This window comes from Sinorhizobium sp. P24N7, assembly GCF_042436655.1.
In the GTDB taxonomy this organism is placed as follows: domain Bacteria; phylum Pseudomonadota; class Alphaproteobacteria; order Rhizobiales; family Rhizobiaceae; genus Sinorhizobium; species Sinorhizobium meliloti_A.
In genome coordinates this window covers 1-56,873 of sequence record NZ_JBHMIW010000007.1, presented here as the reverse complement: position 1 = coordinate 56,873, position 56,873 = coordinate 1, and the positions used below count along the sequence as shown (strand labels likewise).

The 56,873-nt window shown below is 62.6% G+C and carries 49 protein-coding genes, 1 tRNA gene and 1 pseudogene (1 of these 51 running past the window's edge); 22 read left to right on the top strand and 29 right to left on the bottom strand.

Features of this window, described 5'->3' with window-relative positions; all coding sequences use genetic code 11:
• Both ACFHWW_RS13655 and ACFHWW_RS13650 read left to right on the top strand, forming a co-directional pair.
• On the top strand, positions 1-414 hold the 3' portion of the coding sequence (locus ACFHWW_RS13655) for a hypothetical protein (protein ID WP_379938688.1). It extends 18 nt beyond the left edge of the window; the window shows 414 of its 432 coding nt (coding positions 19-432); its start codon lies off the left edge, out of view; its stop codon occupies positions 412-414.
• A gap of 125 nt (positions 415-539) precedes the next feature.
• Positions 540-1,109, top strand: coding sequence for an MgtC/SapB family protein (locus ACFHWW_RS13650; RefSeq protein ID WP_100669473.1), 570 nt, complete (start codon positions 540-542; stop codon positions 1,107-1,109).
• A 24-nt stretch (positions 1,110-1,133) separates the two neighbouring features.
• Here ACFHWW_RS13650 and ACFHWW_RS13645 read toward each other — a convergent pair whose 3' ends face one another.
• A complete protein-coding gene (locus ACFHWW_RS13645; protein WP_018094292.1) occupies positions 1,134-1,382 on the bottom strand; it encodes a hypothetical protein in 249 nt (82 codons plus the stop codon).
• Between the two features lie 429 nt (positions 1,383-1,811).
• Between ACFHWW_RS13645 and ACFHWW_RS13640 the strand changes: the two genes are divergently transcribed.
• From ACFHWW_RS13640 to ACFHWW_RS13625, 4 genes are all read left to right on the top strand, one after another.
• Positions 1,812-3,155: a M20 family metallopeptidase gene (locus ACFHWW_RS13640; RefSeq protein ID WP_379938686.1), complete on the top strand. Its 1,344-nt coding sequence runs from the start codon at positions 1,812-1,814 to the stop codon at positions 3,153-3,155.
• Positions 3,156-3,292: 137 nt separating this feature from the next.
• A complete protein-coding gene (locus ACFHWW_RS13635; RefSeq protein WP_100669477.1) occupies positions 3,293-4,060 on the top strand; it encodes an ATP-binding cassette domain-containing protein in 768 nt (255 codons plus the stop codon).
• On the top strand, positions 4,057-5,100 hold the full coding sequence (locus ACFHWW_RS13630; protein ID WP_338278294.1) for an ABC transporter permease: 1,044 nt from the start codon (positions 4,057-4,059) through the stop codon (positions 5,098-5,100). The genes ACFHWW_RS13635 and ACFHWW_RS13630 overlap by 4 nt, the downstream gene beginning before the upstream one ends.
• Positions 5,101-5,130: 30 nt before the next feature.
• Entirely contained in the window at positions 5,131-6,090 is a 960-nt protein-coding gene (locus tag ACFHWW_RS13625; protein ID WP_100669481.1) for a substrate-binding domain-containing protein, read from the top strand.
• Between the two features lie 146 nt (positions 6,091-6,236).
• On the opposite strand, the gene ACFHWW_RS13620 is transcribed toward ACFHWW_RS13625, so the two are convergent.
• From ACFHWW_RS13620 to ACFHWW_RS13610, 3 genes are all read right to left on the bottom strand, one after another.
• On the bottom strand, positions 6,237-7,490 hold the full coding sequence (locus ACFHWW_RS13620) for an FAD-binding oxidoreductase (RefSeq protein ID WP_100669483.1): 1,254 nt from the start codon (positions 7,488-7,490) through the stop codon (positions 6,237-6,239).
• Positions 7,491-7,729: 239 nt separating this feature from the next.
• A complete protein-coding gene (locus ACFHWW_RS13615; RefSeq protein WP_003527150.1) occupies positions 7,730-7,894 on the bottom strand; it encodes a DUF1328 domain-containing protein in 165 nt (54 codons plus the stop codon).
• A 146-nt stretch (positions 7,895-8,040) separates the two neighbouring features.
• Positions 8,041-8,430 carry a hypothetical protein gene (locus ACFHWW_RS13610; protein ID WP_379938681.1) on the bottom strand — a complete coding sequence of 130 codons (390 nt, stop codon included), beginning with the start codon at positions 8,428-8,430 and terminating at the stop codon, positions 8,041-8,043.
• A gap of 164 nt (positions 8,431-8,594) precedes the next feature.
• Here ACFHWW_RS13610 and ACFHWW_RS13605 point away from each other — a divergent pair, with 164 nt between their 5' ends.
• Complete coding sequence (locus ACFHWW_RS13605; RefSeq protein ID WP_003527142.1) at positions 8,595-8,843, top strand: YMGG-like glycine zipper-containing protein; 249 nt, start codon at positions 8,595-8,597, stop codon at positions 8,841-8,843.
• Between the two features lie 76 nt (positions 8,844-8,919).
• Here the strand turns inward: ACFHWW_RS13605 and ACFHWW_RS13600 are convergent, their stop codons facing one another.
• Positions 8,920-9,108: a NepR family anti-sigma factor gene (locus ACFHWW_RS13600; protein ID WP_275596729.1), complete on the bottom strand. Its 189-nt coding sequence runs from the start codon at positions 9,106-9,108 to the stop codon at positions 8,920-8,922.
• Positions 9,109-9,354: 246 nt separating this feature from the next.
• On the opposite strand from ACFHWW_RS13600, the gene rsiB2 reads away from it, so the two are divergent.
• Positions 9,355-10,152, top strand: coding sequence for a PhyR-type response regulator RsiB2 (gene rsiB2, locus ACFHWW_RS13595; protein WP_018094288.1), 798 nt, complete (start codon positions 9,355-9,357; stop codon positions 10,150-10,152).
• 247 nt (positions 10,153-10,399) lie between these two features.
• Here the strand turns inward: rsiB2 and ACFHWW_RS13590 are convergent, their stop codons facing one another.
• The 8 genes from ACFHWW_RS13590 to rirA all read right to left on the bottom strand — a co-directional run bounded on the left by ACFHWW_RS13590 (position 10,400) and on the right by rirA (position 18,573).
• Positions 10,400-11,530 (bottom strand): AI-2E family transporter, encoded by a 1,131-nt coding sequence (locus ACFHWW_RS13590; protein ID WP_379938678.1) that lies wholly within the window; start codon positions 11,528-11,530, stop codon positions 10,400-10,402.
• 410 nt (positions 11,531-11,940) lie between these two features.
• Positions 11,941-12,285, bottom strand: a complete 345-nt coding sequence (locus ACFHWW_RS13585; protein ID WP_379938676.1) for a RidA family protein — start codon at positions 12,283-12,285, stop codon at positions 11,941-11,943.
• 64 nt (positions 12,286-12,349) lie between these two features.
• Entirely contained in the window at positions 12,350-13,177 is an 828-nt protein-coding gene (locus ACFHWW_RS13580) for a dipeptide ABC transporter ATP-binding protein (RefSeq protein WP_018094285.1), read from the bottom strand.
• On the bottom strand, positions 13,174-14,028 hold the full coding sequence (locus ACFHWW_RS13575; RefSeq protein WP_018094284.1) for an ABC transporter ATP-binding protein: 855 nt from the start codon (positions 14,026-14,028) through the stop codon (positions 13,174-13,176). Before ACFHWW_RS13575 ends, ACFHWW_RS13580 begins: the two co-directional genes overlap by 4 nt.
• Before the next feature lies 1 nt (position 14,029).
• On the bottom strand, positions 14,030-14,938 hold the full coding sequence (locus ACFHWW_RS13570) for an ABC transporter permease subunit (protein ID WP_018094283.1): 909 nt from the start codon (positions 14,936-14,938) through the stop codon (positions 14,030-14,032).
• A gap of 10 nt (positions 14,939-14,948) precedes the next feature.
• Complete coding sequence (locus ACFHWW_RS13565) at positions 14,949-15,953, bottom strand: ABC transporter permease subunit (protein WP_018094282.1); 1,005 nt, start codon at positions 15,951-15,953, stop codon at positions 14,949-14,951.
• Positions 15,954-16,057: 104 nt separating this feature from the next.
• Positions 16,058-17,653, bottom strand: a complete 1,596-nt coding sequence (locus ACFHWW_RS13560; RefSeq protein WP_018094281.1) for an ABC transporter substrate-binding protein — start codon at positions 17,651-17,653, stop codon at positions 16,058-16,060.
• 455 nt (positions 17,654-18,108) lie between these two features.
• Positions 18,109-18,573: an iron-responsive transcriptional regulator RirA gene (rirA, locus tag ACFHWW_RS13555; RefSeq protein WP_018094280.1), complete on the bottom strand. Its 465-nt coding sequence runs from the start codon at positions 18,571-18,573 to the stop codon at positions 18,109-18,111.
• 189 nt (positions 18,574-18,762) lie between these two features.
• On the opposite strand from rirA, the gene ACFHWW_RS13550 reads away from it, so the two are divergent.
• Complete coding sequence (locus ACFHWW_RS13550) at positions 18,763-19,803, top strand: Fe(3+) ABC transporter substrate-binding protein (protein ID WP_100669489.1); 1,041 nt, start codon at positions 18,763-18,765, stop codon at positions 19,801-19,803.
• A gap of 160 nt (positions 19,804-19,963) precedes the next feature.
• On the opposite strand, the gene ACFHWW_RS13545 is transcribed toward ACFHWW_RS13550, so the two are convergent.
• Positions 19,964-21,460 carry a CoA-acylating methylmalonate-semialdehyde dehydrogenase gene (locus ACFHWW_RS13545; protein ID WP_100669491.1) on the bottom strand — a complete coding sequence of 499 codons (1,497 nt, stop codon included), beginning with the start codon at positions 21,458-21,460 and terminating at the stop codon, positions 19,964-19,966.
• Positions 21,461-21,575: 115 nt separating this feature from the next.
• Here ACFHWW_RS13545 and ACFHWW_RS13540 point away from each other — a divergent pair, with 115 nt between their 5' ends.
• Positions 21,576-22,457: a LysR family transcriptional regulator gene (locus tag ACFHWW_RS13540; protein ID WP_100669493.1), complete on the top strand. Its 882-nt coding sequence runs from the start codon at positions 21,576-21,578 to the stop codon at positions 22,455-22,457.
• Positions 22,458-22,529: 72 nt separating this feature from the next.
• Here ACFHWW_RS13540 and ACFHWW_RS13535 read toward each other — a convergent pair whose 3' ends face one another.
• Together ACFHWW_RS13535 and ACFHWW_RS13530 are read right to left on the bottom strand one after the other, a co-directional pair.
• Positions 22,530-23,768: a D-arabinono-1,4-lactone oxidase gene (locus ACFHWW_RS13535; RefSeq protein WP_379938671.1), complete on the bottom strand. Its 1,239-nt coding sequence runs from the start codon at positions 23,766-23,768 to the stop codon at positions 22,530-22,532.
• Between the two features lie 10 nt (positions 23,769-23,778).
• Complete coding sequence (locus ACFHWW_RS13530) at positions 23,779-24,546, bottom strand: SDR family NAD(P)-dependent oxidoreductase (RefSeq protein ID WP_379938669.1); 768 nt, start codon at positions 24,544-24,546, stop codon at positions 23,779-23,781.
• Positions 24,547-24,740: 194 nt separating this feature from the next.
• Here ACFHWW_RS13530 and ACFHWW_RS13525 point away from each other — a divergent pair, with 194 nt between their 5' ends.
• Positions 24,741-25,559: a LuxR C-terminal-related transcriptional regulator gene (locus ACFHWW_RS13525; RefSeq protein ID WP_338278269.1), complete on the top strand. Its 819-nt coding sequence runs from the start codon at positions 24,741-24,743 to the stop codon at positions 25,557-25,559.
• Positions 25,560-25,652: 93 nt separating this feature from the next.
• Here ACFHWW_RS13525 and ACFHWW_RS13520 read toward each other — a convergent pair.
• Both ACFHWW_RS13520 and phaP1 read right to left on the bottom strand, forming a co-directional pair.
• Positions 25,653-25,729, bottom strand: a tRNA-His gene (locus ACFHWW_RS13520).
• Between the two features lie 161 nt (positions 25,730-25,890).
• On the bottom strand, positions 25,891-26,337 hold the full coding sequence (gene phaP1 / locus ACFHWW_RS13515; RefSeq protein WP_003527110.1) for a phasin PhaP1: 447 nt from the start codon (positions 26,335-26,337) through the stop codon (positions 25,891-25,893).
• A gap of 232 nt (positions 26,338-26,569) precedes the next feature.
• Between phaP1 and ACFHWW_RS13510 the strand changes: the two genes are divergently transcribed.
• Positions 26,570-29,965, top strand: a complete 3,396-nt coding sequence (locus ACFHWW_RS13510; RefSeq protein ID WP_379938666.1) for a PAS domain S-box protein — start codon at positions 26,570-26,572, stop codon at positions 29,963-29,965.
• A gap of 122 nt (positions 29,966-30,087) precedes the next feature.
• Positions 30,088-31,770, top strand: coding sequence for an iron ABC transporter permease (locus ACFHWW_RS13505; RefSeq protein WP_275596735.1), 1,683 nt, complete (start codon positions 30,088-30,090; stop codon positions 31,768-31,770).
• Between the two features lie 6 nt (positions 31,771-31,776).
• Here ACFHWW_RS13505 and ACFHWW_RS13500 read toward each other — a convergent pair whose 3' ends face one another.
• Positions 31,777-33,729 carry an acetoacetate--CoA ligase gene (locus tag ACFHWW_RS13500; RefSeq protein ID WP_379938664.1) on the bottom strand — a complete coding sequence of 651 codons (1,953 nt, stop codon included), beginning with the start codon at positions 33,727-33,729 and terminating at the stop codon, positions 31,777-31,779.
• A 172-nt stretch (positions 33,730-33,901) separates the two neighbouring features.
• Between ACFHWW_RS13500 and ACFHWW_RS13495 the strand changes: the two genes are divergently transcribed.
• The gene (locus tag ACFHWW_RS13495) at positions 33,902-35,728 is read left to right on the top strand and encodes an AsmA-like C-terminal region-containing protein (RefSeq protein ID WP_379938662.1); all 1,827 of its coding nucleotides are present in this window, start codon (positions 33,902-33,904) and stop codon (positions 35,726-35,728) included.
• A gap of 197 nt (positions 35,729-35,925) precedes the next feature.
• On the opposite strand, the gene ACFHWW_RS13490 is transcribed toward ACFHWW_RS13495, so the two are convergent.
• The 5 genes from ACFHWW_RS13490 to ACFHWW_RS13470 form a co-directional block, all read right to left on the bottom strand.
• Positions 35,926-36,747 carry an ABC transporter permease subunit gene (locus tag ACFHWW_RS13490; RefSeq protein WP_100669509.1) on the bottom strand — a complete coding sequence of 274 codons (822 nt, stop codon included), beginning with the start codon at positions 36,745-36,747 and terminating at the stop codon, positions 35,926-35,928.
• A 3-nt stretch (positions 36,748-36,750) separates the two neighbouring features.
• Positions 36,751-37,662: an ABC transporter permease subunit gene (locus ACFHWW_RS13485; protein WP_018094269.1), complete on the bottom strand. Its 912-nt coding sequence runs from the start codon at positions 37,660-37,662 to the stop codon at positions 36,751-36,753.
• Between the two features lie 4 nt (positions 37,663-37,666).
• Positions 37,667-38,809, bottom strand: coding sequence for an ABC transporter ATP-binding protein (locus ACFHWW_RS13480; RefSeq protein ID WP_379938659.1), 1,143 nt, complete (start codon positions 38,807-38,809; stop codon positions 37,667-37,669).
• A gap of 115 nt (positions 38,810-38,924) precedes the next feature.
• A complete protein-coding gene (locus tag ACFHWW_RS13475) occupies positions 38,925-40,019 on the bottom strand; it encodes a polyamine ABC transporter substrate-binding protein (protein WP_018094267.1) in 1,095 nt (364 codons plus the stop codon).
• Between the two features lie 277 nt (positions 40,020-40,296).
• Positions 40,297-41,709: a short-chain fatty acyl-CoA regulator family protein gene (locus ACFHWW_RS13470; protein WP_018094266.1), complete on the bottom strand. Its 1,413-nt coding sequence runs from the start codon at positions 41,707-41,709 to the stop codon at positions 40,297-40,299.
• Between the two features lie 228 nt (positions 41,710-41,937).
• Between ACFHWW_RS13470 and aceA the strand changes: the two genes are divergently transcribed.
• Together aceA and ACFHWW_RS13460 are read left to right on the top strand one after the other, a co-directional pair.
• Complete coding sequence (gene aceA, locus ACFHWW_RS13465; RefSeq protein WP_379938656.1) at positions 41,938-43,227, top strand: isocitrate lyase; 1,290 nt, start codon at positions 41,938-41,940, stop codon at positions 43,225-43,227.
• A gap of 109 nt (positions 43,228-43,336) precedes the next feature.
• Positions 43,337-43,576 carry a hypothetical protein gene (locus tag ACFHWW_RS13460; protein ID WP_003527087.1) on the top strand — a complete coding sequence of 80 codons (240 nt, stop codon included), beginning with the start codon at positions 43,337-43,339 and terminating at the stop codon, positions 43,574-43,576.
• A gap of 164 nt (positions 43,577-43,740) precedes the next feature.
• Here ACFHWW_RS13460 and ACFHWW_RS13455 read toward each other — a convergent pair whose 3' ends face one another.
• On the bottom strand, positions 43,741-44,616 hold the full coding sequence (locus ACFHWW_RS13455) for a LysR family transcriptional regulator (RefSeq protein ID WP_379938653.1): 876 nt from the start codon (positions 44,614-44,616) through the stop codon (positions 43,741-43,743).
• Positions 44,617-44,705: 89 nt separating this feature from the next.
• Here ACFHWW_RS13455 and ACFHWW_RS13450 point away from each other — a divergent pair, with 89 nt between their 5' ends.
• Positions 44,706-44,912, top strand: coding sequence for a hypothetical protein (locus tag ACFHWW_RS13450; protein WP_100669521.1), 207 nt, complete (start codon positions 44,706-44,708; stop codon positions 44,910-44,912).
• 51 nt (positions 44,913-44,963) lie between these two features.
• Here ACFHWW_RS13450 and ACFHWW_RS13445 read toward each other — a convergent pair whose 3' ends face one another.
• The 3 genes from ACFHWW_RS13445 to ACFHWW_RS13435 form a co-directional block, all read right to left on the bottom strand.
• A complete protein-coding gene (locus ACFHWW_RS13445) occupies positions 44,964-47,489 on the bottom strand; it encodes a methyl-accepting chemotaxis protein (RefSeq protein ID WP_379938651.1) in 2,526 nt (841 codons plus the stop codon).
• Positions 47,490-47,816: 327 nt separating this feature from the next.
• Positions 47,817-47,957, bottom strand: a complete 141-nt coding sequence (locus ACFHWW_RS13440; protein ID WP_010968761.1) for a hypothetical protein — start codon at positions 47,955-47,957, stop codon at positions 47,817-47,819.
• 281 nt (positions 47,958-48,238) lie between these two features.
• Complete coding sequence (locus ACFHWW_RS13435) at positions 48,239-49,423, bottom strand: NAD(P)/FAD-dependent oxidoreductase (protein WP_379938648.1); 1,185 nt, start codon at positions 49,421-49,423, stop codon at positions 48,239-48,241.
• Between the two features lie 124 nt (positions 49,424-49,547).
• Here ACFHWW_RS13435 and ACFHWW_RS13430 point away from each other — a divergent pair, with 124 nt between their 5' ends.
• The 5 genes from ACFHWW_RS13430 (at position 49,548) to edd (ending at position 56,590) form a co-directional block, all read left to right on the top strand.
• Positions 49,548-50,984: a glutamine synthetase family protein gene (locus ACFHWW_RS13430; protein ID WP_379938646.1), complete on the top strand. Its 1,437-nt coding sequence runs from the start codon at positions 49,548-49,550 to the stop codon at positions 50,982-50,984.
• A 16-nt stretch (positions 50,985-51,000) separates the two neighbouring features.
• Positions 51,001-52,287, top strand: a complete 1,287-nt coding sequence (locus ACFHWW_RS13425) for an NAD(P)/FAD-dependent oxidoreductase (RefSeq protein ID WP_379938644.1) — start codon at positions 51,001-51,003, stop codon at positions 52,285-52,287.
• 197 nt (positions 52,288-52,484) lie between these two features.
• Positions 52,485-53,960, top strand: a complete 1,476-nt coding sequence (zwf, locus tag ACFHWW_RS13420; RefSeq protein WP_018094259.1) for a glucose-6-phosphate dehydrogenase — start codon at positions 52,485-52,487, stop codon at positions 53,958-53,960.
• An 8-nt stretch (positions 53,961-53,968) separates the two neighbouring features.
• Positions 53,969-54,667: a 6-phosphogluconolactonase gene (gene pgl, locus ACFHWW_RS13415; RefSeq protein ID WP_379938641.1), complete on the top strand. Its 699-nt coding sequence runs from the start codon at positions 53,969-53,971 to the stop codon at positions 54,665-54,667.
• A 102-nt stretch (positions 54,668-54,769) separates the two neighbouring features.
• Complete coding sequence (edd, locus tag ACFHWW_RS13410) at positions 54,770-56,590, top strand: phosphogluconate dehydratase (RefSeq protein ID WP_275596749.1); 1,821 nt, start codon at positions 54,770-54,772, stop codon at positions 56,588-56,590.
• A gap of 13 nt (positions 56,591-56,603) precedes the next feature.
• On the opposite strand, the pseudogene ACFHWW_RS13405 reads toward edd, so the two are convergent.
• A pseudogene (locus ACFHWW_RS13405) lies at positions 56,604-56,873 on the bottom strand (hypothetical protein); the annotation flags it as partial.

Below are 56,873 nucleotides of genomic sequence, written 5' to 3'. Positions count from 1 at the left end.
CACGAAGAATTGCGGGAGAAACCGCCGCTCGATCCTGCCACCGGCCAACCGACGCCGCGGGACCCGGAAGCGCCCGTGACCAGATCGCGCCGTAGCAGTTGGCCATTGCTGGTCATCATTCTTGCTGGCCTGATACTCGCGCTGATCGCCTGGCTGCCGGCAGAGCTGACCAGGGACGCCGAGAACGAGCCGGTCACGCCGAGCCAATCCGAGACGACCCCGCCGGCCGCCGCGCCTACGGATCAGCCCGCGCCTGCCGATCAGGCCGCACCTACGGACCAGGCGACGCCGCCCGCCGGAGGAACGACGGCGCCGGCAGCACCTGAGACCCAGACCCCGGCAGCGCCCGAGACGCCAGCTGCACCGGCAGCACCTGCCACGCCGGCCCAGCCGCAGAGCACTCCTGCGCAGTAGATCGACGAACGCCCCTTGTCGAGCGGGATGAAGTCGAGCGGGATGACGCGCTTTGCCGCGCCATCCCGCACTTCTGCAATCAGATCCGCCCCGAGCGGTCGAGTGACGGAGCGCGTTCGTCTTTCATGAACGAAGTCTTTAACGACATCCTTGTCGATACCCAAACACCTTATTCAGTGATATTCGCGCGGCTCTTCGGCGCCATCCTGCTCGGTGCAATGATCGGCGTCGAGCGTGAAAAGCGGCAGCGGCCGGCCGGGCTCAGGACCCACATTCTCGTCAGCCTCGCCTCCGCGATCTTCGCGGTGGTCGCCATCGAAAGCGTGCACATGAAAAGCCTTTCCGGCCCCGAGGTGCGCATCGATCCCATTCGCGTCGTGGAAGCCGTAACCGCGGGAGTGGCCTTTCTCGCCGCCGGCATGATCGTCTTTTCGAAGGGTGAGGTGAAGGGCCTGACGACCGGCGCTGGCATGTGGCTTGCCGGCGCCGTCGGTCTCGGGGTTGGGTTCGGCTTCTGGCTGATAGCGGCCTTCGCCGCCATTGCGAGCCTCGTCGTGCTCTTTGTCCTCGGCCGGCTGGAGGTGGCGTTGCAGTGGAAGGCGCCGGACGAGTTCGACGCGGACGCTACGTCGCAGAAGAATGAAGATCCAGGAGAAGACCGGCCACGAGACCGGGTCGATGTGCGCGAACGATGATCGGAGCCGCCAATGGCCGCCCGATCAGCGCAGTTCGGAAATTGGGGTTGTCTGATACCCACCCAAGGGGAGCGGACGGTTGTCGAAGACCGACCTACCCTCCTTCAGGCCATGAATGACAGCAACGGCCTTACGGGCTTCGTCCGGCGTCGCGAACAACTGGCCTTCCAGGGACCAGACGCTGAATTTCACGGCCATGAACCGCAATCGGCCGTTCTCCGGGATCAGCGCACCGACAGCCTCGCCGGCAAACTCCACCGTGTGCTTGCTCATCGTGTTTGAAACTCCTCCCGCGGCCGGGCAAAGCCCAAGCCGGCCGACTCTCGCGGTCAGCCGGAGGAGAAACACGCGAAGACCAGGTTGGTTCCGGCGCCAGAACAAAAAAAGCTATGACCATCGCCTCTCCTCATAAAGGCGCGGCCTCAAATCACCTTGTTGTAAGACAACTGACATGCACATGAGCTTTCGTCTCCGCCCGAATAAATCACTTGCCGTTGCAGCCGAGTCAGGCCCGGCCGGCTTAACGCAGCGCCCGTTTGCGCGTTCCTGAGATCGGTCGCTCATATTTTTTGTTGACAGATGTCTGACAATTGCGCAATTTTTCATTCGACAGGACCGCGCCTAGGGCGAGCGGCCGGCAAGCCTCCTGGCGCCGGCCGAGAACAAGAAACGGCCTGCGGGAACGAAAACTTGGGACCGGAAATGCACTCACCCAAAATAGGCGTGCAGGCTTCTGCACTTTCTGAACGCATCGACGACGCGATTGCCCGCCTCGCCCCCGGCGCGGAGCACCTTCTTGAGCAGCTTGTGTCGGTCAACAGCATCAATCCGGGCTTTCCCGGCATTGCCCGTGAAACCGTGATCGGCGGAGAGACGGCCTGTACGCGCCTCATCGGCGCCTATCTCTTCAACCTCGGCTTCGAACTCCATGACATCGCAGTCGATCCGCAGCGGGTCAATCTGGCGGCAGTATTGAAGGGCACCGGCGGCGGGCGCTCCCTGCTCTTCAACGGCCATGTCGACACGGTCGCTCCGTTCAAGCCCGAAGCCTGGATTTCCGGAGATCCGTGGAAGCCGGTACGGCGCGGAGAGGAGCTCTTCGCTCTCGGATCCACCGACATGAAGGGCGGCCTTGCCGCTGCCTGTCTCGCCATCGCGGCGCTCAAGGAGGCCGGCGTCCTGCTGAAGGGCGACCTGCAGGTCCATGCCGTCGTCGGCGAAGAGACGATGGACCACGAAAACGGCACGACAGCCGTGATCAAGGCCGGCTTCCGGGCCGATGCGGTCATCGTTGCCGAACCCTCCTCCCAACCCGAGCCGCTGACGATCGCTCCCGTCTCGGCCGGCAACTTCAACCTTGAAATTTCGGTCAAGGGTCATGGCACCCATGCCGGCAACCGCGGGGCCGCTATCCGCGCCGGCGGCGAAGGCTCGAGCGCCGGCGTCAACGCCGTCGAGAAACTGATCAAGGTCGTGCAAGCGCTACAGGATCTCGAACAGGAGTGGGGTATCAGCAAACGCCATCCGGCCTTTCCGCCGGGGCTGTTTTCGCTCGTGCCGGGCGTGTTCCACGGCGATGTCGGCGTTCCGAGCGTCGGCTACATGGCCGACCACGCCTATGTCGGCTACCTCGTCTGGTACGCGCCGCAAGAAGACCCCGAGGCGGTGAAGGCTGAAATCGAGCGCCATGTGCACCACGCGGCCCAACTCGACCCCTGGCTTCGCGACAACCCGCCGAGATTCACCTGGCGCAGCCACTGGCCTGCTGCAGACGTTCCGACGGATCACCCACTTGTAGACGTGCTCGTCGAGGCCCGTTCCGCAGTGCTGGGTGCCCTCCCCCCAGGGCGGGCCAAAACCGCTTCCTTCAATGCCGTAAGCGATGCGTCCTTCCTTCAGGCTCAGGGCATTCCAGCGATCGTGCTCGGCCCCGGGAACATCCGCTACGCTCATGCTGTCGATGAACGCATCAACATGCGCGAATGGCGAGAATGCGCCCGCATCTATGCCCGCGCCATCGTCGAGTGGTGTGGCCTCGCCAACTGACTGCTGCTGCTTTCGAACCGACACCCGCCATGGAGGCGGGCGGAAAGCACCGTCGGGTGGCGCCGACCGTGCAACGCGCACCTGAACGTTGTTGGAGCCCGACGAACCATGATCGCTTTTCTAGTCTGGAGACTGCCATGACAACCCCGATCCTCGCAGCTCGCAATATCGAAAAAAGCTTCGGGCAGATGCGCGCCATGCAAGGCGCAAGTTTCGATGTCCATGAGGGCGAAATCGTCGCCCTCATCGGCGACAACGGTGCCGGCAAATCGACCTTGACCAAGATTCTTTCCGGCGTGCTCCAGCCGGACAGCGGCGAGATCCTTGTCGATGGAAAGCCGGTCCATTTCGACAGCCCGCTCGACGCACGCACACACGGCATCGAAACCGTTTACCAGGACCTATCGCTGGCGGTCGATCTCAATGCGGTGCAGAACCTCTATCTCGGCCGCGAGATCGCCGCCCCCGGACTGATGGGCCGCCTCGGCTTTCTTGACAAGACGCTGATGCGGCGCAGGGCCCAGGAGTCCTTTACCCGTCTGGGCGTGCGCGTTCCCGACCTGCGCGCGGCCGTCGCCAATTTCTCCGGTGGACAGCGTCAGGGCATCGCGGTTGCACGCGCGCTGATGTGGGCGAAACGGGTGGTGTTCATGGACGAACCGACCGCAGCGCTCGGCGTTGCGCAGACGCGCAACGTGCTCGACCTCATCCGCCGCGTTCGAGACACCGGCATCTCCGTCGTGCTCATCAGCCACAGCATGCCGGATGTCCTTGCGGTGTCGGACCGCGTCACCGTGCTTCGCCACGGTCGTCGCGTTGCGACCTATGCCACCGGTGCGGTTACCTCCGACGAGCTCGTCGCAGCGATGACCGGCGCCCTCGAACGCGAAGGAGCCGCGGCATGACCGTCGAAACCGCATCCGACCACACGACGACCAAGGACCAGCCTTCCATGCTGCATGACACTTCGCCGCCAAAGCCCCTGATCCGCCGGCTGTTGGACGGTCCGGAACTGATGATCTTCGGTTCGCTTATCATCATCATAGCGATCTTCACGGTCATGGCGCCCGCCGCGTTTCTGAGCGGTATCAACCTGCGGAACATGGCGATCGAGGCTTCGATGATGATGATCCTCGCCGTGGGCATGACCTATGTCATCATCGCCTCCGGTATCGATCTGTCGGTTGGCGCCGTGCTTGTCTTCTCAAGCGTCGCGTCGCTGATCGCCATGCGTGCAACTGGCTCGGATGCGTCCTGGGTGCCGGTGCTCGGGCTTGTCGTGTCGCTTGCCTCCGGAGCGATCTGGGGGCTCGTCAACGGCCTCCTCATCGCCAGAGCCCGGCTTACGCCGCTGATCGTCACACTTGCCAGCATGGGCATCGCGCTCGGGTTGGCCCGGCTGATGACCGGCGGCGTCGACCTGACCGGGGTGCCTCGATCAATCGTTACCTCGATCGGCATCGGTCGTCTCGGGGGCATTCCGGTCATCGTGCTGATCGCCTGCGTCTTTACGGCCATCGCCGGCATCGCTCTGCATATGACCCGCTTCGGCCTCTATACCTATGCAGTCGGATCCAACGAGCAAGGCGCGCGCCGCGCCGGCATCAAGGTCGATCGGCATATCGTATCGATCTATGTGATTTCCGGCGTTTGTGCCGGCTTGGCCGGCTATCTCACCCTCGCCCGCTTCTCGTCCACGACGATTTCGGGCCATGCCATGGACAATCTGAAGGCGATCACGGCTGTCGTCCTCGGTGGCGCAAGCCTCTTCGGCGGCGTCGGCTCCATGTACGGTACGGCAGCCGGGGTGTTCATCCCTGTCGTCCTGGCTTCGGGCCTGATCATCGTCGGCCTGCCGAGCTTCTGGCAAGAAGTCGCTGTGGGCATCGTCCTTCTCGCGGCCGTGCTGCTCGACCAGTACCGACGCCGCTCCCGCTCCTCCTGACCTCCAACCACAACCACAAGAGGGAACACAATGACGAAGATGACCAAGAGACTTGCTTTCCTGCTTGCCGCCACCACGCTGTCGGCAACAGTCGCCGCGGCTTCGGACGACATCAGCGTGTCGCTGGTTCTCGGCCAGCGGAACAGCGGCTTCCATGAGGCCATCGCCTGCGGCGCCCGCGCCGCCGCCGAGGAGCTAGGCGTGAAGGTCAACATCCAGGCCGCCCCGACTTACTCAGCTTCCGAACAAATCCCCGTATTGAACTCCGTCATGGCGACGAGTCCTTCCGCCATCGTGCTCGATCCGACGAGCTCGACCGCACTGATCGCGCCGCTTATGGAGGCGGCGGCCAACGGTGCCAAGATCGTTGCCGTCGACACCACCCTTGATGACCCCTCTGTACTGGCTGCCGTGGTCGGCACCGACAATGAAAGTGTCGGCCGGGAAACCGCCAAGGCGCTGGCGAAAGCACTGGAAGGAAAGGCCGGCAAGGTGGCGCAGATCAACAGCATTCCCGGCATCTCCACCGTCGATGCCCGGATCAGGGGCTTCGAGGAAGAGATCAAAAATCATCCGAACCTTACCTACATCGGAAATCAGTTTGCCAGTGAAGACATACCGAAGGCGCAGCAGGCCTTCGTGTCGCTCATGAGCGCCCATCCCGACCTCATCGGCGTCGTATCGCAGTCCAACAACCCCGCGATCGGCGTCGCCGGCGGCATTCGTTCAACCGAGACCGCCGACAGCGTCGTCGCCGTCGCAGTGGATGCCGACGATGCCGAGATCGAGGCCCTGAACGAAGGTCTGCTCGACGCTCTCGTCATCCAGCAGCCCTTCGAGATGGGTTATATTGGCTTCAAGCAGGCCGTCGCTGCCGTCAAAGGCGAGCCCGTCGAGACGCCGATAGGCACCGGCACCGTAACCGCGACCAAGGCGAACATCGCCGAGCCGGACGTCGCCAAATACCTCTACAAGGGAAATTGCATCTGATCGAAAGTTCAGGCGACAGGCGGGGGCCGACAATCTCGCCCCCGTCTTTTTATGCCTCTGGTGAGCCCGTGGTCAGTTGGAGGCACAAAGGGCGCTCCAGATCACGATGGTTTTAGCAAACCATCGAACACACTCCTCCTCATCCTCTATGCGAGGAAGCGCTCCGGCCGATACGGCGCGATGTCGATTACGGGCTTCTCACCCGTCATCGCCTGTGCCAGCGCGCGGCCGGTGACCGGCCCTAGCGTCATGCCGTGATGCGCGTGGCCGAAGGCGAACCAGAGGCCTTCGTGTCGCGGAGCCTTGCCGATAACGGGCATCATGTCGGGCGTGCAGGGCCGCGCGCCCATCCACGGCTCCTCGTCGCGCCGCTCGGCGAGCGGGAAGAATTCGCGAGCGACCCGCTCCGCCCGCGTCAGCTGCACCGGCGTTTTCGGCGCGTCGCGCAGTGCGAACTCGGCGCCGGTCGTCAGCCGGATACCGCGCAGCATCGGCGCCAGGAAATATCCCTTCTCGGCGTCGAGCACCCAGTTGTTGAGTTGAGCGCCCTCCCGGGCGCCGTAATGCATGTGGTAGCCGCGCTTCACGGCAAGCGGGAAATGATAGCCGAGCTTTCGCGTCACCGTGTCGGCCCACGGCCCGAGCGCGACGACGACCTCCCGCGCCTCCAACGGGCCGTCCGGTGTGGCGACACGCCAGCCCGCCCCTTCCAGAATGTGCTCCAGTGTCGCGGCATCGCCGGAAACGAGCCGGCCGCCGAGCGACTGGAAGTAGGCGAGATATGCCTTGTTCAGGCTGTGCGGATCGCGGATCGACCACGGATCCGTCCAGCGCAGGCCGCCGGCGAGTTCGACCTGGATGGATGGTTCGATCGTCTTCAGCTCGCTGGTCGAAAGCTTCTGGTGATTGACTCCGAACCCGGCGGAAAGCCGTTCTGCGTCCTTATAGGCCGCGTCCCGCTCCTTTTCGGTGCGGAAAACCTTCATCCAACCATCCTTGCGAATGAGGTCGCCGGCGCCGGACGCGTCGATCAGGTCCTGATGTTCCGCGATCGAATGTTCGATAAGCGGTGCATAAAGATGAGCTATCTTCTGGTGCTGGGTGAAGCCCGAGTGCCACCAGTAGCGCGCGAGGAACGGCACGAGACTGGGCAGCGCACGGAAGTGATAGCTGGCGTCGATCGTGTTGTTCAGGGCGTAACGGAAAAGCGCTCCAAAATTGTGCGGGAAGCCGTAAGGGAAGACGCCCTCGCGCTGTATCAGGCCTGCATTGCCGAAGGACGTTTCCTCCCCGGCGCCGCGCCGATCCAGAAGCACCACCGACTTTCCAAGCCGAGCCAGATGGATCGCGCTGGAAATCCCGACAATGCCGGCACCGAGAACCACTACGTCCGTCTTCATGTGCAGATGCTCCTATCCGTCATGCCGCCGTGCCGCGTCACTTCACGACGACAACTTCCAGGGATTTCATGGGAGATGGTGTCCTGACATGCGCGGCGGATATTCGCATGAATAGCCAAGCGAACCCGGCAGGGCAAGGGAACAGAGCGTCACACCACAACTGGAAAGGGGTGGAGACGAGAGCTCCACCCCTTATCGATCGGCACCTTTTTTGCGGGCGGCAAGCCCCGCCTGGAGGCTCACGTTCGGCGGATGAGACCCGCTACGAGCGAGATCACGAGGAATATGAGGAACAGGAAGAACAGGACTTGCGCAATTCCCGCCGATGCGCCGGCAATTCCGCCGAAGCCGAGGACACCGGCGATGATCGCGACGATCAGGAACACGAGAGCGTAATAGAGCATCTGCTATCTCCTTGTCAGCGTTATCGAAATCGAAACGCGTGTCGGCTCGCCTTTGTTCCCGGGCCGGCCGTGGCTGCGCGGTGCGAGGTTGTCTACCCGGTTCAGAAAGCATTGATTAACCAAGAGAACCGCAAATAGAACCGAACTTATATTTCACGTGCAAGCGAGAGGAACCTTCGAAAGCGCTTGGCGTTGTTCGAATTGAAAGAATCTCCAGGAAGACAATGAAGATACCATCGCGACATATCTGGAAGACCGTAAACGATGCGGGCCGTTATCAGACCGATCTGCGTGATCGGAATCTCCATATCGGCAGGACGATGCGCGACCTTCAGCGGCACTCCGAGGAAAAGTACAACAAGCGGATCCAGGCGCTGCTCGAAACTCTGGAACGTGCCGAACGCCAGTCGCATAAATGACGACCGCTCCGTGTCCCTCCGGCAACAGGCATGCGCGCCGGCGTCATCGCGCGCGGAACAAAAGGCGCCAATCGGCGTTTTGGCGACAATAACAAGCGCCGCGGCGGCGGCATCCATGGGAGATGGGAATGCAAGCCTTGGCGGCGCCTGTTGTGACCAGTGGGGACCGACGCTCAGATGAGCGCCGCAGCGGCTCCAGCCGTGCCTCGGTGCGCATTTCCACCGAAGACTATGCTCGGCATCTCCAGCAGTTCTGTGTCAACCCTGAATAGGAACGCGTCATGAAGAAGTTACTCGTCGTCGCAAGCCTGATCCTTCCCTTGGCTGCCTGCACGCAAACGGAACGAGGTGCGGCAATCGGCGCTGCCTCCGGCGGTATCATCGGCGGTGCCATATCCAATGATGTCAGGGGAGCTGCGGTAGGTGCCGCTGTCGGCGGTGTCGCCGGTGCCCTTATCGGTCGTGCGAACGAGCCCGGCTATTGCGTCTATCGCGACCGCTACGGCCGCCGCTACACGGCGCGCTGCTGATACGGATAGTTCTCGGGCCGCGCTCCTGCCGGGGCGGCTCGGTTTGTCGGTGGCCGCCAGCGTGAAAGCTGCGGCGTCACTCGCGCGGTCGTTCTTCGGCCTCATCCAGACGGTGCAGAAGGTCCAGAAAGTGCTGCGGCACGGGTTCGTTCTCCACCGTCTGGTAGAGCGCCTTCAGCTTCGAAGCGATTTGACCGTGAGGTTGCGTCGTCTCGGCGCGGTCGATCCCCGCTGGCACGGCGCCTTTCTTTGAGGACTTCTTCATCTTCCCGTTCCGTGCGGGCTGCAGTTCCGCGCCATTTCAGGTCCACGGTACCTGATGTGGCGCTTTTCGTGCCTGTCGGAATAAGCTTCAGCCAATCCCATCCAAGGTCGCAGCAGCCGGTCGCCCAATTCATTTGCCGCGATTGTTTCTCAAGGCTTTCCATAAACCGGAATACGTGCTCAAAACATTTGAGGTATCCTGCTTGCGCCGTCGGCAAGATATGCACAATAGTTTAGGAAGGTCTAAATGCCACTTTCCACAAGGATTGCGCCCCACCTCCCCTATCTTCGGCGTTACGCCCGTGCCGTCACCGGCTCGCAGGCAGCCGGCGATGCCTATGTCTCTGCCGTGCTCGAAGCGCTGATCGACGACCTGGGGCTTTTCCCGGCCGCGTCGAACGATCGCATCGGTCTTTACAAGCTGTTCTGTTCCCTGTTCGGAAAACTCAAGATCGACCGAACTCAGCTCGCCTCGCCTTTCGCATGGGAGCAGAAGGCGGCTTCCAATCTCTCCCTCATCGCGCCGCCCCAGAGACAGGCATTCCTTCTCGTCGCCCTTGAGGGTTTCTCGACCGGCGAGGCAGCGGAAATCATGGGGCTGGACCACGGCGCCTTCGGCAAGCTGCTGACCAGCGCCTCGGAGGAGATTTCGCGCCAGATCGCGACCGACGTGATGATCATCGAGGATGAGCCTCTCATCGCGTTGGACATCGAGGACATGGTGACGAGCCTCGGTCACCGGGTCACCGGGATCGCCCGCACGCGCCGCGAGGCGCTTGATCTCTATCACCAGACATCGCCGAAAATGGTGCTCGCGGATATCCAGCTGGCCGACGGCAGTTCGGGCATAGACGCGGTCAACGACATCCTGACGCAGGCGGCCGTACCGGTCATCTTCATCACCGCCTTTCCCGAACGGCTACTGACCGGCAAGAAACCCGAGCCGGCCTTTCTGGTGACCAAACCCTTCAACCCGGAAACCGTGAAGGCGCTGATCAGTCAGGCTCTTTTCTTCGACGAACATGCGCAGGCCGGAGCGAGCTAGAGCATTTCCTGTTTCATGGAAACGGTGAAATGCTCCAACCCTTTGGTCCAACGCGCTTCCGGACGGAAAACCGTTACACGCTTTTCCTGGAAGTGCTCTAAGGCCTGTTGAGATTCGGGTCACCCGCCGCCGCTTGTTTGATTCCCTCATTCCTGTGCTCGTCACAGGGATGAGGTGGGGAGCGATTGCAGTCCTCCGAACATTTTCCTACAGCGCGGCGCGTCTTATGAGACGCGCGCATGAAGGATCAGCCCGGCAACTGGCGTTCCGGCTGCGGCAGCAGGGTCTGCTCGAATATGATCATCGCGATCAGCGAAAGCGGAAAGGCGAGGAGCGCTCCGACAGCACCCCACATCCACGTCCAGAAAATGATCGCGACGAAGACCAGGAACGGGTTGATATCGAAGCGTTGGCCGAGGATGGCGGGCACCAGCAGATTTTCCATGGCGAGGTGAACGGTGAAGAAGGCGACCGCCGGGGCGATGGCCACGATGAGCGCTTCATGCGTCATCAGCCCGCCGACGAGCAAAGAGAGGGTCATGAAGGTGACCCCGAGATAGGGAATGAAACTCGAGACGAAGGCGAACAGCCCCCAAAGCGGGGGCATCGCCAATCCGCCGACCAGCGCAATGACCATGGTTATGAAGCCCAGCGCCAGATAGATCAGGCTGGCGGTCGAGAAATAATGCGTAAGCGCATCCTCCAGGGCGTTCATGATCCGGATCGCGCTCAGGCGACCTTCGCGGCTGGGAAAAGCGAGAATGATCGTGCTGCGCAACTGAACGCGCCCCAGCAGGAAGAGCACAAGCGCGGCCAGGAAGATCAGGGTCTGCACCAAAGCGGGCGTCAGGCTTGCCGCCGCGCCGCCGATCAGCGGTCCCGCATTCTTGACGATGACGTCGGCGAAAGCCTCTTCTCCGCTGCCGCGGGCAAGCGCTACGTTTATCCATTCGAAGCGCTGCAGATAGGGCAGTATCCGCTCCATGAGGCCTTCGACCAGCCGCGGCGCCTCGCGCGCGACCTCGGTGATCGGCCAGAGGATGGCATTGACCAGGTATGACAGGCCAAGCAGAAAGCAAAGCGCCAGCAAAAGGCCGCCGAACATGGGCGGCAGCCCGAACCGGGCCAGTTCATCGGCGGCGCGGCCGAGAACGATGCCGATGACGACGGCGAGCGTAATCGGCAGGAGGATCGCTTCCATCGCATAGACGACTGTCGCGCAGGCGATCACGAACAGTCCAATGACGCTCCACGCGCCGGCGAGATCGATGCTGTCGCGTTTTCGGGCGACGATCGCCGATGCCTCGGCTAGCGCGATTTCCCTCTCCGCTTCGCGCTTTCGTCGACGCTCGGCCGTCGTCCGCCCGACTATGTCCATCGGCACCTACCTCTCAAACGCTCATGCGGCGAACAGCTCGTTCGCGAATGCGGGACGGAGGTGGCGCACTCCACCGCGGATGCCCCCGCGAAGCCTTGCTCAATGTCGCTCAAGCGGGACAGGTGAAGCGTGGCGGAAAGCAGGCCAGGCTCACCGATGATGATCAGCAATGTATAGGCCACGCCCTGCGGCGTGCGCGGGAAGAGGTCCATGCCGAATACCGGCACGTCAGGACGGGTCGTGGCACCCGGTAGAGCATGTCTCATCCTCCTTGCGGAACGCACCGATAAACGCCGCAACTGCGGAAATCGTTCCTGCGCGACAAGCGTGTAAGGACGGCAGCAAAACGCCGCCGGCCCAGGGGCCGACGGCGGGGAAAGTGGAGCGTATATCTGCTTGCTTGAAACGGCTTAGAGAGCTGCCGTCACGATGACTTCGACGAGATATTCCGGGGTTGCGAGTTTCGCTTCGCCGGTCGCGCGCGCCGGCGCGTGGCCCTGAGGCACCCAGGCGTCCCAGACCGAGTTCATCTTGGCGAAGTCCGCCATGTCGGCGAGCCAGACGGTCGTGGAAAGAATGCGCGTCTTATCCGTGCCTGCGAGCGCCAGCAGACGATCGACCTCCGCCAGCGCCTGCTTCGTCTGGGTGACGACGTCGTCGCCGGCATTGCCGACCTGGCCGGCGAGATAGACCGTGTTGTTGTAGACCACAGCCTGGCTCATCCTCGAGCCGCTTTCGAAACGCTTGATTTCCATAATCCTCATCCTGGTGTTGGGCCGAACAACGGTCTGCCGGCATTTGGGTGATACGTATTTCCGCTCAGGCGGCATTCTTCCGGGCGAGCCGGGCCTTGATGCTGGCAACATCCGCCCGCGGCGTCGCCGCGAACAACGTCTTCGTATAATCGTGCTGCGGGTCGGAGAATACCGCGTCCCGGCTGCCATACTCGACCGCTTCGCCGTAATACATCACCATTACGTCATCGGCGATGTAGCGCACCACCGACAGATCGTGACTGATGAAGACATAGGTGAGCTTGAATTCGTCCTGCAGATCGGCGAGCAGGTTCAGAACCTGCGCCTGTACGGAGAGGTCGAGCGCCGAAACCGGCTCATCCAGAACCAGAAGCTTGGGATTGAGCATCAGCGCACGGGCAATCGCGATGCGCTGCCGCTGGCCGCCGGAGAACATGTGCGGATAGCGATTGTAGTGCTTCTCCTCGAGGCCGACCTTCTTCAACATCGCCATTGCCCGCTCTCGGCGTTCGCCTGCCGGAACCTTGGTGTTGATGATGAGCGGTTCCGCGAGAATATCGCCGATCTTCTGGCGAGGATTGAGGGAGCCGTAAGGGTTCTGAAAGACGATCTGAACCTTGCGGCGCATCTCCGCCGTCAGCCCCTCGCGCGCGATGTCGACCGTCTTGCCGTCGATCGACAGCTCGCCCGCCGTCGCCGGGTCGATGAGCGTGATGATGCGTCCGAGCGTAGACTTGCCGCAGCCGCTTTCGCCCACGATCGCGAGCGTCTTGCCCTCGTCGACCGTGAAGCTTACGCCCTTCAGCGCATGAACGGTGCGCGCCGCACGGAACAGGTTTCCGGGAATATGATAGTCGCGCACCAGGTTGCGGGCTTCGAGAACATGGGTCATCGAGCAGCTCCCTCGAGCATCTGTTGCTCATTGAAAAGTTCGGAAATCGTCGGCAACCGGTCTCCCGTCGCATTCTCCGGCAAGGCCGAGAGAAGCGCGCGGGTATAATTGCTCTTCGGCGACTCGAACAGCGAAAGGACATCCGCCTCTTCGATCTTCCGGCCCTTGTACTGCACGATGACGCGATCCGCCGTCTCCGCTACGACGCCCATGTTATGGGTGATCATGATAAGGCCCATGCGGTATTCCTGCTGCAGCTTCATCAGGAGATCGAGGATCTGCTTCTGAATCGTCACGTCCAGTGCGGTCGTCGGCTCGTCCGCGATGAGCAGTTTAGGGTTGCAGGCAAGCGCGATGGCGATCATCACGCGCTGGCACTGCCCGCCCGACATCTGGTGCGGAAAGTGCCCGAGGCGCTCGGCGGGGTCGGGAATGCCGACCGCATCGAACAGCTCGATCGCGCGCTTGCGCCGCGCTGCCCGGTCGAGACCCATATGTATGCGCAGCACTTCCTCGATCTGGAAACCGACCGTGAAGCACGGATTGAGGCTGGCGATGGGCTCCTGAAAGATCATCGCAATGTCCTTGCCGACGATCTTGCGCCGGTCGGAGGCCGGCATCTTCAATAGATCCCGTCCGTTGAAGGCGAGCTTGTCCGCGGTCACCTTGGCGGTCCAGGGCAGAAGCCCCATGGCGGCAAGCATGGACACGGATTTGCCGGAGCCCGATTCCCCGACGATCGCCAGGACCTCGCCCTCATGCACCTTGAGCGAGACGCCGTCGACGGCTCGGAACGGCCCGGACGCCGTCTGGAATTCGACGACGAGGTTTTCGATTTCGAGAAGCGCCATGTCAGGACCTCTTCAGCTTGGGGTCGAGTGCGTCGCGCAGGCCGTCGCCCATCAGATTGATTGCCAGAACGGTCACGAGGATAGCGAGGCCGGGAAGCGTCACGACCCACCAGGCACGGAGGATGAATTCGCGTGCTTCCGCCAGCATCGTTCCCCATTCCGGCGTCGGCGGCTGCGCACCCATACCCAGGAAGCCGAGTGCCGCCGCATCGAGGATCGCGCTCGAAAACGAGAGCGTCGCCTGGACGATGAGCGGGGCCATGCAGTTCGGCAGGATGGTCTTGAACATCAGCCTCGCATGTCCGGCTCCGGCGACCTTCGCCGCCACGACGTAGTCGCGCGTTTTCTCCGTCATCACCGCCGCCCGCGTCAGGCGGACGAAATGCGGCTGGAAAACCAGCGCGATCGCGATCATCGCATTGGTGAGGCCCGGCCCCAGCACCGCCACCAGGACGAGCGCCAGCAGGAGCGACGGGAAGGCCAGGATGATGTCCATGATCCGCATGATGACCGTGTCGATCCACCCGCGGAAGTAGCCGGCGATGACGCCGACGAGGATTCCGCCCGTCAGGGACAGAACCGTCACGATGACGCCAACGAAGAGCGAGAACCGTGTGCCGTAGATGAGACGGGAGAGCATATCGCGGCCCACGGCGTCGGTCCCGAGCAGGAAAGTCGCGCGGCCGCCTTCCTGCCAGACGGGCGGGAGCAGCACCGCCTCGCGGAACTGGATGGTCGGGTTATGGGGTGCCACCAGCGGAGCGAAGATGGCGAGCAGCACCAGGAACAGGAAGAAGAACAGGCCGATAACGGCGCCGCGGTTCTCCGAGAAATAGTACCAGAATTCGGCGAGACGCGCCCGGCGCGTCGGATCGGTCGATATGGCGGTTGTCGCGGTAACTTCGGTCATATCGCTCTCCTCAGTGCCGGATGCGGGGGTTGATCAGGCCGTAGAGCAGATCCACGGCGAGGTTCACCAGCATGATGACCGCGGCGATGATCAAAAGCCCGCCCTGTATGACGGCATAGTCGCGCCGGAAGACCGAATCGACCATCCATTTGCCGATCCCCGGCCAGGAGAAGATCGTCTCCGTCAGGATCGCGCCCGCCAGCATCACACCGACCTGCAGGCCGATGGTGGTGACGACAGGGATCATCGCATTGCGCAGCGCATGAATGCCGACCACACGGAAGGTGGAGAGCCCCTTGGCACGTGCCGTGCGCACATAGTCCTCGGAAAGCACTTCGAGCATTGCAGAGCGGGTCTGGCGCGCAATGACGGCGAGCGGAATGGTGCCGAGAACGATCGTCGGCAGGATGAGGTGATTGAAGGCCGACTGGAACGCCCCTTCCTGGCCGGACAATAGCGAGTCGATCAGCATGAAGCCGGTGACCGACGGGAAGAAGAACATCAACGAGATACGCCCGGACACCGGCGTCCACTGCAGAATGCCGGAGACGACGATGATCAGCAGCAGGCCCCACCAGAAGATCGGCATCGAGAAGCCGATGAGCGCGGTGCCCATGATGATCTGGTCGAAGATGGACCCGCGCTTGACTGCCGCGACGACACCAGCGGGGATGCCGACGACCACCGCGAAGATGATGGCGCAGAGCGACAGCTCGACGGTCGCCGGGAAGAGCTCCATGAACTGATCGATCACCGGCTTCTTGGTGACGATCGACGTTCCGAAGTCGCCCTGCAGAACGCCCCAGAGATAATCCAGGTACTGCATCACGATCGGGCGGTCGAAGCCCAGTTGGTGGGAGATCTCGGCGTGCCGCTCCGGCGACATCACCCGTTCGCCGGAAAGCAGCGCCACGGGATCGCCGGGAAGCAGGCGGATGAAGGAAAAGGCGATGATGGAAACCCCGATGAAAGTCGGGATCAGCACTGCCAAACGCCCCAGAAGGAATCGGAACATAGTCAAACCTCATGCCAACCGTGCCCGCATGAGTGGCGGCACTGGCAAAAAGGAAGAGGGGCGCTCGCCAGCGGCAAACGCCCCCTTCGGATCTGTCGATAAGATTACTCTACAATATCAACGCCGTCGAAAGCAAAGTCGCCGAGCGGGCTCTGCACGAAGCCTTCGACATTCTTGCGCATCGGGACGATGGAGAGCGAGTGGTCGAGCGTTGCCCAGGGAGCTTCGCGCTTGAAGATGACCTGCGCTTCCTCGTAGAGCTTGGTGCGCTCTGCGACGTCGGATGCTTCCTTCGCCTTCGTGACGAGGTCGTCGAACTCCTTGTTGCACCACTGCGCGCGGTTGTTGCCGCCGACGGCATCGCAACCGAGCAGAGTGTCGAGGAAGTTGTCCGGGTCGCCATTGTCGCCCGTCCAGCCGAGGATGACCGCACCGTCGCGGTCCTTCGCCTTGGACTTCTCGAGATATTCCGCCCATTCGTAGGAAACGATTTCGACCTTGACGCCGACCTTTGCAAAGTCCGCCTGCATCAGTTCGGCGGCGCGACGGGCGTTCAGCATGTAGGGACGCGCGACAGGCATTGCCCAGACCTTCATCGAAAGGTCCTTGACGCCGGCATCCTCGAGCATCTTCTTGGCCGCTTCCGGATCGTAGGTGTCGTCTTCGATCTGTTCGTTATAGGACCACATCGTCGGCGGAATCGGGTTGACCGCCGGCTGCGCCTGTCCCTGGAAGACGGCATCGACGATCGCCTGCTTGTTGATCGCCTTGTTCAGGGCCTTGCGCACTTCGACCTTGTCGAAAGGCGCCTGCGTCGTGTTGTAGGCGAGATAGGCGACGTTGAGGCCGGCCTGCTCCATCACCTTGAGGTTCGGATCGGCCTTCATGGCTTCCACATCGGCCGCGTTCGGATAGGGCATCAGGTGGCATTCGCCGGCCTGCAGCTTCTGAAAGCGAACGGCCGCATCCGTGGTGATCGCGAAGACCAGATCATCGATCTTCTGTTTTCCGCCCCAGAAGTCCGGATGAGCCTTGTAGCGGATGACCGCGTCCTGCTGGTAGCCGACAAAGGCGAAAGGACCGGTGCCGAGCGGCATCTGGTTGAGCTGGTTCATCTTGCCTTCGGCCTGCAGCTTGTCGGCATATTCCTTCGACATGATCGAAGCGAAGGGCATGGCAAGATTGGCGAGGAACGGCGCTTCCTTGCGCTTCAGCTTGATCTTGACCGTCATGTCGTCGACTTTCTCGACCGACTCGAGCAGTTCCGGCAGGCCCATGCCGGCGAAATATTCCCAGGAACCGCCGGTTACGTAGCCGTGCCACGGATGGTCGGACTTCCACTGGCGCTCGATCGAGAAGATCACATCGTCGGCGTTCAGTTCGCGAGTGGGGGTGAAGAACTCGGTCGTCTGGAACTTGACGCCGGGACGCAGCTTGAAAGTATATTCAAGGCCGTCGTCGGAAATCGTCCAGCTTTCGGCGAGCCCGGGCTCGGTCTCCGTCGTGCCCTTCTTGAACTCGAGAAGACGGCTGTAGACGGTATGCGCGGCAGCGTCGAAGGTCGTGCCGGCCGTATAGAGGCCGGGATCAAAGCCCTCCGGCGACCCTTCCGAGCAGAAGACGAACGTTTTCGACCAGGCGGTGCCGGCCATCAGCGTGGCAATCGCCGTCGCTGCCAAGAGAGTAGTGAGCTTTTTCATGAGCTTGCTTCCCAGATTTGTTTTTGTTCTCGCAATTTATCTGACACGGCATGACGTTTACACCCGGTCAAGGGCGGATGGAACGACATTTGGCGTCGCAATGCAATAAGTCGCTTTGGAATTTTGTCTATGCGAAAAATTCTTCCGCAAACAGAGCATGCGGAACTATCCCCGACTTTCGCCGGCAGCCGCGGTTCCGGGGCAAGCAATGCGAGTCGCGAACTCTCAAGGGGAATGCAGATAAACTCTAAGCTGCGCTGTCGAAGGGAAACATTCGACCTCGAAAATGCTCGCTACCTTCAAGGTGCCGAGATCGCCCGCCGGAAGCGAGACCTGTCGACTGGAAGCAGCAGTTCGCGGATGAGTTGCCGCCAGCGTACGCGGGTTTTCCGTCCCGCTCTCACGCTGCTTCAGGGCAGAGCCTCTCGGCCGCAAGCTCGCAGACGCGAGTGAACTCAGGCGGCCGAGGTCTGCGGGCGCACCGGCTCTTCCAGGCCCAGGAGGAAGTTGATCTGCGGCCGGGCCTTGACCAGGTCGTCGATCGTGTATCCCTGAAGCACTTCGAAAAAGGCGTTCAGCGCCTTGCGCAGCGCGGCGTTGAGGCCGCAGCTGTCCACCAGCGGGCAGTCGATCTCGCCCGCCTCGAAGCATTCCGCCATGGCGAAACTGTCTTCCGTGACTTTGACGACGTCGAAAAGGGTGATCTCCGACGCCGGCTTCGGCAGGCGGACGCCGCCGTTGCGGCCGCGCACCGTCTCGACCAGGCCGGCTCTCGTGAGCGGCTGCAGAATCTTGAAGAGGAACAGCTCGGATACGCCGTAAGCCCTCGCAATCTCGGGAATGCGGCTGAGCTTCTCGCCGTTCGCAGCACAGTACATCAACATGCGTACCGCGTAGTTGGTTTGCTTCGTCAGACGCATTTTTTGCTCCGGATTCGATAAATTCGTGCCTCATCATATAGGACGGATCGCAGTTTGGAACAATTCCAAAAAGTGGAAATATTCACGAAGGTTATCTCTTCACCTTTTCGCTGTTGACTGATGCGCCGGCGGACGGCAGAAATATGATTGAGTTAGTTAAGTTTAAAACACGAAAAAGGAGAGAGCACCATGCAAATTTCAAAAGCGCTGATCGGAGCGCTGTCCATAGCGGCGACGTTTCTTGCCTCTACGGCGGTCCGAGCCGACGGAGAGGTCAACATCTACTCTTACCGGCAGCCGGACCTCATTAAGCCGCTTTTGGACGCCTTCACCGAGAAGACAGGCATTGCGACCAACGTGCTCTTTCTCGACAAGGGTCTTGTCGAGCGCATCCAGGCGGAAGGCGCAAACTCTCCAGCCGACGTGATTCTGACCGTGGACATCAGCCGCCTGACCGAAGCGAAGGACGCGGGCGTGACGCAGCCGGTCGTCAACGAGACCATCAACAAGGACATTCCCGACCATTTCCGGGATCCGGACGGCAACTGGTTCGGCCTGACGACACGCGGCCGCGTCGTCTATGCCTCGAAGGAGCGCGTCGCGCAGGACGACATCACCTATGAGGAACTCGCCGACCCGAAGTGGAAGGGCAAGATCTGCACCCGCGACGGCCAGCACTCCTATAATGTCGGCCTGTTCGCCTCCATGATCGCCCACCACGGCGAAGCCGAAGCGGAAAAATGGCTGACCGGCCTCAGGAACAATCTCGCCAAGAAGCCGGACGGCGGCGATCGGGACCAGGCCAAGGCGATCTTCGCCGGCGAATGCGACATTGCGCTCGGCAACAGCTACTATGTCGGCCTTATGATCACCAACGAGAAGGAGCCCGAGCAGAAGGAATGGGCTTCGGCGATCAAGGTGCTGTTCCCGAACACCAAGGACCGGGGCACGCATGTGAACATCTCCGGCATGGCGCTCGCCAAGAACGCGCCGAACAAGGAAAATGCCCTCAAACTCATGGAATTCCTGTCGGAAGGCGAAGCGCAGAAAATCTATGCCGAACAGGTCTTCGAGTATCCGGTTCTGCCGGGCGCCGAACCATCGGAAGTCGTGAAGTCCTTCGGTGAGATCAAGCCGGACACGCTGCCGCTTGCCGAAATCGCGGCAAACCGCAAGAAGGCCTCGGAAATCGTCGACAAGATCGGCTACAACGACGGCCCGCAGGACTGAGACCGACCATCGAAGCAATACGAGGACGGCGGGCGCATGCCCGCCGTTTTCGTGCCGCTCCAGTGGGGCGAACAGTTATTCGCGCCGCTTTCGCGCCTCTTCGATCCAATCGGAGGCCTCCCGAAGGAGGCCCCGGTCGAAGCAGGCGTTCGCTGCCGCGTTATCGCATCGTCGGTATCGAGAACTCGGCTCCATCCTTGATGCCGGACGGCCAGCGGGACGTGATCGTCTTCGTCCGCGTCCAGAACTTGATCGAGTCCGGCCCATGCTGGTTGAGGTCGCCGAAGGACGAGGATTTCCAGCCGCCGAAGGAATGGTAGGCGAGCGGAACCGGGATCGGAACATTGACGCCGACCATGCCGATATTGATGCGGGAGGCGAAGTCGCGCGCCGCATCGCCGTCGCGGGTGTAGATGGCGACACCGTTGCCGTATTCGTGCTTCATCGGCAGCGACAGGGCCTCTTCGTAATTCCTGGCCCGGACGACCGACAGGACGGGTCCGAAGATTTCGGTCTTGTAGATGTCCATGTCGGGTGTGACGTCGTCGAAGAGGCAGCCGCCTATGAAGTGGCCGTTCTCATAGCCCTGCAGCTTGAAGTCGCGGCCGTCGACCACGAGCTTCGCACCCTGCTCGATGCCGCTGTCGATCAGGCTGCGGATGCGCTGCTCCGCCTCCTTGGTGACGACGGGGCCCATATCGGCCTTTTCGTCGGTATAGGGACCGATGCGCAGGCTTTCGACCATCGGAACAAGCTTGTCGATCAGCCGGTTTGCGGTTTCCTCGCCGACCGGAACGGCGACCGAGATCGCCATGCAGCGCTCGCCCGCGGAACCGTAGCCGGCGCCGATGAGGGCGTTGGCCGCCTGGTCAAGGTCGGCGTCCGGCATGATGATCATGTGGTTCTTTGCGCCGCCGAAGCATTGCGCACGCTTGCCGTTCATCGCCGCCGTGCCATAGACGTAGCGGGCGATCGGGGTCGAGCCGACGAAGGAAACGGCGGCGATATCGGGATGCGTCAGGATCGCATCCACCGCGCCCTTGTCACCGTTGACGACGTTGAGGATGCCCGCCGGCAGACCGGCTTCGATCATCAGTTCGGCAAGGCGGATCGGCACGGAGGGATCGCGTTCGGAAGGCTTGAGGATGAATGCATTGCCGCAGGCGATCGCCGGGGCGAACATCCACATCGGGATCATGCCGGGGAAGTTGAACGGGGTGATGCCGGCGCCGACGCCGACCGGCTGGCGGATCGAGTACATGTCGATGCCGGGACCGGCGCCTTCGGTGAATTCGCTCTTCTGCAGGTGTGGAATACCGATGACGAATTCGCAGACTTCGAGGCCGCGCACGATGTCGCCCTTGGCGTCGTCGATGGTCTTGCCGTGCTCGCGGGAAAGCATCTCGGCCAGCTCGTTCATGTTGTCGTTCAGGAGCTGGACGAACTTCATGAAGACGCGGGCGCGGCGCTGCGGGTTGGTTGCGGCCCATTTGGGCTGGGCAGCCTTGGCGCTCTCGACGGCGGCGGCCAGGTCCGCGTCGCTCGCCAGCGCTACGGTGCCTTGAACTTCGCCCGTTGCCGGGTTGAAGATGTTGCTGACGCGACCGCTCGTGCCGGCAACGCGCTTGCCGTCGATGAAATGACCGAGTTCATACATGAGTGTTTCTCCTGACCCTTGATTGTGCCCTCATGATCGCACTACGATTTCAACAATTCAATTTCCGAATTTCAGGAACCGTTGTGCGCAAATTAAAGTCCATGAAAGCGTTCGCATGAACTGGGACGACGTCCGGGTATTTCTGGCCGTCGCTCGGACGGGCCAGATCCTCGCCGCCTCGAAAAGGCTCGGCATCAATCACGCGACGCTCAGCCGGCGGGTTACCGCGCTCGAGGAAAAGCTGAAAGCGAAGCTCCTCATCCGGCGTCCCAACGGCTGCGAACTAACGGCCGAAGGCGAGGTCTTCTTTGCCGCGGCCGAGCGCATGGAAACCGAGATGCTCGCCGCCCAATCGCAGGTCGGGCGGATCGATACGGCGATCGCGGGCACGGTGCGCATCGGCGCCCCTGATGGTTTCGGCGTCTCGTTCCTGGCGCCGCGTCTCGGGCGGCTCACGGCACGTTACCCGGAATTGAAGCTCCAGCTCGTTCCTGTTCCGCGCTCCTTCTCGCTGTCGCAGCGCGAGGCCGATATCGCGATTACCATCGAACGACCGGAACAGGGGCGGCTCGTCTCGTCCAAGCTTACCGATTATACACTGGGCCTCTACGCATCGGCAGAATATCTTGGCCGCTACGGCACACCCGGGACTGTCGACGATCTCAAGAACCATCGGCGGATCGGCTATGTGGAGGATCTGATCTTCACACCGTCGCTCAATTTCTCCAGCGAGGTCATGCGCAGCTGGAACGCCTCCTTCGAAATCTCCAGCGCCACCGGCCAGACCGAAGCCGCCCGGTCCAGCGCCGGCATCGGCATCCTGCATAATTACATCGCCCGGCAATATCCGGAGCTTGTACGCCTGCTCCCCCAGACGACGATCCGCCGCGCCTACTGGACGACCTATCACGAGAGCGCCCGCGACCTGGTGCGCGTGCGTACGGTCGCAGCGTTTCTACAGGAACTGGTGACGGCGGAGCATCAGATCTTCGTTTAGAGCGGAATGAGGGAAACTGTGTGCGGTTTCCGACCGCATCCCTCGTCTCAACTCGACCTGACATCATGAACGTCAGCCGAGCAGCATCTTCAGGTGGTCGTTCAGGAAGCGCCCCTTCGGGTCCAGTTCCCTTCGCAGCGAACGGAAGTCCCCGGCGCGCGGATAGAGATGCGTCACATCGTCGGTGTCGAGGAAATGCATCTTCCCCCAATGCGGCCGCGAGTCGTATCCGCGCAGGATCTGGTCGACGTCCTTCAGAAACGCCCAGTAATCGATCCCCGGCCCCCCCGAGACGGAGAGCGTGATGCTGTCCTGGTGATGGAAGGGGCTCATCCACGCCGGATCGCTGGCGGTGAAGCGATATTCGATCGGATAGATGCAGTTCGTATGCTTGTTGAGCATGAGATCGCGGACGGCTCTGACCGCTGCCTTGCCGTGTTCGAGGGGCACCGCATATTCGAGTTCGACGAAGTTGGGGACGTATTCGATGGGATAGACTTCCGAACTGTAGGCGATCTTTTCGAACTCGCTCTCCATGGGCGCCGCGTCGGTGATATCCATCACCTTCATTTCGCAGACATCGGCCAATTTGTTCGTGGACGAGACGGCCGAGGTATCCGGCAGGCAGTAGAGGTGACGGCTTTCCGGCGTCGGGCACCAGAAAAATCCGAAATGCCGGTGATTTGCGGCCAGTTCGTCATGGCGCTCCATGCAGGTCTCGAAGTCGTCACGCCACAGCCGCTCGTGCAGGTTATAGGCGTCCATGACGTTGAGCGTCATGGACGAGATGACGCCGAGCGTGCCGACCGAGACCTGGGCCGCGTGGAGCAGTTCTTCGTTGCTCCCATCGATGTCGAGAATTTCCCCGTTCGCCTTGACGATCCTCATCCCGGCGATCGAAGACGCCATGTTTCCGAGCTTGATCCCGGTCCCGTGGGTTCCGGTGGTAAAGGCGCCGGCCACCGCCTGGCTGTCGATATCGCCCTGATTGATCAGCGACAGTCCGTGCTGCTTCAGCGTCTTGCCCACCTCGTTGATGCGCGTTCCGCCTGCTACGGTAATTTGCTTGCGCGCCTTGTCGACGTTCTGAACGCCCCTGAGATTTGCCAGCGACAAAAGGAGACCGCTGGTCCCGACGACCGGCGTGAAGGAGTGGCCCGAACCCGAAACGCGCACTCCGAGATCCCGCCTGTCCGCCTCTGCGACCAGCTCGGCCAGTTCGGATTCGGTTTCGGGCGAGGCCTTGTATTGCGATACGCAGTACTGATTGCCTACCCAGTTCCGCCAGACTCCACCCTTCTCGAAAGCCATGTTTCTCCCCTCACACCGCTGTAAAACAATTGTCGACGAACAGATGGGCGCCGCTGACGAAGCTTGCGTCGTCGCTCGCAAGATAAAGGGCGGCCTTGGCGACCTCGTCCGGCCGGCACATCCGCCCCTGCTGGGCGGCGATCGCCGCCTCGGAGACATCGACCCCGTAGCGGGTCAGCTCCTCGACTTCCCTTTGGCCGTGCGCCGTCTGGATGAAACCGGGGCACACCGCATTGCACCGGATGTTCCGATCCCTGAACTCCACGGCGACGGATCGGGCGAACATGTGGCACGCCCCCTTGGTCGTATTGTAAAGGACCTCCATCGGCGTTGCGGCCACCGCCGATATGGAAGAGGTGCAGACGATCGATCCGCCTCCGGCGTCGATCATCTGGGGAAGGACGGCGCGGGTCATGAGGAACATGCTGCGCACGTTGACGGCCATCAGCCGGTCCCACTCGTCGGCCGTGGTCTCCAGAAACGGCCGAATGACGATGGTACCCGCGTGATTGAACAGGACCGTGATCGGTCCGAGTTCTCCCGAAACCCTCTCCACCGCTTGCGTTACCTGACGTTCGTCCGACACGTCGGCCGAGGCGAATGCCGCTCTGAAGCCCTCGCTGCGGAGGCGGGCGGCGATGGCCTCGCCATCGCTCTGCGGGAGATCCACGATCCCGACCGCTGCGCCCTCCCGAGCGAAAAGTTCGGTGGCGGCGAGACCACACCCCCCTGCCCCGCCGCTGATAAGCGCAATTTTTCCGTCCAGTCGACCAGCCACGTGCTCCTCCAGCCGTCGTCGTGCTGCCTGCCGGCGCGGACTGGAGGACGGCTCTCTCGGCGTCTTGATGTCCCGGTCGGCTAAGGCAGCTATGATGCTTGTTCCACTTGGTCAGATTGCCGCAGCGTGACGAAGCAGTCTATATTCCAAAGGTGATAAGGTCGGGGCCACATCCCCGACGCAACGAGGATCGAGTGCAGAAGACCGAAGTGCCAGACCTATCGGCCATTGCCACTGTCGTGGGACAGATCGGCAGGCCGACATTGCCGGACGCGCTGGACGACATGCTCGCGAGAGTGGCACCGTTCGACCTGTCGGCGATCTTCGGCTTCCCCTTTGATTCAAGGCCGCTGCTCTTGCACGACGGCTATCGGCAGCATGCCGAGGCCTCGGCTCTCAAAGCCTATCTCGACGGCGCATATCTGTTCGACCCTTTCTACACTGCCTGCACAGAGAACCTTCAGCCGGGGATCTGGCGAATGCGGGAGCTCGCCCCGGACGAATTCTTCGATTCCGAATTCTACAGTTCCAGAGAGGTTCACCCCTGCATCTCCATGCAGGCCGGCTCACTCGTGGAGGAAATCGGCTTTCTCATCCCGCTGGAGGGAGGCTTCAATGCCGTGTACTCGCTCATGCGTTCGCAAGGCCTTCCTTTTTCAGCCGACGAGGTGGAAAGACTGAAGCAGATCGAGCCCTTCGTTCGCGAAACGGTGCGCTCGCACTGGCGCGACGCGCGCGCGAATGACCGTCAGCTTCGTCTGGACGACCTCATGGAGACGGCCTTCGCTTCGTTTTGCGAGGATCGCCTTACTTACCAGCAGCGGCGAATCGTGCAGCTTATTCTGAGGGGGAACAGCAATTATGCGATTGGACAGATACTCTCCGTGACGGAAGGAACCGTCAAACTGCATAGGCAGAACATCTACAAGAGACTGAACATCTCGAGCCAGCGGGAACTTTTTGCGATGTTCGTGGAGCGGCTACTGCCCCCACTTCCTCCGGAAGCACGGTAATAACCTATCGGCTCTTTCGCCGTCTGGGCATTCGACCACAAACACGAGCCTTGCGGACCGTGGACCGGCTGGAAGGGTATGTCTTGAAAGAAATGGTACGGTTGGGTGGTCTCGAACCACCGACCTCAGGTGCCACAAACCTGCGCTCTAACCAACTGAGCTACAACCGCACTCGACAGGCGACTCCAATGTTATTCGGGTCGTCGCTTGGCGGCTCACATACGGTCACTCACACCGATTTGCAAGCCTTAAGTTCAGATTATCCAGCAAAAAGACCGGATGGCAAGCCACCCGGTCTTTGCTTCGAATCCGATTGATACGGCGCGGCCGATCAGCCCTTCTTGAGGCTGGACATCGCCTTTTCCGCGGCATCCTTGCCGGGCTTGGCAACGTTCTCGGCGACCTTGCGCGTTGCTTCCTGCATCGTCTTCGCCTGCTCGACGGCAAGCTCTGCCTGCTTGCGGATGAAGGCGGTCTGCAGTTCGACGAGTTCGGAGAGCGACCTTACGCCGAGCAGAGCTTCCATGTGCGAGAGCGAGCTTTCGGCATTGGTGCGCAGCGCGTCGATGGCCTTGAGGCCGAGTTCGACGGTGCCCGATTGAGCGCTCTCGACCGTCGCTTCGACAGTCTTCGCTGCTTCTTCGGTCGCGGTCTTCATCTTGGCGTAAGCTTCCTTCGACTGCGCGGCGCCCTTTTCGGCGAACTCGCGGAAGCTGTCGGCAAACTTGGTCGGGTCGAAAGAGAGGGAAAATGCGTCTTCGGTCTTCCTGGTAGCCATTTCATGCGCTCCTTGGTGTGGCCCTCTTCAGAGGCGCCGTTTTGATTGATGACGGTTCTATAGCGGATTTGGTTGTGCGTTGCAATAAATTTGTGCAGCGCACAATAAACCGTGCACATTAACCTTCCGCGCCGAAAGACGTGGCCGAGGCCGCACCGTTGCTGGACCCTCGCCGATGGGCTGGGTATTAATAGAGCGTTAACGCGCAAGCGATCCGTCAGTAGGTTTGCCGATGCCCGAAAGACAGTACCCCTTCATCGACATTGCCGTGCATGCACGGGTGCGGGAGCATTTTGCCCGGGGGGATGCGTCCGTCCTTTTTTCGAAGAGTGTCGCGCGGGTGCTATGGGCCAACGACCAGGGCGCAAAGCTGTTCGGGACGGCCTCGGTCTACGATTTCATCGATACCGACCTCGATCCGAGCGATCTTTCGCTTCGCCAGTTGCGCGCCGCCGCGGCGCAGCTCGCCGCCGTCGGGGACCGCCGGCAGCTTCTGATCCGTATGGCATCGGGCTTTCGCCGGCTTCTGCTCAACGCCGCCGTGGAGATGATCCGCATCGCACCCGGGGAAGAGGCAATTCTGTTCACCGCGCCGAACAACGGCAAGGCGCTTTCGGCCGAGGCCCGCGCCGAGGCTATGATTGCCGGGCTCGACGGACCGGACACGCACATGGCCGTGCTCGATAGCGACGGGTCCATCATTGCCGGCTCGCCCGGCTTCGAGAGTCTTGGCCTTTCGGCGGATATTCGCCGAACGCTCGTTGCAGCCGCTGCGAACGACAAGGATCGCCTGATCAAGCGTCCGGTCGCGACGGAAAAAGGGCGCCTGCCGGCTGCAGTCGGCAAGATTTCGGACCACCCGGCCCTCCACCTGCTCTTCGCGGTGGAGGCAATCCTCGAAAAACCGGAGACCGGAGAGGCCGTCGGCGAAACAGCGCAGGAGCAGGCGATCCCCGCCGCACCTGCGCCGTCGAGCGAAACACGAGAGGTGGTTCCTCCGTCCGCGACACCGGCGGAGACGGACCAGGCGGAGGCGCCCGTTGAGGAAGCCGAGGCCCCGGAGGCGGCTGCAGCGAGAGAACACGAAGTGCCTGTCGAGAACGGCACCGCGGAGGATGCGCAAGGGGAGCTCGCTCCGAAGGACGAGGCCGAGGCGGCCGATCTCGCCGAGCCTGAAACGCCGCTTGAAGCCGAACCGGCTTCCGGCGAACCGGCTGGCGATGCGAATCGTGGCGGCGAAACCGCCGACTTTGCGTTTGCGGCCGGCGGACGGGCGGTTCGGTTCGTCTGGAAGATCGACGCGGAGGGACGTTTCAGCGAAATCTCCGAAGAGTTCGCGTCAGCCGTCGGCCCGAAGGCCGCCGACGTGATCGGCGTGACCTTCACCGATCTCGCCGAGCGCTACGATCTCGACCCCGACGACAAGATCAACGAGCTTCTGCACCGCCGCGATACCTGGTCCGGCAAAACGATCTTCTGGCCGGTCCAGGGAACCAATCTCAAGGTGCCGGTCGATCTCGCCGCCCTTCCCACCTATTCCCGTTCGCGCGAGTTCGACGGCTTCCGCGGCTTCGGCATCGTCAGGGTCGCCGACGCCGTGCCGGACGCGAAGGCGGCCGGGCTTTCCCTCGACCGGCCGGCGCCGGCGCAGATCGCGCAGGCATCAAGCGACATGTCGGCTGAGGGCGCCGATGCGCCGCAGGCTGAGGCTGGCTCCAGGACCGGCCCTGCCGCCGGCAGTGGGAAAGATGCGGCCGAGGTTGCACCGGACGTATCGGAAGACCCTTTCCGCGGCGAACAGCCCGCGTTGCGGGTCGTCGAAACGACCGGACGGCAGGCCTCCGACAAGGTCATCGACCTCGACGAGCGCCGACCGGCGGGAGCCGGCGCGCTGACCCGCGGCGAGCAGGCGGCCTTCCGCGAGATTGCAAGGCAGCTCGGCGAGCATTTCGCCCCTGATCCGCTGCCGCAGGAGGGCAGATCCGAAGGCCGACCCGCAGCGGACACCTCCCTGAGCACTCCGGCTGCCATGCAAGAAAGCCGACAGACGGAGGAAGCCGAGGCGCCAGGCGGACGGCACGATGCGGCGCCGGCGGGCGAAACCCCTGCTGCAGCAACGGAGCCCGGCCTCACCGCACGCAACGGCGCAGCCATGAGCAGCGAGATCCTCGACAGGCTGCCGGTCGCGTTGCTGGTTCACCACGGCGACGCCTTGCTGCATGCCAATGCGGAATTCCTGCGGCTGACCGGATATGAGGATCTCGAAGCCTTCGAGCAGGAGGGTGGCCTCGAGGCCCTGTTCGCTCTCGGAAACGAGGCAGGCGCAGCAAAGCCGAACGGAACCATGACGCTGGTCCGCAAGGATGGCAGGCTCGTTCCCGTCGGCGCCCACCTGCATTCGATCCGCTGGGAAGGAAAGAGCGCGCTGATGCTTGCGCTGACCCCGGCCGGCGCAAGCGAAGCCGAGAAGCAGGCGCTCGAAGACGAAGGAGCGGCAGAAGCAAGCCGGCTCCGGATGGAGATCGACGAGCTCCGATCGATTCTGGAAACCGCGACCGATGGGGTCGTGGTCCTCGGACGGGACGGCGACATCCGGACGATGAACCGCTCCGCAAGTGCGCTTTTCGACTATGACGAGGCCGATATGCGCGGAAAGCCGTTCGCCGCGCTCTTCGCCCATGAGAGCCAGAAGGCGGTGATCGACTATCTCCAGGGCCTTTCCGGCCACGGCGTCGCAAGCGTGCTCAACGATGGCCGGGAAGTGATCGGCCGCGAGGCCGCCGGCGGCTTCATTCCGCTGTTCATGACCATCGGCCGGCTCTCCTCCTCCAATGGTTACTGCGCCGTCATCCGCGACATCACCCAGTGGAAGCGGACCGAAGAGGAACTTCGCAACGCCAAGCGCGCCGCCGAGACGGCAAATGCTCACAAGACGGAATTCCTGGCCCGGGTCAGCCACGAGATCCGCACGCCGCTCAACGCCATTATCGGGTTTTCCGACATGATGGCGAGCGAGCATTTCGGCCCCATCGGCCATCCGCGCTATATTGAATATGCCGGCGACATCGGCCGGTCGGGACGGCATGTCCTCGACATCGTCAACGATCTGCTCGACATCTCGAAGATCGAGGCCGGCGAGATGGATCTCGACTTCGGCGCCGTTGATCTCAATGAGGCCGTTTCCGAGGCCGTGTCGCTGGTGCAGCCGCAGGCCAATAGCCAGCGCGTGATCATCCGCACCTCGCTGTCGGGCTCCGTGCCGGAAGTCGTCGCCGACGACCGTTCGATCAAGCAGATCGCCCTGAACATCCTCGCGAATGCCATCCGCTTTACGCCGTCGGGCGGCCAGATCGTCGTGTCGACCTCCTACGAGGCCAATGGCAGCGTCATGCTGAGAATCCGCGACACCGGCATCGGCATGACCCGCAACGAGCTCGACCAGGCGATGAAGCCCTTCCGTCAGGTCACGACCGGCGGCCGCAAGCGTGGCGACGGCACCGGCCTCGGCCTGCCGCTGACCAAGGCGATGGCGGAAGCGAACCGAGCGCAGTTCGCAATCACTTCCGCCCCGAACGAGGGCACACTGGTGGAAATATCCTTTCCCTCACAACGCGTCTTGGCCAATTGAAACCGAATGCTGTAAGGAAATGTTGACCTGAAGGAACCAGTTTGTCGGTTCTCGAAGGTTGAGGAAACTGCGGGCCGTTTCCTCACTCGTCATTTCGATCGGCATTGCTTCGGACGGATCGTTTGCACTTCACCGCCAAAAGCCTCAAGCGGCGCTACGCCAGCTCCGGCACCGGCCTTCACCATCCGCTGCTCACCGGCTGGGCCGGACTCGCCTCCGCCGTCGTGCTCATGCCGATTCTTGCCATTGCGTGGCTCGCCATTTCCGGCGGCACCGCAGACTGGCCGCATCTCATCGAAAACGTGATCCCGCGCGCAACCGGTCGCACGCTTCTCCTGGTCCTGTTCACCGGCACCGCCACCGCCGTGATCGGCATCGTCACCGCCTGGCTGGTGGCAACCTATGAATTTCCGTTACGCCGCTTCCTTTCCGCGGCCCTGGTGCTGCCGCTTGCCATACCGGCCTATCTTTCGGCCTATGCCTTCGGGGAGCTGCTCACCTTCACCGGCCCTGTGCAGGGTCTGATCCGAGCCCTCTTCGGATTTCAGACGAGCCGCGATTACTGGTTTCCCGACGTGCGCTCCCTCGGCGGGGCCGTGCTCGTGCTGAGCTCGGTGCTCTATCCCTATATCTATCTCGCCTGCCGCTCCATGTTCCTCATGCAGGGCCGCGCTGCCGCGGACGTAGCCCGGACGCTGGGCGCCGGACCGCTGAAGGTCTTCTTTCGCGTCCAGCTTCCGATGGCGCGGCCGGCGATCATGATCGGCCTCACGCTCGTTGCCATGGAAACGCTGAACGATATCGGGGCGGTCGAATTTCTTGGCGTGCAGACCCTGACCTTCTCCATCTTCGACACCTGGCTCAACCGCGGCAGCCTCGCCGGCGCGGCGCAGATCGCCTGCATCATGCTGGTTTTCGTCATCGCGCTGATGATGGTCGAGAGGGCGGCGCGCCGCAGACAGCGCTTTGCGAGCCAGAAGACCACGGCCGCAGTTCACGATGCCGCGCGGCTGAAACTTTCCGGCTGGAAGAAATGGGCAGCGACGGCCGCCTGCCTTCTGCCGACACTGTCGGGCTTTGCCGTTCCCTTCCTCGTTCTGGGCGACTATGCCCTGAAACGCCTCGACCAGTTCCTGGCGCCGCGCCTCCTGAGTGCGCTGCTGCACAGCATCCTCGTCTCCGGCCTGACGGCGTTTGCGACCGTGCTCCTGGGTTTCGTGCTCGCCTATGCCGCGCGCACCGGGCGTTCGCGCATCAGCGATATCGCCGGGCGGCTCGCCTCCTTCGGCTATGGCGTGCCCGGGACGGTCCTGGCAATCGGGGTGCTCTTTCCGCTCGCGGCCCTGGACAACGCCATCGACGCCGAGATGCGGGGGCTTTTCGGGATTTCCACCGGCCTGCTCATGAGCGGCACCGGCTTTGCCATCATCTATGCCTGCACGGTCCGGTTCCTGACCATGGCGGAAGGGACGCTCGAGGCCGGCTTCCAGAAACTGTCGCCGCATCTGGACATGGCCGCACGCGCGCTCGGACGCACGAGCGGCCAGACGCTGCGGGCGGTCCTCCTGCCCATGATGCGGCCCGCAGTGCTGACGGCCGCGCTCCTCGTCTTCATAGAGACGATGAAAGAGCTTTCCGCGACCATCATGCTGCGTCCGTTCAATTTCAATACGCTCGCGACGCTGGTCTACGAGGATGCCTCGCGGGCGAAGGTGGAAGACGCCTCCGTTGCGGCGATGATCATCGTCCTGGCCGGGATGGTCCCCGTCATCCTCGTGTCCCGGTCGCTCGAACGCAGGTCATAGACGAATTCAGCTCTTGAGTTCCTCCAGCCCCGCGAAGAGGTCGAGAGCGTCCGGGTTCGCCAGCGCTTCCTTGTTCTTGACCGGTCGGCCGTGCACCACGTCGCGCACAGCCAGTTCGACGATCTTGCCGGACTTGGTGCGAGGGATGTCGGCGACGGCGATGATCTTCGCCGGCACGTGCCGCGGCGAGGCGCCGGACCGGATGCGGTTCCTGATCTCCCTTGTCAGTCCTTCGGTCAGCTCGACTCCGGAGGCCAGCCGCACGAACAGGACGACGCGGACATCGTCCTCCCAGTCCTGGCCGATGCAGAGTGCTTCGGCGACGTCATCCATCTGTTCGACCTGGTTGTAGATTTCCGCCGTGCCGATGCGCACGCCGCCGGGATTCAATGTCGCGTCGGAGCGGCCGTGGATGACGATGCCGCCATGCGGCGTCCATTCGGCAAAATCGCCGTGGCACCAGACGTTGTCGAAGCGGTCGAAATAGGCGGCTCGATACTTCGCACCGTCCGGATCGTTCCAGAACATGACTGGCATCGACGGAAACGCCCTGGTGCAGACGAGTTCGCCCTTTTCGCCGCGCACCGGCTTGCCTTCGTCGTTCCAGACATCGACGGCGAGGCCGAGGCCGGGGCCCTGGATCTCTCCGCGCCACACGGGCTTCAGGGGATTGCCGAGCACGAAGCAGGAGACGATGTCGGTGCCGCCGGAAATCGAGGCGAGCTGGACATCGGCCTTGATGCCGTCATAGACGAAGGAGAAGCCCTCCGGCGAAAGCGGCGAGCCGGTGGACGTGATGAGCCGCAAGGACGACAAGTCGTGCGTCTTTGCCGGGGTGAATCCACCCTTGCGCACGGCGTCGATATATTTCGCCGACGTGCCGAACACGGCGAAGCGTTCGGCGGCGGCATAATCGAAGAGCACGTTGCCGTCGGGGCAAAAAGGTGAGCCGTCATAGAGGCACAGCGTGGCGCCTACGGCGAGGCCCGAGGCCAGCCAGTTCCACATCATCCAGCCGCAGGTGGTGAAATAGAACAGCCGCTCGCCGTCCCTCAGCCCGCAATGGAAGCGATGTTCCTTGAGGTGCTGCAGCAGCGTTCCGCCGGCAGAATGGACGATGCATTTGGGTACGCCGGTCGTGCCCGAGGAGAACAGTATATAGAGCGGGTGGCTGAACGGCAGGCGCTCGAAGGCAAGCGGTCCGGCCTGGAATTCGGCGATGAAATCGGCAAGCGTCACCCCGCCATCGACGGTCGGCGCAAGCGCGGCACTGTCTCCCGCATAGGGAACGATGACGGTCGGCGCCCCGAGCGCCTTGGCCACCGCACGCACCTTCGCGTCCACGTCCTGCCGCTTGCCGTTATACCAGTAGCCGTCGCAAACGACGAAGAGCTTGGGGGCGATCTGGCCGAAGCGATCGAGAACGCCCTGCTCGCCGAAATCGGGCGAACAGGACGACCAGATGGCGCCGACCGAAGCGGTCGCAAGCATGAGGGCGATCGTCTCCGGCATATTCGGCATCATAGCGGCGACGCGGTCGCCGACGCCGATCCCCTGCGCCTTCAGCGCCTGTTGCAGACGCGACACCAGGGCGCGCAGTTCGTCCCAGGTCAGCCGATAGCTCACCTGGTCCTCGCCGCGGAAGATCAGGGCATCGCCGGTCCCCGACTTGCGCAGCAGGTTTTCGGCGAAATTGAGCTTCGCTTCCGGAAAGAAGCGGGCGTCGAGCATCCGGTCGCCGTCGACGAGCGCCCTTTCTCCGCCTTCGCCGATCACCTTGCAATGCTCCCATACGGCGGTCCAGAAATCGCCGCGCTCGGTCACCGACCAGTCGTGAAAGGCATCATAGTCGGGGAAGCTGCGCCCGAAGCGCTCCCCGCACCAGGCGATGAACTCAGCCATCGGGCTGCGCTCGAGAATTTCCCTGTCCGGAATCCATAAAGGCCGTTCTGCTTGCATGCTTTCCTCCGCTCTTCGGACTTTTCTATATCATGCTGCAGCGCGGAACAAACAGTGCGGATGCGGCTCCGCATGATCGCGACGGCGACATTTCCATGTCAGTGGCATTTGCATTATGCAGGCCGAAGTCCTATCCAAGCGGCTTACCCGAGGCGATGGCAGTCCGACCGAAATGACGAGGAAGATGTTCCAGATATTGGGCGGTTCGCGCCTGTGGGCGCGGCTTCGCCGGCGCCACCTCGTTTGGTCGGCCGCCATAGGCATCGCCCTCGCCGCCGCATACAATGCTGCGCTGCCGCTCGTGGTTTCGACGACCGAGGCCCGCGCGGCGATGGAGCGGATGCTCGACGACTGGTCGGGCGGGAAAAGCAAGATCAGCGGCGAGCCGGAAGTCCGGTTCTGGCCGGAACCCGTGGTGACGCTCCCCGCAACGACGATCGTCTCCACCGGACCCGAACCGCGCCCGCTTGCAGAGATCGGCCGCATCACCGCTTCGTTCAGCCTGCTTTCCGCACTTCGTGGCGAACAGGCTCTTGACGAGATCACGCTCGTCGATCCGGTCCTCACGCTCGAGCGCGGGGCCGACGGCGCGTTCAACTGGCAAAAACCGGACTGGCTGGTGCCGCCGGGCAATACCGTGCCGCGTGACGAGGCTCCCTTCGGAGACATCACCATCGAGAATGGCCGCTTCCGCGTTGTCGACCACATGGCGCCAACCGGTGAGGGCATAGACGTCGCGGGGATTTCCGGTACCCTCAAATGGCCTTCCTTCGGAGGGCGGCTAAGCGCACAATTCTCCGCGCTCATCGGCGGCGAAGCGGTGGGCTGGGCCTTCGTATGCGAGGAGCCGCTCGCCCTCTTTGCCAGGCGCAACGCCGCTCTCAAGACATCGCTCACCTCGGCTCCGTTGACCTTTTCGTTCGAGGGTACCGGCAATTTCTCGACCCAGCCTTTCGCCTTCGGCCATCTGCAGATGTCCGCACCTTCACTGGCAGCGCTTGCCGCGTGGTACCGCGGGGCTCCGGATGCGGGATTGCCTCCGGGCGGGTTCAGTATCGATACGAGGGTGACCACCGGTGAGACGGCGTTGAAGCTCGAGGACCTGCAGCTGGCGGTCGGCGAAGCCACGGCGACGGGCGTTCTGGATGTGCAATTGCCGTCCGGCAAGGAGCCGCGCGTGGAAGGCACGCTCGCCTTCGACCGGATCGACCTCAACGGCTTGCCCCTGGCAACGCTGAAGCCGGCGCAGGAGGACGGCCGCGGATGGCGGATGGCCCAGGCTCTTGTCGGGGGCTGGCGTCTGGATGTCCGGCTGTCGTCCCAGGAAGTCCTGGCCGGTCCGTTGCACCTGACCGATGTCGCTGCCGGGGTGATGATCGATGGAAGCCGGGTTTCGCTCGACATCGGCGACAGCACCTATGCGAATGGCAGGCTGAGCGGCCGCGCCGTGCTCTCGGAAAAAGGGCTGGGGCAAGGCGGCAAGCTGCAGATGAACCTGAAAGACGCCGACTTCGCTGCCGTCCTCGACAGCTTCGGCCTCAAGGGTCCCGTTCCGACCGGCCGGGGCGTTCTCAGCGTCGATCTTGCCACCGGCCGCCCCCTCTGGGAGACGGGGATCGCCGATGTCTTCGGCCGTCTCGATTATTCGCTCACCAACGGCAGGCTCGCCGATTTCGACGTTCACGCCTTCACCGATCTCGTGCGCAAGGGGGAATTCTTCTCCCTGTCGCAGGCAAGCGACGGCACGCTCGAGTTCCACACGGCAGACATCGAGGCGAGCTTCGGCAGCGGCACCGCACGGCTGGACCGGGCCGCTTTCGTCGGCCCCGCCGGCAATATTTCGGTGACCGGCGTCATCCCTTATCGAAGCGGCAGTCTCGCCCTGGCGGGAACGCTCGCGGGCCCCGAGGCCGGCAAGGAGCCGCTGCAATTCTTCATCGGCGGGTCCTGGCCGAACGCAGTAATCTCACCGCTGTCGGTTCTCCTCAGTCCACAGTAACATCTTTGAGACAACGCACTTCCGGACGGAAAACCGTTACACACTTTTCGTGGAAGTGCTTTGAAGCCTGTTGAGATTTTCGCAGCGGCTTGTTTGATCTCCTCACCCCTGTGCTCGTGAGAGATGAGGAGGAAAAATAGATGGCACTCCTCCGAGCAGCCGTCACAAACGCGAGATGAACCCCAACACGCCCTCGCTCAACCAATCGCCGCGAAGGCTGCTCGCTCGTCCTTTTCGCGCTGGACTTCACGACGCTTCGTGACGATCGATGCGACGATCACACCCAAAGCGACGATGCCGATCAGGATCGTGCAGATGGCATTGATTTCCGGCGTCACCCCCAGGCGGACCTGGCTGTAGATCTTCATCGGCAGCGTCGTGGCGCCCGGCCCGGTCGTGAAGCTTGCAATCACGAGATCGTCGAGCGAGAGCGTGAAAGCGAGAATCCAGCCGGAAAAGACGGCCGGCGCGATCACCGGCAGCGTGATCGCGAAGAAGGTCCTGACCGGGGTCGCGCCGAGATCGAGCGCCGCCTCCTCGATCGACTGGTCGAAGCTCAGAAGACGCGACTGGACCACGACCGCGACGAAGCACATGGTGAAGGTGATATGGGCGAGCGTGATCGTCCAGAAACCGCGGTCGAACCCGATCGCCACGAAGAGCAGCAGCAGCGACAGGCCGGTGATCACCTCCGGCATCACCAGAGGCGCATAGACCATGCCGGAAAAAAGAACGCGGCCGCGAAATCGGGTGTAGCGCACCAGCGCGAGTGCCGCCAGAGTTCCGAGGACGGTCGCACAGGTCGCCGAAAGGAGCGCCACCCGGATCGTTACCCAGGCCGCGTCCAGAAGGCCCTGGTTATGCCAGAGCTGACTGTACCACTTGGTCGAGAAGCCCGCCCAGACGGTGACCAGTTTCGACTCGTTGAAGGAGAAGATCACCAGGAGCACGATCGGCAGATAGAGAAAGCCGAAGCCTAGAACGACCGAGGCGATGTTGAAACGGGACCACTTCTCCATAGCTCACCTCCCCTCGCCGTCGGTTCTGGCCTGAATGTTCTGGAAATAGACGATGGGTATCACCAGGATCATGAGCAGGATGATCGCCACGGCAGACGAAACCGGCCAGTCGCGATTGGAATTGAACTCGCTCCACAAGGTCTTGCCGATCATCAGCGTTTCCGAGCCGCCGAGGAGGTCGGGAATCACGAACTCGCCGACAGCCGGAATGAAAACGAGCAGGCAGCCGGCCACGACGCCGGGGAGCGACAGGGGAAAGGTCACGCGCCAGAAGGCGGCGGCAGGCGTGCAGCCGAGGTCCTGGGCGGCTTCGGTCAGCGAATGGTCCATCTTCTCAAGGGCCGAGTAGATCGGCAGCACCATGAAGGGCAGATAGGAATAGACGATGCCGATATAGATCGCCCAATTGGTGTTGAGGATGATGAGCGGCTGATCGATCAGGCCGACCGCCGACAGAAACTGGTTGAGCAGGCCCTCCGGCTTCAGGATGGCGATCCAGGCATAGACGCGGATCAGAAAGCTCGTCCAGAAGGGCAGGATCACCATCATCAGCAGCGTGGGTCGCAGCGAACGCGGCGCCTTCGCCATGCCGTAGGCGATCGGATAGCCGATCAGGAGCGTCAGCAGGGTCGAGATGGCGGCGATGACGACGCTCGATATATAGGCGTTGAAATAGAGGACGTCCTCCGTCAGCCATACGTAATTGTCGAGCGAGAATTCACCGAGCTTCTCCACGATGCCGGAAAGGCCGCCCGCCAGGTCGAAGACAGGCATATAGGGCGGCATCGCGACGGCCGTCTGCGACAGCGAGATGCGGAAGACGATGAAGAAAGGGATGAGGAAGAAGAACAGGAGCCAGGCATAGGGAATGATTATGACCAGGCGGCTGACGATGGCTGAGGCGAGTTTCGCCATGGCTTCAATCCTTCAAAACGACGCCCGCATCTTCACCGAAGGAGATCCAGACCTGCTGGTCGTAACCGAGCGGGTCCTCGACCGCCCGCGCCGCGTTCAGCGATGACGCCTTGACGACCTTGCCGTCCTTCAGCCGGATGTGAAAAACCGTCATATCGCCGAGATAGCCGATGTCCCATATCTCGCCCTCGGCGGCGTTCACCGGCGCATGCGCCGGCGGCTGTCGGCCAATTCTGATCTTCTCGGGCCGGATGGCGACGGCCGCCTTTGCGCCGTTTCCCGGCGTTTCCGGCGACGCCATCCGGACCGGTATACCGCCCGTCGTCTCGACACGTATATAGCCGTCTCCGGCCGAGGTGACCTTGCCGTCGAATATGTTCACGTCGCCGATGAAATCGGCGACGAAGCGCGAATTCGGCGCTTCGTAGATCTCCGCCGGCGTCGCCACCTGGACGACCTTGCCGTGGCTCATGACCGCGATGCGGTCCGCCATGGTCATCGCCTCTTCCTGATCGTGGGTGACGACGACGAAGGTGAGGCCGAGTTCCTGCTGGAGGTCCATGAGCTCGAATTGCGTTTCCTCGCGCAGCTTCTTGTCGAGCGCGCCGAGCGGCTCGTCGAGCAGCAGCACCTTCGGCCGCTTTGCCAGAGAACGGGCAAGGGCGACGCGCTGGCGCTGGCCGCCGGAAAGCTGATGCGGCTTGCGCTTGGCGAACTTCTCCAGCTTGACGAGCTTCAGCATCTGCGCGACGCGTTCGGCGATGTCCGCTTTCGGCATTCCGTCCTGCTTCAGGCCGAAGGCGACGTTGTTTTCGACCGTCATGTGCGGAAACAGCGCATAGGACTGGAACATCATATTGACCGGACGGCGGTAGGGCGGGATGCCCGCCAGGCTCTGGCCGTCGAGGATGATTTCGCCCGATGTCGGCTGCTCGAAACCGGCCAGCATCCGCAGGAGGGTGGATTTGCCGCAGCCCGAAGCGCCGAGCAGCGCGAAGAATTCGCGCGTGTAGATGTTCAGCGAAAGATCGTCCACGGCGGTGAAGTCACCGAACTTCTTGGTGACGTTCTTGACGGAAATGAAAGGCTTGGAGGCGGGGTCCGCCCATGGCGCGAAAGAACGCCGGATACTTCCGAGAGACTTCATCATCTATCCTCGAATGGCACAGCCCATACGCAATGGACGGCGCCGACACGTCGAGAGTTGAGCGCAGAAACATGCAGAAAATTGCCCGGATTTGAGGTCCGGGCAATTCGTTTTCCTACTGACCAGTGACGATCTTGGTCCAGAGCCGGGTCAATACCCTCTGCTCCTTGGCCTCGAAGGGCGTGGTGGTGAAGAGTTTCTGCATCACGGCATCGGATGGATAGATGGCGGTGTCTTCGAGCACTTCCTTGTCGAGGAACTCCTGCGAGGCCTTGTTGCCGTTGGCGTAGAACACATAGTTCGAGGCCTTGGCGATGACTTCCGGCTTCATCATGTAGTTGATGAACTCATGCGCCTCGGCGACATGCGGCGCATCGGCGGGGATAGCCAGCATATCGAACCACATCTGCGCGCCCTGCTCCGGGATCGAGTAGTCGACGGTTACGCCGGCCTTGGCCTCGGCCGCCCGGTCGCGCGCCTGGAAGACGTCGCCGGAAAAGCCGACGGCGAGGCAGATGTCGCCGTTCGCGAGCGCGTTGATATATTCGGACGAATGGAACTTGCGGATATTGGGCCGGACCTTCATCAGCAGGTCGGCTGCCTTTTCGAGGTCCGCCTGATCGTGGCTGTCGGGATTGAGCCCCAGATAGGCGAGCGCCGAGGGCATGATGTCGGTGGGCGAATCGAGGAGATGGATGCCGCAGTCCTTGAACTTCGCCGCAATCTCCGGGTCGAAAATGACATCCCAGTTCGGCTTCTCGTCCGTGCCGAGAATCTCCTTCATCTTCTCGACATTGTAGCCGATGCCGGTCGTGCCCCACATGTAGTCGACGGCGTATTCGTTGCCGGGATCGTACTGCGCGGTACGCTCCATGACCATGTCCCACATGTTGGAAATGTTCGGCAGTTTCGACTTGTCTAGCTTCTGGAACACCCCGGCAGCGATCTGGCGCTGCAGGAAATAAGCGGTCGGAACGACGACGTCGTAACCGGAGCCGCCGGCGAGCAGCTTCGTTTCCAGAATCTCGTTCGAGTCGAACACGTCATAGACGACCTTGATGCCGGTCTCCTTGGTGAAATCCTCGAGGATACTGTCATCGATATAGTCCGACCAGTTATAGACGTTGACGACCCTCTCCTGGGCCGAAGCCAGCATGGTCGATCCCGCAAGCACCGCGGTGGTCAAGGTTGCGACGATGAGTTTGGACATGCAACTCCCCTCTTGATTATCGGCTCGGGACAGTAATTTCTTCTCCAGTGCCGTTACGCCCCGTCTTTTGATCGTGCCGATGCGGAGGTTAGGCATCTTTCTCGATAAGCTCAAGGAGTTAGAGCGGTTCCAGGAAAAAAGTGGTTCGCGGTTTTTCACCCGAAAATTCCCTCCTCTTACCGCACTCTGTCCTTGTCGCAGGGATGGGGAGCGCTTCGGGGAGTTGCTGGCGTCATGACGACATCAGCCTGCGGATTGCGTGCCATTTCGCGCGGCCTCACTGAAAGTCGAAGACGCTCAGCCCGGTGGCCATCTCGTCGAGACCGAGCGGTCGGGTGATCGGCGGTTCGGCGCGCGCCAGGCACCCCTGCCGCTCGCAAAGCCGGCAGGCCGGACCGATTGCGATCGCCGGCACGACCGCGGCGGCGCCATAGACCATCTCGCTCGCGAAGGCGGCCTCGCAACCGACGAGGATCGCCGTGCGCCGAACCCGTTCGTGGAAGGCGGCCTGCGGACCGTCAACGGTGCGTGCGACAGTGATGAATTCGGTGCCGTCAGGCATTCCGACGCGATCGACGAGAACCTGGCCGGGCACGGCAAAGGCAGCCTGGACGTTGAGCTTGGGACAGCCGCCGCCGAAGCGGGCATGGGGAAATCCCTGCGCTCCGGCGCGACGCAGCCTGTTGCCGGCGCTGTCGATCTCGATGAGAAAAAACGGAACCCCCGCCGCACCGGGCCGCTGCAGCATCGTCAGACGGTTGGCGACCTGCTCGTAGGAAACCTGGAAACGCGCCGCCAGGACAGCCACATCGTATTTCATCCGCTGCGCGGCGGCGAGAAATGCCGCATAGGGCATCATCAGCGCATGGGCAGCATAGCGCGCGAGTTCGAAGCGGCCGATGCGCCGCGCTTCGGCCGTGGTAAAGCGGAACTGCTCGAGCTCGGCGGCAATCGCCTCATGGCAGGCGATCGAAGCCACCTCGATCGCGATCTCGCGCAGCTGATCGAAGGGCGACAGGCGTTCGGAGACGAAGAGGCGCATCGAGTGGCGGTCGAAGCGGCGGCGCAGGGTGGGCATCACGTGCACCGGCAGCGTCCGCACCGCCAGGCCGTGCTCCCTTCTGAGCCAAGCCTTCATTGCGCCTGAAAGATCGTCTCCGGGCGAGAGGCTTGCATGCAGGGCCTCCGCCGCCTCCTCTATGCGGGCGAAGTGATTGGCCCGTGCCTCGAAAGCCTCGCGGACTTCGTCCATCGGCAGGCGCGTATCCGCAAGTGCCGCCATGTGTCCCTCGCCCGCCAGCAGGGCGGCGAGATCCCTCAGCCGCGACGCCTGTTCGCGGTAGGCGCGATGAAGTTTGACGATGCCACCGGAGACGTTCGGCGCCGCTTCGGCGACCTCCACCAACTCCTGATCCCCCGGCAGTTCGCCGGCAAGCAGCGGATCGGCAAAGACCTCGCGCAGCTGCGCAAGACCGCTGCCCGCCTCGCCCTGGAGCTCTTCGAGGTCGACCTTGTAGACGGAGGCCAGTTTCAAGAGCAGCTGCACCGTCAGCGGCCGCTGGTTGCGCTCGATGAGGTTCAGATAGGAAGGAGAGATGCCAAGCGCCTCGGCCATGGCCGTCTGCGTCAGCTGAAGGCCGTTTCGAATTCGCCTGACCCGCGGCCCGGCAAAGATCTTGTTCTCGGCCATTTGTAATTCCCTTTACAAATTCGGCAAATGATCCGCTTTGACATTTTTTACAAGTTTACTTCCGCATACTGTCAAAGGCAAGACAAGCTAACCCGTTTTCAGCCGCTAGCTACGGGAATTCGATAGCAGGTTTATGCAGCGCAATGTAAAAACTGTCACATGATCTTTCGGCCTAGAGGCGCCGAAAGACGAAAGCCGAAGACGAAGCGATTTCACCAGGAGGCAAGTATGACTGATTTTTACAAGCTCGTTCCCAATGCGCCGGTGGGGCGCTTCGACGGAATCGAGCGGCCCTATTCCGCCGAGGACGTGAAGCGGCTCAGGGGCTCGGTGGAAATCCGTTATTCGCTTGCCGAATTGGGTGCGAACCGCCTCTGGAAGCTCATCCATGAGGAGGACTTCGTCAATGCACTCGGCGCGCTTTCCGGCAATCAGGCGATGCAGATGGTGCGCGCGGGCTTGAAGGCGATCTATCTCTCCGGCTGGCAGGTCGCAGCCGACGCCAACACCGCTTCCGCCATGTATCCGGACCAGTCGCTCTATCCGGCCAACGCGGCTCCGGAACTTGCCAAGCGCATCAACCGCACGCTTCAGCGCGCCGATCAGATCGAGACGGCGGAAGGCAAGGGTCTCTCCGTCGATACCTGGTTCGCTCCGATCGTCGCCGATGCGGAAGCCGGCTTCGGCGGACCGCTCAACGCCTTCGAGATCATGAAGGCCTTCATCGAAGCGGGTGCGGCGGGCGTCCACTACGAGGACCAGCTCGCGTCGGAAAAGAAGTGCGGCCATCTCGGCGGCAAGGTGCTGATCCCGACCGCGGCGCATATCCGCAATCTGAACGCGGCACGGCTTGCCGCCGACGTAATGGGTACGCCGACGCTGGTCATTGCCCGCACCGACGCGGAAGCGGCGAAGCTGCTCACCTCCGATATCGACGAGCGCGACCGCCCCTTCGTCGACTACGATGCCGGCCGCACCGTCGAGGGTTTTTACCAGGTGAAGAACGGCATCGAGCCCTGCATCGCCCGCGCGATCGCCTATGCGCCGCATTGCGACCTCATCTGGTGCGAGACCTCCAAGCCCGACCTGGAGCAGGCGCGCAAGTTCGCCGAAGGCGTGCACAGGGCGCATCCGGGCAAGCTGCTCGCCTATAATTGCTCGCCGTCCTTCAACTGGAAGAAGAACCTCGACGATGCGACGATCGCCAAGTTCCAGCGCGAATTGGGCGCCATGGGCTACAAGTTCCAGTTCATCACGCTCGCCGGTTTCCACCAGCTGAACTACGGCATGTTCGAACTGGCGCGAGGCTACAGGGACCGGCAGATGGCGGCCTATTCGGAACTGCAGGAAGCGGAATTCGCAGCCGAAGCCAACGGCTATACGGCGACCAAGCACCAGCGCGAAGTGGGGACCGGCTATTTCGATGCCGTGTCGGTCGCGATCACCGGCGGCCAGTCGTCGACCACTGCCATGAAGGAATCCACCGAGCACGATCAGTTCCGCCCGGCAGCAGAATGAACGAGCGGGACGCGCGGCCCCCCTGCCCCGCCGCGCGTCCCCAACCAGACCTCGAAACTGAAGCGGGTCGAAGAAGTCCCCCGCACCCATCGCCCAAAGGAGCACTCCGATGACTGTACAGACACGCGTCAAGGAACGGGCCGAGGAACAATCGTCGGCCATGACACCGGAACAGCAGGCGGCGATCCGCATGGTCGCCAACGACCTGCACCGCCTCAACCAGGCCGTCATGAAGGCCGTGGACGCCGGCGTTTCCGTCGAACTGGTCCGTTCGGCCCGCCATCACGGCGGCGACGGCAACTGGGGCGATCTGCTGATCCCCGTCATCGTCACCCAGGGACGGCACTGATGGCTGTCGTCACCTGGACAACGGTAGCACTCATCCTTTCCGCCCTGAGTTGCAGCCACTTCAACAGGCAGAGGACGGCGGTCCGCGAGGTCCGCACCGGACGAGGTCGACACAAATGAAACGTGACCGGCCGGCCGCAGCGCCGGCCGGTCCCGTTTGGAGGCTCATGCCGAATTGCGCGGCGGGCGCTTGCCGGCAAAAAGGTCCGTATGGCTGCGCAGGAAACGCGTCATCCGGTCTACGACGGTGCGGATGTCGCGCCTGTAGCGATCCTCGTTGTTCATGACGATCCACTGCCGGTGTCTGAGCGGCTCGATCTCGTCTCCCACCCGCTCGAGCAAGGGATCGAGATCGCCGACGAAACAGGGCAGCACCGCCCGTCCCGCGCCGGCTCGCGCGAGATCGAGCAATGAGCGAGGCCGTGTGACGGTTGCAACGATCCGGCCCGGCGCATGCTCGTGCGGCCATCTCAGATAGGACGATATTGCCTCCTCTTCGGCGACTGCGACCCAGCGTTCCACTCCGCCCGGCGTGTTCTTCTGCCGGTAGGCGGCATAGGCGACTTCCCCCACCGGCCGCGCCGCAAGATAGCTTTCCTCCGGTTCGAAGGCACGGATGCCGATATCGCTTTCGCGATAGGCCAGATTCGCTCGCGCCTCGCCGATCGTCAGAGAAAGGCCGAAAGCGTCCCTTTCCGTGCAGATGGCGGGAAAATTCTCGCCAATCAGCCAGGAGACCCATGTGCCGGCCGCGATGCGGACAACGGTCGCCCCCTCGCCCTCCTTCTGCCAGCTTTCGACCTTGCGGGCCGCCGCCTCCATTTCCTGCAGCTGTTCGAAGAGAAAGCGGCCGTCTCCCGTCAGCGTGTAGCCGGTCTGGCTGCGGATGAAGAGCGAGCGGCCGGTGCGCTCCTCGAGCTCCAGCATCCGGCGGCCGACCGTCGCGGGGCTGAGCCCCGTCGCCTGCGCCGCCCCGGTCAACCCGCCGGTACGCGCCACCGTGACGAAGCAGCGGTATATGTCCCAGTCGGTGTTTTTCATAGCTGAAAAACATATGGGGAAATCGGCTGTATGTAAAACAATTCCGGATGCATAAAAAAGGGGATGCCCAAGAATGAAGGAGCATCACCATGGATATGATGGCAATGGCACTGCTGTTCGATATGGCTTCGAGGAACCGTCCCTGGGACGAGAGGTTCGAACCCCCACCGCAGAGCCGTCGGCGGCCCTTCGCGAAACGCCTGCTTGCGGCAGTGTTCCGCAAGCGGCAACCGGCGGAGACAAGCGATGGTTGCGGCGGCAGCTTTACTGTTTCCTGCGCCGGCGGCGCCAAATGAAAGCGCCGCGCATGCGGGATGCGCGGCGCCATTCGATGCGTTTGAATCCGGCTATGCCGCCCGGTAGCTGTGGTCGGCTGCGGCCGCCGGCTCGAGCCGGAACTGCTCGACGAGCATCATCAGCGTATCCGCCTGATTGGCGAGCGCCCGGCTGGTGCCGGTCGCCTCCTCGACCATCGAGGCGTTCTGCTGCGTCATCTGGTCCATCTGGTTGACGGAACCGTTTACCTCGTTCAGGGCCGCAGCCTGATCGCGGCTGGCCGTGGCGATCATCTCGACATGCTGGCTGATCGTGACGATCTCGGCGCTGATCGAGGCGAGCACCGCGCCCGTTTCCTTGACGAGACGTGAGCCGGAACTCACCTCTTCGGTCGATTTGTCGATCAGCCCCTTGATCTCTCGCGCCGCCTCGGCCGAGCGCTGCGCCAGTTCGCGTACTTCCTGCGCGACGACGGCAAAGCCCTTGCCCGCCTCGCCGGCACGCGCCGCTTCGATACCGGCATTGAGCGCCAGAAGGTTGGTCTGGAAGGCGATATCGTCGATCACTTCGATGATCTGCTCGATCTGACGGGAGGCCGCCTCGATGCGTCCCATGGCGGCGACGGCGCTGGTGACGACCGTTGCCGAACTGTCGGCGCTCCGCTTCGTATGAGACACGGCCTGGTTCGCCTCGTGCGCCCGCTCCGCCGAGGAGCGTACCGTCACGGTGATCTGGTCGACGGCCGCGGCAGTCTCCTCGAGCGAGGCGGCCTGAGCCTCCGTCCGTTTCGACAGCGCGTCGGCGGACCGATGCATGTCGGCGCCACCCTGCTGGATCGCCTGGGCATTGGCGCGAATCTGCGCCAGCGTGTCCTGAAGGCGGACGAGCGATCCGTTGAAGTCCAGCCGCAACTGTTCGAGGCGGCCGGCGAAGGGCACCTCGATCTGACGCGACAGGTCTCCCTGGGCCAGGCGTCCGAGTCCGGCTGCGAGCTCGCTCACCGCAAGGTCGATCTGCCTGTCGAGCTCGCGCTTCTCCGCATCGTTGCGGCTGCGCTCGGCTTCCGCGCGGGCACGCTCTTCGGCGCTTTCCGCCTCGATGCGCACCTTGGAGAGCGCATTTTCCTTGAAGACGCCGAGAGCACGCGCCATGTCGCCGATCTCGTCGCGGCGCGTGCCGCCGTCGATCGACGTATCGAGCGCGCCGTCCGCCAACCGCCGCATGGCGGCCGTGATCTGGCCGATCGGCTTTTTCAGCGTGAGCGTGAGCGCGATGCCTGCCAGAAGCGCGATCACGACGCCGGTGATCGTCGCCGCAACGGAGATCTGATTGGCTTCCGCGCGTTCGCTGCCGGCGGCGACCTTCTGCTGCTCGGCAAAACCGGTGAGATCGCTCCAGATCTCGTTGATCGCGGCGCCCGCGGCCTCGAATTCGACAGTGCGCTTATCCGAGATCTCGACCAGCGCAAGGCCATCCTTCTTCATCCCCTCGATGATCGGCAGAAGTGCGCCGGCGGCCTGATCGAAGAAGGTCATGCCGCTCGCGATGCCGCGCAGAGTGGTGAGGTTGGACTGGACTGCAAGGAACTTGTCGAGGAGTTTTTTGCGGCTTTCCTCGCTCGTCGTTCCGAGAAATGCCGCGGCGGCGATCTGGATGTCCGTAAGCGATGTGGAGAGCCTGCGTGTCGCGGTCAGCACCGACTCGGTGCCCGCGATCTTGCCGTCGAGCTCGCTGAATATCTGCGTCGCCTCGCGCATCTTGCCGACCGAAGCTGCCTCCAATCGGAAACTGGCGGTGCGGAAACGGTCGACATATTTGGAAAGGCCGGCGAGCGTTTCGGGGCCGGGCGGCGCCTTGATAAGGGCGCCGATCGTCCCGGAAGCAGAATTGACGGTTTCGGCAAGAGATTTCTCGCCCTTCGGCAAAAGCACGAAGATATCCCGTTGCGTGCGGCCTATGGCCGGGTAGTGGCCCTCTGCGACCTTGAGCTTCTCCTCGACCGTTATCGCCCCGCTAACCTCGGTCGCGAATTCGGCATAGAAGCGGCTGGCGCGCATGAGTTTTTCGGCGTTGCGCAGCATCGTCTTCGCCGCATTCTCGTCCTTGCGCACCGCGTATTGCAGCCGGTTCGCCTCGTCGTTGATCTTCGCCTGTTCGGCCGCCAGGCGCTCCAGACCGGCCCTCGTCTCGGCCCGGAGCTTCTGCTCGCCTTCATGCAATGTCCAGAGCCCGTCGATGCGCGTCTCGATGTCGCTGGTCGCGGCAATGGCGGCAGCCAGCTCGTCTTGGCCGTTTCCGTCCGCAACCTGCGCCGCAGTTTCGGCCAGGACTTCCTTCTGCGTGACGATTGCATCCTTGAGCATCCGGCGACTTTCGTCGGTCGTCCGCTGCAGGAAGCTGTTCATCTGGGCATAGACGTCCTTGAAGCCGCTCAGCGTCTTGAGGACGCTGTTCGAAATCTCCATGCGGCCCTGCAGCAGTCCGGAGGCATAGAGTCCGGTTATCCCGACGGCCGAGATGCTGACGACGAAGGGCAGGATGAAGAACAGAACCTTCGTCTGAATCTTGAAGCGGGCAAGTATCCTGTCGATGAGCATGGAAAACACCTTGGCTACAGCGCGCGTTCGCCTCCCCGATGGCTCGAAGCGCTCCGGGGCGCGTCAGGTGAACGCACCAAAGGCGCTCGGGCGCCACCCGATGCGCAAACAGGCTGATGTTTTTCGGAAAGTCATGCGGCGCGCGCCGCCAGCCCGCCAGCAGTCATTGCGGGACCGCGCAGCCGACTTGGCGGCGAGGACCTGGCGGTGCTCATTTGCTCGCCATAATCGTTTCAAACGATTAAGAATTCCATAAGCGGAATTGGCCCCGTGCGGACGGAATACCGGTCCCCCGGCGTATCGACGGGATTCGTCGGAAGCGACGCTTTAAAGCCAGGAAAAGAGAGCAACGGCCGTGACGGCAAACAGAGCGAGCGTCGCGAGGTAAGCCGTCAATTCGTTCTGCCCGCGGCTTTTCTCTGCGCGGGCTATGGCTATTGCACGGGGACGGCGGCGTTGCTGGTTCATGGCCTCTTGTCCTTGTCGCTGCAGCACCGAGCGTCTCGGGCGCGCAAAGGTCGCTGCAGCACTACGAGTTGCCGGCAAAGACCGGTCTGCCTTTGCCGTTACGATCATGGTGCATCCATCCTGCGGCTGAAGAAAGTCCCCGAAATGGAAACAATGTGGTTTCCGCTTGTTGACTTCCGCTGCCTTCGCGGCTGTCGCGCCATGATAAACAGGTTCAGTAATTTCCGTTATATTTCCCTTAAGAATGGCTGAAGAAGCAAATCACCAATTTTGCCGCACGGTTACACGTCTTGACCGGCGACGAAGCCCGACGCCCAGGCCCATTGGAAATTGTAGCCTCCGAGCCAGCCGGTCACGTCGACACACTCGCCGACGAAGTAGAGGCCGGGGATCTCGTTTGCCTGCATGGTCCGGGAGTCGAGCGCACGCGTATCGACGCCGCCGAGCGTGACCTCGGCCGTCCGGTAGCCTTCCGATCCCGCCGGCTTTACCGCCCAGGCCTGGATGGAGCTGGAAAGCGCGTCGATCGCCTTGTCGGAAAGGTCGGCAAGCATGCGCCCCGTCAGCTTCGCTTCGTCCGCGAAGAACTGCGCGAGCCGGCGCGGCAGGATGTCGGCAAGTGCCGTCTGGACTGCCTGGCGGCCGTTCGTCCGGCGCATTCCCTTGAGGATCGAGGCGATATCGATGTCCGGCATCAGCCGGAGGACGATCTCCTCACCCTCACGCCAATACGATGAAATCTGCAGGATAGCCGGCCCGCTCAAGCCGCGATGGGTGATGAGGACAGCTTCGCGGAAGGCGGCCTTCCCGAACCGCGCCTCGGCATCGGCCGCGACGCCGGCAAGCACGCCGAGCTTGGTGAGCTGCGCCTGGTCGAGTGTCATGGGAACCAGTGCCGGGCGGGTTTCGACAACTGGCAAGCCGAACTGCTCCGCGATGCGATAGGCAAGACCCGTCGCTCCCATTTTCGGGATGGACTTGCCGCCGCTTGCCACGACCAGCGAGGCGGCGTCGACCGCGCCGGCGCTCGTCGTCACACGGAACCCGGAGGCGGTCCTCTCAACCCCCCCGATGCTGGTTTCGAGCCTCAGTTGCACTCCCGCTGCCCTCATCTCCGCCATCAGCATGCGGATGATGTCCTTGGCCGAATGATCGCAGAAGAGCTGGCCGAGCGTTTTCTCGTGCCAGTCGATGCCATGGCGCTCGACCAAAGCGACGAAGTCCTGCGGCCGGTATCGGGCAAGCGCCGACTTGCAGAAATGCGGATTACCGGACAGGAAGTTTCTGGGGGACGCATGGATATTGGTGAAATTGCAGCGGCCGCCGCCGGAGATGCGGATCTTCTCGCCGGGCGCCCGGGCGTGGTCGATGACGAGCACCCGGCGCCCGCGCTTGCCCGCCTCGATGGCGCACATCATGCCGGCGGCGCCCGCCCCGATGATCACCACGTCCTGCATTTGCGCCACGGAAGCTCCCTTCTGTTTCCGTATCCTCCTTTCCGGTGAGCAGGGCGAAAGTCAATCGCGTGCATCTAGCTAATTGCCGAACTGCGGCTATGATTGCGCTATCCGAAGCCAAACCCGGTGATTTATGTCTTCCAAGAGAAGTGTTGCCCAAGAGACAGCAAAGGTCAGCAAGAGTTCGAAGATACCCCTCGCCCTGCATGCCGCCCGTGGCGTGAAGACCTGGACCGAAGCGGTCGACTGGCTCAAGATCCGCGGCATCGAAGATATCGAGTGCATCACGCCCGACCTTGCGGGCGTCGCGCGCGGCAAGATGATGCCGACGTCCAAGTTCACGTCCAATACCTCCCTTGCCTTGCCCTCGGCGATCTACCGGCACACGATTTCCGGCGAATATCCGGAGGAGACCGGGCAATTCCGCTATGATTCCCGCGACAGCGACATCAAGCTCGTTCCGGACCTGTCCACCCTTTCCATCGTTCCATGGGAAAGCGACCCGACGGCCCAGGTCATCTGCGACATCGTCGGCTCCCAGGGCGAGCAGATCAGCTATACGCCGCGCAACGTGCTGAAGCGCGTCATCGAGCTCTACCGGCAGAAGGGATGGAAACCGGTGGTCGCGCCGGAGATCGAATTCTATCTCGTCGCCCAGAACGACGATCCGGACTATCCGCTGCGGCCGCCGAAGGGCCGGTCCGGCCGTTCGATCCTCGGCGGCCAGGGCTATTCGATCGCCGGCATCAACGAGTTCGACGAGCTCATCGACGACATCTACCATTTCTCCGAAAAGCAGGGCCTCGAGATCGATACGCTGATCCACGAAGAGGGGCCGGCCCAGCTTGAGATCAACCTCAGGCACGGCGATCCCATCGAGCTCGCCGACCAGGTCTTCCTTTTCAAGCGCACCATCCGCGAAGCTGCGCTGAAGCACGGAATCTATGCGACATTCATGGCGAAGCCCATGCAGGGGCAGCCCGGCTCCGCCATGCATATCCACCAATCGGTGGTCGACATCGAGAGCGGCCGCAATATCTTCTCCAATCCCGACGGCTCACCCTCCCAGGCGTTCTTTTCCTTCATAGGCGGCATGCAGCTTTACGTCCCGCGGACGTTGTCGATGATGGCGCCCTATGTGAATTCCTATCGGCGCCTCACGCCGGACATGTCCGCGCCGGTCAACACCGCCTGGGGCTATGACAACCGGACCACGGCGTTCCGCATCCCTGTCTCGGATCCGGTCGCCCGGCGCATCGAGAACCGCCTGCCGAGCTCGGATGCCAACCCCTATCTGGCGCTCGCGGCCTCGCTCGGCTGCGGCTATCTCGGCATCATCGAGGGCCTGCAGGCGACACCCCCTACGGAACACACCGCCAATGAGGGCGAAATCGAACTGCCGCGAGGGCTGCTCGAGGCGGTTTCGCTGCTCGAATCGGCTCCCGCGCTGGCGGAGGTCTTCAGCGCCGAGTTCATCGCCATCTATGCCGGCGTGAAGCGTGGCGAGTTCGAAACCTTCATGCAGGTCATCAGCCCGTGGGAACGCGAGTTCCTGCTCCTGAATGTCTGATCCGGAATAGGTTTCCATGACTTGGCAAAGCCCGATTTCGCCCGGATATTCCTGGTACGAGGCGACGACTCCCGAGCGGCCCGCCTTCCCGGTCATGCCGGGCTCCCGCAAGGCCGACATCGCCATTATCGGCGGCGGCTATACCGGCCTGCAGGCCGCCTGCAATCTCGCCCGGAGCGGGACGGACGTCACCCTGATCGACGCCTGCCGCTTCGGCGACGGCGCCTCGGGCCGCAATGGCGGGCAGTTCGGCACCGGGCAACGTGTCTGGGCCGACGAAACGGAGGAGGTGCTCGGCCGCGAATGGGCGCAGCGGCTCTTCGATATGGCCGAGAACGCCAAGCGCTATGTCCTGGGATTTGCCGAAGAGCACGCGATCGACATCGAATTCATGCCGGGCCAGCTCTCGGTCGGCCACAAGGCAAGCCTCGAAAGGGACTATCGCAACCACGTCGAGGCGATGACCGAGCGCTACGGCTATCCGCACCTTTCCTTCATGGATCGCGAGGAAACCGTGAGCCGGCTCGGCTCCAGCCATTACCACTTCGGTATCCGCGATACCGGGACCGGCCACATCCACCCGATGAAGCTGGTTGTTGGGCTCGTCAGAGAGGCGGCGCTCGCCGGCGCCAATCTCTACGAGGGCACGAAGGCGCTCAAGATCGAGAAGAAGGGCGGCGCGGTCGTCATCGAGACGACGAGCGGCACGATCACGGCCGACCGGGCGCTGATCGCCTGCAACGGCTATATCGGCAATCTCGAGCCCGTGACCGCGAGCCACGTCATGCCGATCCGCTCCTTCATCGGCGCGACGACGGTGCTGCACGGCCATGCCGGAATTCTGCCGGGGGGCGAATCGGTCGACGATTCGCGCTTCGTCGTACGCTATTTCCGAAAATCGAAAGACGGGCGGCTGCTCTTCGGCGGGCGCGAGGCCTACACTGCCGACAATCCGCGCGACATTTCGGCGCACATACGCCGGCAGATCTGCGAAATCTACCCGGATCTCGCCGATGTGGAGATCACTCACGCCTGGGGCGGCTCGGTCGGCATCACCATGCCGCGCCAACCCTTCTGCCGCGAGGTCATGCCGGGAGTCACCACGATCGGCGGTTACTCCGGCCATGGCGTCATGCTCGCCAATTATTGCGGCAAACTCTATGCCGAGCTCGCGCTCGGCAAGTCCACCGAACTCGATCTGCTGAAGCAGCTCAAAATACCGGCCTTCCCCGGCGGAACGCGGTTCCGCTCGGCACTCCTGTTTCTGGCGCTCAGCTGGTACGCACTGCGCGACCGGTTCTAAAGGGAAGGCCCTCCGAGATTCCAGACGGTGGGCGCAAAGTCCTTGAAATGCTGCATATTTCTGTTCCCCGGGCGGTGATGATATAAGGAACGGTGTGTCGGCAGCCGTGCGGCCAGCCATTTTGTTGCGGTGCACCCTAGCCATTTTAAATCGATTAGATTATACCAGCCCAGACCTCAACGAGATCGAGACATCCCATGAGCAGCCAGATCATTCCCGTCGAACCGTTTGACTATGTGGTGTTCGGGGGCACCGGCGATCTTGCCGAGCGCAAGCTGCTGCCGGCCCTCTACCACCGTCAGATGGAAGGCCAGTTCACGGAGCCGACGCGGATCATCGGCGCCTCGCGCGCGAGCCTTTCCCATGACGAATACCGCAAGTTCGCGAGCGATGCCCTGAAAGAACACCTGAAGGCCGGGGAGTTCAACGAGGCGGAAGTCGAGAAATTCACCTCGCGTCTCTACTACGTCTCCGTCGACGCCAAATCCGAGCAGGGCTGGGACGATCTGAAGAAGCTCCTGGAAGAGGGCAAGGACCGTACCCGTGCCTTCTATCTCGCCGTCGGACCGGCGATCTTCAGCGACATTTCCGAAAAGATCCGCGATCACAAGCTCATCACCAGGAACACCCGCATCGTCGTCGAGAAGCCGATCGGCCGGGATCTCGCTTCCGCGACGGAGCTCAACGACACGATCGGAAAAGTCTTCCGCGAAGAGCAGATTTTCCGCATCGACCACTATCTCGGCAAGGAGACGGTGCAGAATCTGATGGCGCTGCGCTTTGCCAACGCACTGTACGAGCCATTGTGGAATTCCGCCCACATCGACCACGTGCAGATCACCGTTTCCGAAGCCGTCGGGCTCGAGAATCGCGCAGGCTACTACGACAAGGCGGGCGCGCTGCGCGACATGGTGCAGAACCATATCCTTCAGCTCCTCTGTTTCGTCGCCATGGAGGCGCCGACGTCGATGGACGCGGAGGCCGTGCGCGACGAGAAGCTCAAGGTGCTTCGCGCGCTGAAGCCGATCACCGCCTCCAATGTCGAGCAGGTGACGGTCCGGGGCCAGTACCGCGCGGGCGCATCGTCCGGAGGCCCGGTCAAGGGTTATCTGGAAGAGCTCGAAGGAGGCGTTTCCAACACGGAAACCTTCGTCGCGATCAAGGCCGAGATAAGCAATTGGCGCTGGGCAGGCGTGCCCTTCTATCTGCGTACCGGAAAGCGCATGGCGGGCCGCATGTCGGAGATCGTCATCACCTTCAAGCAGATTCCGCACTCGATCTTCGATCAGAGCGCCGGCCGCATTTCGGCCAACCAGCTGATGATCCGCCTGCAGCCGAATGAAGGCGTCAAGCAGTCTCTGATGATCAAGGATCCCGGACCGGGCGGCATGCGGCTGAGAAACGTGCCCCTGGACATGAGCTTCGCCGAGGCCTTTGCGGTTCGCAATGCGGATGCCTATGAACGCCTGCTGCTGGACGTCATCCGCAACAACCAGACCCTGTTCGTGCGCCGCGACGAAGTGGAAGCGGCCTGGCAATGGATCGATCCGATCCTCAAGGCCTGGGAAGCAACCGGACAGCAGGTGCAAGGCTATACCGCCGGAACCTGGGGTCCGAGCCAGTCGATCGCGCTGATCGAGCGCGACGGCCGTACCTGGAACGATGCGATCTAGGGCCGATCATGAGCGCGAACATGCACATATTCGAAAATCCGTCCGCACTGGCCGAGGCCCTCGCGGATGACGTGGGTGCAAGGCTCGCCGCTGCGATCGCTGCGAGAGGCACCGCAAGCTTCGCGGTATCGGGCGGCTCGACCCCGAAGGCCTTTTTCCGGTCGCTGTCGCGTCGCGAGCTCGATTGGTCGAAAGTGACGGTCACCCTCGTCGACGAGCGTTTCGTGCCGCCGGAAAACGAGCGTTCCAACCATCGCCTGGTTGCCGACAACCTGCTCAAGGACGAGGCTGCACAGGCGCGTTTCGTTCCGCTCTATCACGCGGCCGAGACTGCGGAAGCGGCGGCGGCGATCGCGAGCGAGAGGACGGCAAGTCTCGGCGCACCCTTCGATGTCGTGGTGCTCGGCATGGGCACGGACGGGCATACGGCCTCGTTCTTTCCCGGGGGGACGCGCCTTGAAGAGGCGCTCGACCCCACGACGCCGCGCGGCGTGATCACCATGGAAGCGGAAGGGGCGGGCGAACCCCGCCTCACCTTCACCTTCTCCAGCCTGCAGGATGCCGGCTATCTGGTGCTGCATATCGAAGGCAGCGGCAAGAAAGAGGTGCTTGCCCAGGCCCAGGCGCCCGGCGACGAGGCAGAGATGCCCATCCGGGCCGTGCTTCGGCGGGCCACATCGCCGCTGCAGATATACTGGGCGCCCTGAGGCGACCCGGAAAGCGCCGCAACGCTCCCCGCACGCTGTGGCGCTCAAAGCCGATGATCGATGAAGAAAGGAGTCGCAAGACTCCGGAAGAGGGATGTGTCCATGTCCGCCGATTCCCGCATAGCCGCCATTACCGCCCGCATCGTCGAACGCTCGAAGCCGTACCGCGAGCCCTACCTCGATCGCGTCCGCAGCGCTGCGACGAACGGACCGCACCGGACCGTTCTCGGCTGCGGCAATCTTGCGCACGGATTTGCGGTCTGTTCCCCCGCCGAGAAGGTGGCGCTTGCGGGCGACCGCGTCCCCAACCTCGGCATCATCACCTCTTACAACGACATGCTTTCGGCGCATCAGCCGTTCGAAACCTATCCGGCACTGATCCGGGAGGCCGCGCACGAGGCGGGCGGCGTCGCTCAGGTCGCCGGCGGCGTTCCGGCAATGTGCGACGGCGTCACCCAAGGGCAGCCCGGCATGGAGCTGTCGCTCTTCTCGCGCGATGTCATCGCCATGGCGGCCGGCATCGGCCTGTCGCACAACATGTTCGACGCGGCCGTCTATCTCGGCGTCTGCGACAAGATCGTGCCCGGGCTCGCGATCGCGGCGCTCACCTTCGGCCATCTGCCCGCGGTCTTCATCCCCGCCGGACCGATGACCACGGGCCTGCCGAACGACGAGAAGGCCAGGGTTCGGCAACTCTTCGCCGAAGGCAAGGTCGGCCGCGACGAGCTCCTGGAGGCTGAGTCCAAATCCTATCACGGCCCCGGCACCTGCACCTTCTACGGCACCGCCAACTCCAACCAGATGCTGATGGAGATCATGGGCTTCCATCTGCCCGGCGCCTCCTTCATCAATCCCGGCACGCCGCTTCGCGACGCGCTGACCAGGGAAGCAACGAAGCGGGCGCTTGCGATCACCGCGCTCGGCAACGAATTCACGCCCGCCGGCGAGATGATCGACGAGCGGTCGATCGTCAACGGCGTCGTCGGCCTGCATGCGACCGGCGGCTCGACGAACCACACGATGCATCTCGTCGCGATGGCCCGCGCCGCGGGGATCGTGCTTACCTGGCAGGACATTTCGGAGCTTTCCGATCTCGTGCCGCTGCTCGCGCGCGTCTATCCGAACGGGCTGGCCGACGTGAACCATTTCCACGCCGCAGGCGGCATGGGCTTCCTGATCGCCCAGCTCCTCAGGAAAGGCTTGCTGCACGACGACGTCCGTACCGTCTACGGGCAGGGGCTCAGCGCCTATGCGATCGACGTGAAGCTCGGCGAAAACGGCAGCGTCAAGCGCGAGCCTGCGCCGGAGACGAGCGCCGACCCGAAGGTGCTCGCGACCGTCGAGCGCCCGTTCCAGCACACCGGCGGCCTCAAGATGCTGAGCGGAAATATCGGCAAGGCGGTCATCAAGATCTCCGCCGTCAAGCCGGAGAGCCACGTCATCGAAGCTCCGGCCAAGATCTTCAACGATCAGGCGGAACTGAACGCCGCCTTCAAGGCGGGAAGGCTCGAAGGCGATTTCGTAGCCGTCGTGCGCTTCCAGGGGCCGAAGGCCAACGGCATGCCGGAACTGCATAAGCTGACGACGGTGCTCGGCATCCTGCAGGATCGGGGCCAGAAAGTCGCGATCCTTACAGACGGGCGCATGTCAGGCGCCTCCGGGAAGGTTCCGGCAGCGATCCATGTGACCCCGGAAGCGAAGGAAGGCGGCCCGATCGCACGCATCCAGGAGGGCGACATCGTCCGCATCGACGCGATCAACGGCAAGGTCGAGGTGCTCGTCGAGGACATCGCGCTGAAAACGCGCGTGCCGGCGCATATCGACCTCTCCGACAACGAATTCGGAATGGGCCGCGAGCTCTTCGCTCCGTTCAGGCAGATCGCCGGCGCGGCCGACCGCGGCGGAAGCGTGCTGTTTCATTAGGGCCTGTTGCGATTCATTTTGAGTTTATGACGGCTTCTGCGAGATCGATAATGGCGTTGAAGCTCTGGGCGGTTTTGGCGGCACGCAGGGCGATGCGCGTCTCATAAGACGCGCGGCGCTGTAGGAAACTTTTTGGAGGACTGCGACGTCTCCTCCCCTCATCCCTTATGTGGACGGCTCCCCCTTGCAAGTGTTTTTTGCAGATTTTTTGATCGGATCGCTTGCTTCCATATGTTCGGCCTTTCGGTGTGGCCGCACAGGGCCACTGGCCAAGATGGTTTCC

Coding starts and splice junctions, on each gene's coding strand:
- ACFHWW_RS13610 (WP_379938681.1), bottom strand. CDS start 8,430: ATGGATGCCGCCGCCGCGGCGCTTGTTATTGTCGCCAAAACGCCGATT.
- ACFHWW_RS13460 (WP_003527087.1), top strand. CDS start 43,337: ATGACTGTACAGACACGCGTCAAGGAACGGGCCGAGGAACAATCGTCG.
- ACFHWW_RS13440 (WP_010968761.1), bottom strand. CDS start 47,957: ATGAACCAGCAACGCCGCCGTCCCCGTGCAATAGCCATAGCCCGCGCA.
- ACFHWW_RS13545 (WP_100669491.1), bottom strand. CDS start 21,460: ATGTATGAACTCGGTCATTTCATCGACGGCAAGCGCGTTGCCGGCACG.
- ACFHWW_RS13450 (WP_100669521.1), top strand. CDS start 44,706: ATGGATATGATGGCAATGGCACTGCTGTTCGATATGGCTTCGAGGAAC.
- ACFHWW_RS13550 (WP_100669489.1), top strand. CDS start 18,763: ATGCAAATTTCAAAAGCGCTGATCGGAGCGCTGTCCATAGCGGCGACG.
- pgl (WP_379938641.1), top strand. CDS start 53,969: ATGAGCGCGAACATGCACATATTCGAAAATCCGTCCGCACTGGCCGAG.
- edd (WP_275596749.1), top strand. CDS start 54,770: ATGTCCGCCGATTCCCGCATAGCCGCCATTACCGCCCGCATCGTCGAA.
- ACFHWW_RS13590 (WP_379938678.1), bottom strand. CDS start 11,530: ATGGACATAGTCGGGCGGACGACGGCCGAGCGTCGACGAAAGCGCGAA.
- ACFHWW_RS13510 (WP_379938666.1), top strand. CDS start 26,570: ATGCCCGAAAGACAGTACCCCTTCATCGACATTGCCGTGCATGCACGG.
- ACFHWW_RS13620 (WP_100669483.1), bottom strand. CDS start 7,490: ATGAAGACGGACGTAGTGGTTCTCGGTGCCGGCATTGTCGGGATTTCC.
- ACFHWW_RS13580 (WP_018094285.1), bottom strand. CDS start 13,177: ATGACCCATGTTCTCGAAGCCCGCAACCTGGTGCGCGACTATCATATT.
- ACFHWW_RS13575 (WP_018094284.1), bottom strand. CDS start 14,028: ATGGCGCTTCTCGAAATCGAAAACCTCGTCGTCGAATTCCAGACGGCG.
- phaP1 (WP_003527110.1), bottom strand. CDS start 26,337: ATGGCTACCAGGAAGACCGAAGACGCATTTTCCCTCTCTTTCGACCCG.
- ACFHWW_RS13615 (WP_003527150.1), bottom strand. CDS start 7,894: ATGCTCTATTACGCTCTCGTGTTCCTGATCGTCGCGATCATCGCCGGT.
- ACFHWW_RS13540 (WP_100669493.1), top strand. CDS start 21,576: ATGAACTGGGACGACGTCCGGGTATTTCTGGCCGTCGCTCGGACGGGC.
- ACFHWW_RS13600 (WP_275596729.1), bottom strand. CDS start 9,108: ATGAAGAAGTCCTCAAAGAAAGGCGCCGTGCCAGCGGGGATCGACCGC.
- ACFHWW_RS13565 (WP_018094282.1), bottom strand. CDS start 15,953: ATGTTCCGATTCCTTCTGGGGCGTTTGGCAGTGCTGATCCCGACTTTC.
- ACFHWW_RS13570 (WP_018094283.1), bottom strand. CDS start 14,938: ATGACCGAAGTTACCGCGACAACCGCCATATCGACCGATCCGACGCGC.
- ACFHWW_RS13470 (WP_018094266.1), bottom strand. CDS start 41,709: ATGGCCGAGAACAAGATCTTTGCCGGGCCGCGGGTCAGGCGAATTCGA.
- zwf (WP_018094259.1), top strand. CDS start 52,485: ATGAGCAGCCAGATCATTCCCGTCGAACCGTTTGACTATGTGGTGTTC.
- ACFHWW_RS13490 (WP_100669509.1), bottom strand. CDS start 36,747: ATGGAGAAGTGGTCCCGTTTCAACATCGCCTCGGTCGTTCTAGGCTTC.
- ACFHWW_RS13455 (WP_379938653.1), bottom strand. CDS start 44,616: ATGAAAAACACCGACTGGGACATATACCGCTGCTTCGTCACGGTGGCG.
- ACFHWW_RS13500 (WP_379938664.1), bottom strand. CDS start 33,729: ATGCAAGCAGAACGGCCTTTATGGATTCCGGACAGGGAAATTCTCGAG.
- ACFHWW_RS13495 (WP_379938662.1), top strand. CDS start 33,902: ATGACGAGGAAGATGTTCCAGATATTGGGCGGTTCGCGCCTGTGGGCG.
- ACFHWW_RS13475 (WP_018094267.1), bottom strand. CDS start 40,019: ATGTCCAAACTCATCGTCGCAACCTTGACCACCGCGGTGCTTGCGGGA.
- ACFHWW_RS13430 (WP_379938646.1), top strand. CDS start 49,548: ATGTCTTCCAAGAGAAGTGTTGCCCAAGAGACAGCAAAGGTCAGCAAG.
- ACFHWW_RS13625 (WP_100669481.1), top strand. CDS start 5,131: ATGACGAAGATGACCAAGAGACTTGCTTTCCTGCTTGCCGCCACCACG.
- ACFHWW_RS13445 (WP_379938651.1), bottom strand. CDS start 47,489: ATGCTCATCGACAGGATACTTGCCCGCTTCAAGATTCAGACGAAGGTT.
- ACFHWW_RS13640 (WP_379938686.1), top strand. CDS start 1,812: ATGCACTCACCCAAAATAGGCGTGCAGGCTTCTGCACTTTCTGAACGC.
- ACFHWW_RS13485 (WP_018094269.1), bottom strand. CDS start 37,662: ATGGCGAAACTCGCCTCAGCCATCGTCAGCCGCCTGGTCATAATCATT.
- ACFHWW_RS13560 (WP_018094281.1), bottom strand. CDS start 17,653: ATGAAAAAGCTCACTACTCTCTTGGCAGCGACGGCGATTGCCACGCTG.
- ACFHWW_RS13630 (WP_338278294.1), top strand. CDS start 4,057: ATGACCGTCGAAACCGCATCCGACCACACGACGACCAAGGACCAGCCT.
- ACFHWW_RS13480 (WP_379938659.1), bottom strand. CDS start 38,809: ATGAAGTCTCTCGGAAGTATCCGGCGTTCTTTCGCGCCATGGGCGGAC.
- rirA (WP_018094280.1), bottom strand. CDS start 18,573: ATGCGTCTGACGAAGCAAACCAACTACGCGGTACGCATGTTGATGTAC.
- rsiB2 (WP_018094288.1), top strand. CDS start 9,355: ATGCCACTTTCCACAAGGATTGCGCCCCACCTCCCCTATCTTCGGCGT.
- ACFHWW_RS13605 (WP_003527142.1), top strand. CDS start 8,595: ATGAAGAAGTTACTCGTCGTCGCAAGCCTGATCCTTCCCTTGGCTGCC.
- ACFHWW_RS13425 (WP_379938644.1), top strand. CDS start 51,001: ATGACTTGGCAAAGCCCGATTTCGCCCGGATATTCCTGGTACGAGGCG.
- ACFHWW_RS13645 (WP_018094292.1), bottom strand. CDS start 1,382: ATGAGCAAGCACACGGTGGAGTTTGCCGGCGAGGCTGTCGGTGCGCTG.
- ACFHWW_RS13585 (WP_379938676.1), bottom strand. CDS start 12,285: ATGGAAATCAAGCGTTTCGAAAGCGGCTCGAGGATGAGCCAGGCTGTG.
- ACFHWW_RS13650 (WP_100669473.1), top strand. CDS start 540: ATGAACGAAGTCTTTAACGACATCCTTGTCGATACCCAAACACCTTAT.
- ACFHWW_RS13535 (WP_379938671.1), bottom strand. CDS start 23,768: ATGGCTTTCGAGAAGGGTGGAGTCTGGCGGAACTGGGTAGGCAATCAG.
- ACFHWW_RS13635 (WP_100669477.1), top strand. CDS start 3,293: ATGACAACCCCGATCCTCGCAGCTCGCAATATCGAAAAAAGCTTCGGG.
- aceA (WP_379938656.1), top strand. CDS start 41,938: ATGACTGATTTTTACAAGCTCGTTCCCAATGCGCCGGTGGGGCGCTTC.